The organism is Streptococcus infantis (assembly GCF_019929575.1).
Lineage (GTDB): Bacteria > Bacillota > Bacilli > Lactobacillales > Streptococcaceae > Streptococcus > Streptococcus infantis_L.
Genome location: NZ_JAHZPU010000002.1, coordinates 57,672 through 115,342 on the forward strand (window position 1 = coordinate 57,672; position 57,671 = coordinate 115,342).

55 protein-coding genes and 1 pseudogene (2 of these 56 cut by a window edge) are annotated in these 57,671 nt (G+C 37.6%); 17 read left to right on the forward strand and 39 right to left on the reverse strand.

All coding sequences use genetic code 11. The features are described 5' to 3' along the window. The 3 genes from addA to K1I67_RS01460 all read right to left on the reverse strand — a co-directional run. Positions 1-1,778, reverse strand: the 5' end (the start) of a protein-coding gene (gene addA / locus K1I67_RS01450; RefSeq protein WP_223338491.1) for a helicase-exonuclease AddAB subunit AddA. It extends 1,864 nt beyond the left edge of the window; the window shows 1,778 of its 3,642 coding nt (coding positions 1-1,778); it begins with the start codon at positions 1,776-1,778; its stop codon lies beyond the left edge, outside the window. Then, the gene (gene rexB, locus K1I67_RS01455; protein ID WP_223338492.1) at positions 1,775-5,026 is read right to left on the reverse strand and encodes an ATP-dependent nuclease subunit B; all 3,252 of its coding nucleotides are present in this window, start codon (positions 5,024-5,026) and stop codon (positions 1,775-1,777) included. Before rexB ends, addA begins: the two co-directional genes overlap by 4 nt. 136 nt (positions 5,027-5,162) lie before the next feature. Then, on the reverse strand, positions 5,163-5,828 hold the full coding sequence (locus tag K1I67_RS01460; protein ID WP_223338493.1) for a CPBP family intramembrane glutamic endopeptidase: 666 nt from the start codon (positions 5,826-5,828) through the stop codon (positions 5,163-5,165). A 205-nt stretch (positions 5,829-6,033) separates the two neighbouring features. Here K1I67_RS01460 and K1I67_RS01465 point away from each other — a divergent pair, with 205 nt between their 5' ends. The 3 genes from K1I67_RS01465 (at position 6,034) to K1I67_RS01475 (ending at position 8,688) form a co-directional block, all read left to right on the forward strand. Then, positions 6,034-6,843: a Cof-type HAD-IIB family hydrolase gene (locus tag K1I67_RS01465; RefSeq protein ID WP_061863034.1), complete on the forward strand. Its 810-nt coding sequence runs from the start codon at positions 6,034-6,036 to the stop codon at positions 6,841-6,843. Positions 6,844-7,007: 164 nt separating this feature from the next. Beyond that, positions 7,008-7,916 (forward strand): ATP-binding cassette domain-containing protein, encoded by a 909-nt coding sequence (locus tag K1I67_RS01470; RefSeq protein WP_223338494.1) that lies wholly within the window; start codon positions 7,008-7,010, stop codon positions 7,914-7,916. 10 nt (positions 7,917-7,926) lie between these two features. Continuing rightward, positions 7,927-8,688 carry an ABC transporter permease gene (locus tag K1I67_RS01475; protein ID WP_223338495.1) on the forward strand — a complete coding sequence of 254 codons (762 nt, stop codon included), beginning with the start codon at positions 7,927-7,929 and terminating at the stop codon, positions 8,686-8,688. A 39-nt stretch (positions 8,689-8,727) separates the two neighbouring features. Here the strand turns inward: K1I67_RS01475 and K1I67_RS01480 are convergent, their stop codons facing one another. The 8 genes from K1I67_RS01480 to glmU form a co-directional block, all read right to left on the reverse strand. Then, positions 8,728-9,606 (reverse strand): sensor histidine kinase, encoded by an 879-nt coding sequence (locus tag K1I67_RS01480; RefSeq protein ID WP_223338496.1) that lies wholly within the window; start codon positions 9,604-9,606, stop codon positions 8,728-8,730. Then, positions 9,603-10,304 (reverse strand): response regulator transcription factor, encoded by a 702-nt coding sequence (locus tag K1I67_RS01485; RefSeq protein ID WP_223338497.1) that lies wholly within the window; start codon positions 10,302-10,304, stop codon positions 9,603-9,605. Before K1I67_RS01485 ends, K1I67_RS01480 begins: the two co-directional genes overlap by 4 nt. Positions 10,305-10,409: 105 nt before the next feature. Then, on the reverse strand, positions 10,410-10,670 hold the full coding sequence (locus tag K1I67_RS01490) for a SemiSWEET family transporter (RefSeq protein WP_006150712.1): 261 nt from the start codon (positions 10,668-10,670) through the stop codon (positions 10,410-10,412). 313 nt (positions 10,671-10,983) lie between these two features. After that, positions 10,984-13,272, reverse strand: coding sequence for a DNA helicase PcrA (gene pcrA, locus K1I67_RS01495; protein WP_223338498.1), 2,289 nt, complete (start codon positions 13,270-13,272; stop codon positions 10,984-10,986). 140 nt (positions 13,273-13,412) lie between these two features. Further along, positions 13,413-14,108: a 5'-methylthioadenosine/adenosylhomocysteine nucleosidase gene (locus K1I67_RS01500; protein WP_223338499.1), complete on the reverse strand. Its 696-nt coding sequence runs from the start codon at positions 14,106-14,108 to the stop codon at positions 13,413-13,415. Positions 14,109-14,118: 10 nt separating this feature from the next. Beyond that, the gene (gene macP, locus K1I67_RS01505; RefSeq protein WP_000517859.1) at positions 14,119-14,430 is read right to left on the reverse strand and encodes a cell wall synthase accessory phosphoprotein MacP; all 312 of its coding nucleotides are present in this window, start codon (positions 14,428-14,430) and stop codon (positions 14,119-14,121) included. Further along, entirely contained in the window at positions 14,423-14,986 is a 564-nt protein-coding gene (locus tag K1I67_RS01510; RefSeq protein ID WP_223338500.1) for an NUDIX hydrolase, read from the reverse strand. Before K1I67_RS01510 ends, macP begins: the two co-directional genes overlap by 8 nt. A gap of 9 nt (positions 14,987-14,995) precedes the next feature. Continuing rightward, positions 14,996-16,375, reverse strand: coding sequence for a bifunctional UDP-N-acetylglucosamine diphosphorylase/glucosamine-1-phosphate N-acetyltransferase GlmU (glmU, locus tag K1I67_RS01515; protein ID WP_223338501.1), 1,380 nt, complete (start codon positions 16,373-16,375; stop codon positions 14,996-14,998). A gap of 156 nt (positions 16,376-16,531) precedes the next feature. Here glmU and K1I67_RS01520 point away from each other — a divergent pair, with 156 nt between their 5' ends. The 5 genes from K1I67_RS01520 (at position 16,532) to lysS (ending at position 21,017) form a co-directional block, all read left to right on the forward strand. After that, a complete protein-coding gene (locus K1I67_RS01520; RefSeq protein WP_223338502.1) occupies positions 16,532-17,332 on the forward strand; it encodes a glycoside hydrolase family 25 protein in 801 nt (266 codons plus the stop codon). Between the two features lie 109 nt (positions 17,333-17,441). Beyond that, on the forward strand, positions 17,442-18,284 hold the full coding sequence (locus tag K1I67_RS01525; RefSeq protein WP_045763897.1) for a DUF368 domain-containing protein: 843 nt from the start codon (positions 17,442-17,444) through the stop codon (positions 18,282-18,284). Next, entirely contained in the window at positions 18,284-18,769 is a 486-nt protein-coding gene (locus K1I67_RS01530) for an aminoacyl-tRNA deacylase (RefSeq protein ID WP_223338503.1), read from the forward strand. Before K1I67_RS01525 ends, K1I67_RS01530 begins: the two co-directional genes overlap by 1 nt. Continuing rightward, positions 18,766-19,392, forward strand: coding sequence for a histidine phosphatase family protein (locus tag K1I67_RS01535; RefSeq protein ID WP_223338504.1), 627 nt, complete (start codon positions 18,766-18,768; stop codon positions 19,390-19,392). Before K1I67_RS01530 ends, K1I67_RS01535 begins: the two co-directional genes overlap by 4 nt. A gap of 134 nt (positions 19,393-19,526) precedes the next feature. Beyond that, positions 19,527-21,017, forward strand: coding sequence for a lysine--tRNA ligase (lysS, locus tag K1I67_RS01540; RefSeq protein ID WP_070460390.1), 1,491 nt, complete (start codon positions 19,527-19,529; stop codon positions 21,015-21,017). A gap of 226 nt (positions 21,018-21,243) precedes the next feature. Here the strand turns inward: lysS and K1I67_RS01545 are convergent, their stop codons facing one another. Genes K1I67_RS01545 through K1I67_RS01555 form a run of 3 tightly spaced genes read right to left on the reverse strand, consistent with a single transcriptional unit; the run spans position 21,244 to position 25,630 of the window. Next, positions 21,244-23,460 (reverse strand): DEAD/DEAH box helicase, encoded by a 2,217-nt coding sequence (locus K1I67_RS01545; RefSeq protein ID WP_223338546.1) that lies wholly within the window; start codon positions 23,458-23,460, stop codon positions 21,244-21,246. Beyond that, on the reverse strand, positions 23,394-23,780 hold the full coding sequence (locus K1I67_RS01550) for a hypothetical protein (protein ID WP_223338505.1): 387 nt from the start codon (positions 23,778-23,780) through the stop codon (positions 23,394-23,396). The genes K1I67_RS01545 and K1I67_RS01550 overlap by 67 nt, the downstream gene beginning before the upstream one ends. Beyond that, positions 23,780-25,630: a site-specific DNA-methyltransferase gene (locus K1I67_RS01555; protein WP_223338506.1), complete on the reverse strand. Its 1,851-nt coding sequence runs from the start codon at positions 25,628-25,630 to the stop codon at positions 23,780-23,782. The genes K1I67_RS01550 and K1I67_RS01555 overlap by 1 nt, the downstream gene beginning before the upstream one ends. 324 nt (positions 25,631-25,954) lie before the next feature. Between K1I67_RS01555 and K1I67_RS01560 the strand changes: the two are divergent. After that, positions 25,955-26,457, forward strand: a pseudogene (locus tag K1I67_RS01560) (transposase). A gap of 247 nt (positions 26,458-26,704) precedes the next feature. Here the strand turns inward: K1I67_RS01560 and K1I67_RS01565 are convergent. Beyond that, a complete protein-coding gene (locus K1I67_RS01565; RefSeq protein ID WP_223338507.1) occupies positions 26,705-28,375 on the reverse strand; it encodes a formate--tetrahydrofolate ligase in 1,671 nt (556 codons plus the stop codon). 234 nt (positions 28,376-28,609) lie between these two features. On the opposite strand from K1I67_RS01565, the gene K1I67_RS01570 reads away from it, so the two are divergent. From K1I67_RS01570 to K1I67_RS01580, 3 genes are read left to right on the forward strand one after another with little or no spacing between them, the layout of a single operon-like run. After that, the gene (locus tag K1I67_RS01570; protein ID WP_223338508.1) at positions 28,610-29,296 is read left to right on the forward strand and encodes a phosphopantothenate--cysteine ligase; all 687 of its coding nucleotides are present in this window, start codon (positions 28,610-28,612) and stop codon (positions 29,294-29,296) included. Between the two features lie 14 nt (positions 29,297-29,310). Continuing rightward, positions 29,311-29,862 carry a phosphopantothenoylcysteine decarboxylase gene (gene coaC / locus K1I67_RS01575; RefSeq protein WP_223338509.1) on the forward strand — a complete coding sequence of 184 codons (552 nt, stop codon included), beginning with the start codon at positions 29,311-29,313 and terminating at the stop codon, positions 29,860-29,862. Further along, a complete protein-coding gene (locus K1I67_RS01580; RefSeq protein ID WP_049496359.1) occupies positions 29,846-30,409 on the forward strand; it encodes an ECF transporter S component in 564 nt (187 codons plus the stop codon). The genes coaC and K1I67_RS01580 overlap by 17 nt, the downstream gene beginning before the upstream one ends. A gap of 34 nt (positions 30,410-30,443) precedes the next feature. On the opposite strand, the gene udk is transcribed toward K1I67_RS01580, so the two are convergent. The 3 genes from udk to K1I67_RS01595 all read right to left on the reverse strand — a co-directional run bounded on the left by udk (position 30,444) and on the right by K1I67_RS01595 (position 33,204). Further along, positions 30,444-31,082: a uridine kinase gene (gene udk / locus K1I67_RS01585; RefSeq protein WP_004253618.1), complete on the reverse strand. Its 639-nt coding sequence runs from the start codon at positions 31,080-31,082 to the stop codon at positions 30,444-30,446. Between the two features lie 120 nt (positions 31,083-31,202). Next, positions 31,203-32,936 (reverse strand): phosphoenolpyruvate--protein phosphotransferase, encoded by a 1,734-nt coding sequence (ptsP, locus tag K1I67_RS01590; RefSeq protein ID WP_223338510.1) that lies wholly within the window; start codon positions 32,934-32,936, stop codon positions 31,203-31,205. 4 nt (positions 32,937-32,940) lie between these two features. Beyond that, a complete protein-coding gene (locus K1I67_RS01595) occupies positions 32,941-33,204 on the reverse strand; it encodes a phosphocarrier protein HPr (RefSeq protein ID WP_000146952.1) in 264 nt (87 codons plus the stop codon). A 360-nt stretch (positions 33,205-33,564) separates the two neighbouring features. On the opposite strand from K1I67_RS01595, the gene nrdH reads away from it, so the two are divergent. The 4 genes from nrdH to K1I67_RS01615 all read left to right on the forward strand — a co-directional run bounded on the left by nrdH (position 33,565) and on the right by K1I67_RS01615 (position 38,045). Beyond that, positions 33,565-33,783, forward strand: coding sequence for a glutaredoxin-like protein NrdH (gene nrdH, locus K1I67_RS01600; RefSeq protein ID WP_036757515.1), 219 nt, complete (start codon positions 33,565-33,567; stop codon positions 33,781-33,783). 69 nt (positions 33,784-33,852) lie between these two features. Beyond that, positions 33,853-36,012, forward strand: a complete 2,160-nt coding sequence (nrdE, locus tag K1I67_RS01605) for a class 1b ribonucleoside-diphosphate reductase subunit alpha (RefSeq protein WP_223338511.1) — start codon at positions 33,853-33,855, stop codon at positions 36,010-36,012. Positions 36,013-36,184: 172 nt separating this feature from the next. Then, positions 36,185-37,147 (forward strand): class 1b ribonucleoside-diphosphate reductase subunit beta, encoded by a 963-nt coding sequence (gene nrdF / locus K1I67_RS01610; protein ID WP_075230191.1) that lies wholly within the window; start codon positions 36,185-36,187, stop codon positions 37,145-37,147. A gap of 130 nt (positions 37,148-37,277) precedes the next feature. Next, entirely contained in the window at positions 37,278-38,045 is a 768-nt protein-coding gene (locus tag K1I67_RS01615) for a DeoR/GlpR family DNA-binding transcription regulator (RefSeq protein ID WP_223338512.1), read from the forward strand. Positions 38,046-38,438: 393 nt separating this feature from the next. Here K1I67_RS01615 and K1I67_RS01620 read toward each other — a convergent pair whose 3' ends face one another. The 14 genes from K1I67_RS01620 to efeO all read right to left on the reverse strand — a co-directional run bounded on the left by K1I67_RS01620 (position 38,439) and on the right by efeO (position 51,833). Beyond that, entirely contained in the window at positions 38,439-39,407 is a 969-nt protein-coding gene (locus K1I67_RS01620) for a hypothetical protein (protein ID WP_223338513.1), read from the reverse strand. 326 nt (positions 39,408-39,733) lie between these two features. Continuing rightward, the gene (locus tag K1I67_RS01625) at positions 39,734-40,645 is read right to left on the reverse strand and encodes a bifunctional riboflavin kinase/FAD synthetase (protein WP_223338514.1); all 912 of its coding nucleotides are present in this window, start codon (positions 40,643-40,645) and stop codon (positions 39,734-39,736) included. Positions 40,646-40,710: 65 nt separating this feature from the next. Continuing rightward, positions 40,711-41,649 carry a dihydroorotate dehydrogenase gene (locus K1I67_RS01630; protein ID WP_223338515.1) on the reverse strand — a complete coding sequence of 313 codons (939 nt, stop codon included), beginning with the start codon at positions 41,647-41,649 and terminating at the stop codon, positions 40,711-40,713. Positions 41,650-41,659: 10 nt separating this feature from the next. Continuing rightward, positions 41,660-42,460, reverse strand: coding sequence for a dihydroorotate dehydrogenase electron transfer subunit (locus tag K1I67_RS01635; protein WP_223338516.1), 801 nt, complete (start codon positions 42,458-42,460; stop codon positions 41,660-41,662). Between the two features lie 248 nt (positions 42,461-42,708). Beyond that, complete coding sequence (locus K1I67_RS01640) at positions 42,709-43,398, reverse strand: sugar phosphate nucleotidyltransferase (RefSeq protein ID WP_223338517.1); 690 nt, start codon at positions 43,396-43,398, stop codon at positions 42,709-42,711. A 12-nt stretch (positions 43,399-43,410) separates the two neighbouring features. Continuing rightward, complete coding sequence (locus K1I67_RS01645) at positions 43,411-44,289, reverse strand: DMT family transporter (RefSeq protein ID WP_000850668.1); 879 nt, start codon at positions 44,287-44,289, stop codon at positions 43,411-43,413. After that, positions 44,279-45,148 (reverse strand): choline/ethanolamine kinase family protein, encoded by an 870-nt coding sequence (locus tag K1I67_RS01650; protein WP_223338518.1) that lies wholly within the window; start codon positions 45,146-45,148, stop codon positions 44,279-44,281. Before K1I67_RS01650 ends, K1I67_RS01645 begins: the two co-directional genes overlap by 11 nt. A gap of 12 nt (positions 45,149-45,160) precedes the next feature. Further along, positions 45,161-46,183, reverse strand: coding sequence for a ribitol-5-phosphate dehydrogenase (locus K1I67_RS01655; RefSeq protein WP_223338519.1), 1,023 nt, complete (start codon positions 46,181-46,183; stop codon positions 45,161-45,163). Between the two features lie 4 nt (positions 46,184-46,187). Next, positions 46,188-46,895, reverse strand: a complete 708-nt coding sequence (locus K1I67_RS01660; RefSeq protein WP_223338547.1) for an IspD/TarI family cytidylyltransferase — start codon at positions 46,893-46,895, stop codon at positions 46,188-46,190. A 300-nt stretch (positions 46,896-47,195) separates the two neighbouring features. Next, on the reverse strand, positions 47,196-47,363 hold the full coding sequence (locus tag K1I67_RS01665; protein WP_000512114.1) for a twin-arginine translocase TatA/TatE family subunit: 168 nt from the start codon (positions 47,361-47,363) through the stop codon (positions 47,196-47,198). Further along, complete coding sequence (gene tatC, locus K1I67_RS01670; protein WP_223338520.1) at positions 47,347-48,078, reverse strand: twin-arginine translocase subunit TatC; 732 nt, start codon at positions 48,076-48,078, stop codon at positions 47,347-47,349. Before tatC ends, K1I67_RS01665 begins: the two co-directional genes overlap by 17 nt. Then, on the reverse strand, positions 48,078-49,766 hold the full coding sequence (locus K1I67_RS01675) for an FTR1 family iron permease (protein WP_223338521.1): 1,689 nt from the start codon (positions 49,764-49,766) through the stop codon (positions 48,078-48,080). Before K1I67_RS01675 ends, tatC begins: the two co-directional genes overlap by 1 nt. Next, positions 49,741-50,955: an iron uptake transporter deferrochelatase/peroxidase subunit gene (efeB, locus tag K1I67_RS01680; protein ID WP_075226862.1), complete on the reverse strand. Its 1,215-nt coding sequence runs from the start codon at positions 50,953-50,955 to the stop codon at positions 49,741-49,743. Before efeB ends, K1I67_RS01675 begins: the two co-directional genes overlap by 26 nt. Positions 50,956-50,960: 5 nt before the next feature. Further along, a complete protein-coding gene (gene efeO, locus K1I67_RS01685) occupies positions 50,961-51,833 on the reverse strand; it encodes an iron uptake system protein EfeO (RefSeq protein WP_223338522.1) in 873 nt (290 codons plus the stop codon). 182 nt (positions 51,834-52,015) lie between these two features. Between efeO and K1I67_RS01690 the strand changes: the two genes are divergently transcribed. Beyond that, entirely contained in the window at positions 52,016-52,315 is a 300-nt protein-coding gene (locus K1I67_RS01690) for a YbaB/EbfC family nucleoid-associated protein (RefSeq protein ID WP_070459357.1), read from the forward strand. Positions 52,316-52,361: 46 nt separating this feature from the next. On the opposite strand, the gene K1I67_RS01695 is transcribed toward K1I67_RS01690, so the two are convergent. The 7 genes from K1I67_RS01695 to K1I67_RS01725 all read right to left on the reverse strand — a co-directional run. Further along, complete coding sequence (locus tag K1I67_RS01695; RefSeq protein WP_223338523.1) at positions 52,362-54,125, reverse strand: glycerophosphoryl diester phosphodiesterase membrane domain-containing protein; 1,764 nt, start codon at positions 54,123-54,125, stop codon at positions 52,362-52,364. Positions 54,126-54,133: 8 nt separating this feature from the next. Next, positions 54,134-54,724, reverse strand: a complete 591-nt coding sequence (locus tag K1I67_RS01700; RefSeq protein WP_223338524.1) for a 3'-5' exonuclease — start codon at positions 54,722-54,724, stop codon at positions 54,134-54,136. 69 nt (positions 54,725-54,793) lie between these two features. Further along, complete coding sequence (gene rocS / locus K1I67_RS01705) at positions 54,794-55,285, reverse strand: chromosome segregation protein RocS (RefSeq protein WP_000021254.1); 492 nt, start codon at positions 55,283-55,285, stop codon at positions 54,794-54,796. A 176-nt stretch (positions 55,286-55,461) separates the two neighbouring features. Beyond that, entirely contained in the window at positions 55,462-56,340 is an 879-nt protein-coding gene (truB, locus tag K1I67_RS01710) for a tRNA pseudouridine(55) synthase TruB (RefSeq protein ID WP_223338525.1), read from the reverse strand. A 3-nt stretch (positions 56,341-56,343) separates the two neighbouring features. Continuing rightward, positions 56,344-57,147 carry an alpha/beta fold hydrolase gene (locus K1I67_RS01715; protein ID WP_223338526.1) on the reverse strand — a complete coding sequence of 268 codons (804 nt, stop codon included), beginning with the start codon at positions 57,145-57,147 and terminating at the stop codon, positions 56,344-56,346. A gap of 31 nt (positions 57,148-57,178) precedes the next feature. Beyond that, a complete protein-coding gene (locus K1I67_RS01720) occupies positions 57,179-57,622 on the reverse strand; it encodes a GNAT family N-acetyltransferase (protein WP_223338527.1) in 444 nt (147 codons plus the stop codon). Between the two features lie 9 nt (positions 57,623-57,631). Then, a protein-coding gene (locus K1I67_RS01725; RefSeq protein ID WP_223338528.1) for a DUF2130 domain-containing protein crosses the window boundary here: on the reverse strand, positions 57,632-57,671 show its end. It continues 1,235 nt past the right edge of the window; 40 of the gene's 1,275 nt are visible here — the last part of the coding sequence; its start codon lies beyond the right edge, outside the window; the stop codon is at positions 57,632-57,634.

Sequence of the window (57,671 nt, forward strand, 5' to 3'; positions counted from 1 at the left end):
GCAAGTAAAATCTGATCATTGCGACTTCTGCTGGCAGTTAAGAGTGCAATATCCTTGAAAGGGACACCTTTATCATTGTGGAGATGCAGTATCTCCTTAAGCACCATGCGCATTTCACCAGTTAATTTGTTGGTTGCAAGTTCCTCATCATCAGAATCGCTATCATCCTTATCATATAAGAGAACTTCTGCCTTGTTTTCAGGATTTACTTGAATATCAGTATTTCCAAAAACAAGTTGATGCATACCGTCATAAGATATCTCTCCTACTTCCTCGTCCATGAGATGTTTAAAGACATCATTCGTAGCATCTAGAACCTCTGAACTACTACGGAAATTTTCTTTAAGTAGAATTAATTGACCTTCTTCACTTTCCTGAGCAAATCTATGAAATTTTTCGTTGAAGATTTGGGGATCTGCCTGTCTAAAACGATAAATAGACTGCTTAATATCTCCTACCATAAAACGATTATGACCGTTTGAGAGGAGTTCCAGCATTCTCTCCTGGATGTGGTTGGTATCTTGATATTCATCGACCATAACTTCGTGGAAGCGTTCCTGATACTCTTGACGCACCTGTGGGAAGTTTTCTAAAATTTCAATGGTATAGTGGCTAATATCAGCAAATTCAAAGGCATTTTCTTCGCGCTTCCGTTGTCGATAGGCATCAACAAAATCCCTCATGAAGACTTGGAATGTCTTTGCCAAGTCCCAGGAATCTTGATGATAATCTTCTTGAAATTTTAGTAAAGTGATTTGGTCATTGAGTTCAATCAGCTTTTCAAATTTTTCTTTTCTCTCTTGGTTGTAGACTTCTTTCAAGTCTTGTAGTTCAGCCTTACGACTAGCATTTGTAAGAGCACGACCTCCCTTATCCTTAGAGATACTAACAACTATCTCTAAAACTTCTAGATATTGCTCAAAAGTAGATTCATGGCTTAAAGAACCGATCTCATCTAGAACTTGTTGGACAGATTCTAAATAAGCTGCTTTGCCAAATTCCTTGGCATCATTATCCAAATGGTAACGGAAAAAGCTTTCTAAATCCCAAAGTCTTTCTTTTATATCCTCTGCAAGGGTTTCTTTAGCAACCGTAAAATCAGCCTTTTCAAAACCTTTTAGGAAGGAATTTTCTAGCCAAGCCTGAGGATTACTAGTGGATTGTAAAAAGTCATAAATCATATAGATCTGTTTACGCAGTCCACGCGCGTCCTTGCTTCTTCCTGCAAAGTTCTTAACCAATCGACTAAATTTATCTTTATCCTTGCCTTGGTAGTGAGTTTCAAAAACTTGGCGAAAAACCTCATTTTTTAAGAGGAGTTGCTCACTTTCATTCTGAAGAATGCGAAAATTTGGAGACAGGTCAAGAAGATAGCCGTGCTTGGTCAGGAATTTCTGGGTAAAAGAGTCCATGGTCCCAATCGCGGCATTGGGTAAATCAGCTAATTGTCTGCCGAGATGTTTTTTTAGTTCCAGATCTTGCATTTCTTGGATTTGTTGGCTAATTTTCTTTTCCAAGCGTTCTTTTAACTCGGTAGCTGCCTTAACAGTAAAGGTTGAAATAAAGAGTTGGCGAATTTCTACTCCACGCGCTAGTTGGTCAAGAATTCGTTCAGCCATGACAAAAGTTTTTCCCGAACCAGCTGAAGCTGAAACCAAAATATTTTGACCAGAGCTATAAATAGCTTGAATTTGTTCAGCTGTTTTCTTTGGTTTCTTGTTAGACTGAGCTTCTGCTACTTGCAATGCTGCAATCTCTTCTTGAGATAAAAATTTCATCGCTCCAACTCCTCTCTGATTTTATTGAACCAAGTTTCCTTGGCATTGCTCTTGGCAACTTTCTCTAAAAATCTCGCCTGACCTAGATGGTAATTGGCTTCAAAACCTGTAATAGCTTGATATTGTTGAACATAGGGTGCAATGCTTCTACCGTTTTCTGTATAAGGGTTGATCGCAAATTCACCAGATAAAATCTTCTCTGCCGCTTTTTTGTAGAGAAGGGCATTATAGTCCAACAATAACTGGAATTCCTCATCAGACAACTGATAAGTCTTGTTTTTATTGTAAAACTCTCCAAGGTTTTTTATCTCTTTTTCAAGAAAGAGGCCTTGGTATTTCATAGTCTTATTGGTTTCTGTTACTGCTTTAGAAAGAGTTTTTGCAGTTTGTAATGACTGAATTGGTTCAGCCATTTCTAGGTACATAGCTCCAAAGAAATCCGTATTCCCTTCTTGCTTGAGGGCCGCTAGATAGGTTGGTAATTGCGAATTAAGACCGTTATAAAAGAGAGGAAACTTAAACTGAGTCAAAGAAGACTTATAATCTACAACACCGATAGCATCAGAAGTTTTCAAACGGTCAATTCGGTCAACCTTCCCACGAACATAGACATTACGACCATTATCTAGCTGAATAAAGGCTTGGTCCTTGCCACCAAAGACAGCTTCTTCCTGAATCGTTTCAACATCCGCATTATGTCGAAGAATATGTCCAGTAGCGCGTGCGACATCCAAGAGGACTTCCTTAGTAAATTGAGCCTCCAAACTCTCCTGATAAATAGCTTGAAACTCACGTTCTTGACTGGTTTCAGAGATAGCTTGTTCTAAACGACAATCAAAGGATTCATCGCTCGGCATTTTCAATGCCCGCTCAAAGATACGATGCAAGAAATTCCCATGGCTTCGAGCATCAGGACGGAGACGCAATTCTTCCTGCAAACCTAAAACATATCGGAGATAGTAACTGTATTCATTACGGTAAAATTCTGTTAATCCAGAAGTAGATAGATAGAAATCTTGATCTTCAGGATACAAGGCTTTCAAAGTTTCAGAATCTAAAATCTTGCTCTTTGGACTTGTTGGTAAAACTGGATTTTCTAAACCTTGGTCTTCCAACTTTTTACCCATCACACGAGCCAGAACTTTTACAAAAGTTAAGTCTTGGTCACTTGTCTCACTCTCACCTTGCTGATGATAGGCAACCAGACTAGACAAAAGACTGTGATAAGAACCAATGTCATCTTTCGATAGATTTTTTCGGTCAATTCTCTTTTCAATCTTGCTAAAACCAAAGTCTTGTAATTCTTTCAGATATACCGACTCTTTACTCTCATTTTCATTGAGTAAACTTGGCGCCGATAAGACCAATTGCTTCTTAGCAGAGTTAACCAACGAAAGCATAGTATAGCGATTCTTCTTGAGGTTTTCTTGACTTGCAATCAGTAATTTAGAACCTTCTTGAGTTGCCTGGTTTAGCACTTCTCTTTCTTCATCACTCAACAAACTGGTGTTTTGAGCAATTTTGGGTAAATGATCTTGAGTTAAACCAATTGCATAGATGTAATCAGCTGTCAAGGGTGCAATCAAATCATAACTTTGCACCAGAACAGTATCTACCGTTGCTGGGATCGTACGATAATTGGACAAGGACATTCCTGAATGTAGAAGAGCCAAGAAATCATCCAAAGTGACCTGAGAACCTTCAAATACGGTTGCAAATTGCTCCATTACGTGGCAAAAGGCTTTCCAGACCTCCTCTTGTCTTTCTTGCTCTGCTACTTCCATCGTTGCAGATAAGTTTTGTAATTGCTTGGTCAAATAAGCATCTTTCAAAAAGTTGCTCCATCTTGCAAGAAGATTCTCAGCTTTTTGCTTACGACTGGTTAATAACGTTTCTAATGGATTTAGAACACGAACACGAAGCTTATTTAATTTTTCTAAATCAAATTTCCCATGATGATTTTTTGTGAATTCTTGTTTAAAACTAGAAAGACCATCAATACCTAGATAACGAAGATATTGTTCAAAGCTATCAATTTCCTCTTGGTTAAGGTCAGTATACAAGCCAGTGCGTAGGAGATTAATCAAATCTTCTTGACGAAAATTGTATCGTTTCAAACGCCCGATGGATTCTACAAATTGCGTTAAAGGATGATGAGCCATGGACTCACTCTTGCCCAGATAAAATGGAATCTGATATTGATTAAAAATTGTCTGCAAGGACAGTTTATAAGACTCTACATCTCCAAGTAGAATTCGAAAATTCTTATAACTAAGTTCTGGCTCTTGGTGCAATTTCTGGCGAATACTACGAGCAACTAACTCCAGCTCTTCTTTTTGTGTCAAACAAGACCAGATTTGCAAGTCTTCTCTATCCTTAGCATCCACTTCTAAGCTAATTTCAGAATAATCATAAGCACTTTCTGGTAGTCTTGAGGCTTTGGCAAAGGCATCAAGTTTCTCATGTTCTTGATAAGTATTTTCTGCCTTAGTCTGATATTTAAAGGCCAAATGTCTCAAAAACTCAACACTGGCTTGATAGAGGTTACCTTCACTAAATGGACTTGTATAAGCTTTTTTAGTCGCATAAGCCCCGATAACAATTTCAACACCCTTACGATAAAGTAGATCCACTAGGTGTTCTTCTTCTGCAGAAAATCGGGTAAAACCATCAATGACTAGGGCAATCTTACTAAAATCACTACTTACTTTTTTTTCTTCGATAGCATTGATCAGATATGATAATTGACTCCCTTGCGAAACTTGACCTTGATTCAGATAAGCTGTTACCTTTTCAAAAATCAAGAGTAAATCAGAACGTTTATCAGCGTCAGATAGACTTTCTAAATCCAAAAAGCTCATCTGAGCAGTTGTCATTTCATGATAAATCTGAATCAGTTGTTGGATGAATTGCGGATCTTGCTTAATAGCCCCATAAACACGCAAATCCTTAGCCTCTATCTCTGATAGACACTTATAAAAAGCCATACCAAGACCAATATCATCGAGACTAGTCTTCGCGGGTATATCGTTTAAAACCAGATAACGAGCCATTTGAGCAAAGCGCGTGACTGTGATCGCAAAAGAAGCCTGCTGACTCAAGCACTCCAGCACGGCACGTTCCTTTTCAAAAGAAAGAGAGTTAGGAGCTATGTAAAAGACTCGTTTGCCTTGGGCAACCAGTCCTTGAGCCTCCTTGGTCAGGATTTCTGTCAAAGAAGTCCGGATATCGGTATAAAGTAGTTTCATCTCAGCCTCGTCTATTTTTTCATTACCTTTCATTATACCATTTTTTGACTGCTAATCCTATAAATAGAGAGTTCTTAAACTACTGATAAAAAGTAAAATGCCAGAAATTTCCGGCATTGATCGATAAGCACTAACTTCATGAAAATACAAGCATCCATAAATCCCAAAATGCTGTAATGTTAATCATGATATGGAGTAAAATGGGATAATAGAGAGAGTGAGTTTTTCGGTAGAGTAATGCTGAGATTGCTCCTCCGCTTGCATAGGTGAAAAAGGCGAGTGGTGTTAAACCTGAACTGACATGCACATAGCCAAAGACACAGGCTGATAGCAAAACATCTCCATACCAAGGTGAATCTTTCAAAAATGTATTCATCAGAACTCCTCGGTAAACCATTTCTTCTGTAATTGGTCCTAGCAGACAAGTAATAAGCAATAAATATAGTAACTCTTGTCTCCCTGTCATCTCAACTAATTCATTTAAAGCCATTTGATTGGACCTTGCTGGGGTTAAAAAAGAAAACACAATATCTGAAAGATAACTGACTCCATAAGCAAGAAGCAAATAAACTGGATATCTCCATTTCCACTTCAACTCAAGAATTTTCCTACCTTCGAATACTAGTAAATAAAGAATAGCTATAAAAGTAACGATGAGCTCTAAAAAAGCAAGAATCAAGAAATACTCTCGACTAGCAACTACAAATCTAGCTGAAAATTGATTAAAAATCCACCAAAACCATGTCTTCCTATAAATGATTACCAATAAGGCTAGTAAAATCTGTACTGCTCTTCTTTTCATGATAGTTCCTCTGCTTTTTAACCATTATCTCTATAATCTCAGATGCATTGCAAGTATAATACAGTATATCATATTATAACATATCTTTACCAAATATCATCTTCAAATCTTGAATTGTCATCCAAACGTCCTAAATTGACATAGTAATCCTTATTTCCTCCAAAATATGCTATAATATAGACAAAAGACGTGAAAAGGAAATACTATGATTAAACTACTTGCTCTTGATATGGACGGTACTCTACTTAACGAAGCCAAGGAAATTCCTCAGGCTCATATTGATGCCATTCATAAGGCTATCGAAAAAGGTGTCAAACTGGTTCTATGTACTGGACGACCTCTCTTTGGAGTTCTTCCCTACTACAAGAAACTCGGTCTTGATTTGCAAAATGAATACGTTATTGTCAATAATGGTTGTTCTACGCACCAAACCAGCGACTGGAGCCTTGTCGACTGGCGAGAACTTAGCAAATCCGACATCGAATACCTCAATGATCTTGCTGAAAAGAGTGAGGTTCAGTTGACTCTCTTTGATGAGGAACACTACTTCGTTCTCGGAGGCAAACCAAATCCTATCGTTCAATATGATGCCACACTTGTTTTTGCCGATCTGACTGAAATCTCACTTGAGGAGGCTACCAGTGGTAAATATCGTATGTTCCAAGGTATGTTCTTAGGTACAAAGGAAGAAACAGATGACTTTGAACAACGATTTGCTGATGAACTTTGTCAGAGATTTAGCGGTGTTCGTTCTCAACCAGTGATCTATGAAGCAATGCCACTCGGTACAACCAAGGCTTCTGCTCTTTCTCGTTTGGCTGAGATTTTAGATATCCAACCTTCTGAAATCATGGCTATGGGTGATGCCAATAACGACATTGAGATGTTAGAGTTTGCTGGGCTGGGTATCGCCATGGGAAATGCCAGCGACTACGTCAAATCTCTCGCAGATGCAGTAACTGCTAGCAATGAAGAAGATGGTGTTGCACGCGCTATTGAGAAATATATTTTATAGAAAATAAGCCCAGTCAACTAGTATTTCTAGCCAACTGGGCTTTTATTTTTTTAAAAATTTAAAAACTTTAGAAACTCTTTAGAAATGCTTGACGATTCTTTGATATCTATACTTTATACTAGAGTTATAAAAATAAAACACCTTAAAGATTAAAGGAGAAAACTATGAAAACAGTCCTCGAAATCCATGGCTTGTCCAAACAATTTGGCAAACAACCCATTCTACAAGATCTCAATCTCTCAGTAAAAGAAGGAGATATCTATGGGCTTATCGGAAAGAATGGTGCTGGTAAAACAACTCTGATTAAAATTATTACCCAATTATTATCTGCTGATCATGGAACCATTTCCCTCTTTTCCAGTCAAAGTTATAAGGAATGCACAAAAGCACTATCTCGAGTAGGTTCAGTCATTGAATCTCCAGTAGCTCATAATCATTTAACGGCCTATCAAAATCTTAAATATTATTGTACTATTCGACATATCCCAAATGCTGATCAAGTCATTCAGGAAACATTAAAGTATGTAGGGTTAACAGATACAGGTAGAAAAGTTTTTCGAGATTTCTCTCTTGGAATGAAACAACGTCTGGGCATTGCTATTGCCCTCCTATCAAAACCAGACTTTCTCATCCTTGATGAACCCATCAATGGACTTGACCCAATCGGTATCAAAGAGTTTCGTCAAATGATTCAACGTCTGAATCAAGAACTAGGAATAACAATTCTCATCTCCAGTCATATCTTGTCAGAACTCTATCTGGTTGCCAATCGCTTTGGAATTCTGGACCAAGGGAAAATCATTCGAGAAATCAGTAAGACCGAATTTGAAACGCTCAATGAAGACTATATTGTTCTAAAAACAAGTGACAAAGAAAAAGCTAGTCAAATCTTAAAAGATAAAGTGCATCTTGAATTTAAAGTTGTTAATTCAGAAAATGAGATTCATATTTTTAGTCATGAACAAGATATCAAACGCATTCTTAAAGAACTTACGCTAGCAGATGTCGCTGTGGATGAGATTTACTATGCTCGTCAAAATCTTGAAGATTACTTCACACAATTAGTAAAATAGGTGATAAACCATGATACATACAATTCAAGCAGACTTTTACCGTCTTTTCCGTTCCAAAGGTTTTTGGATTACAGAGCTCATTCTCTTTGCACTCATGCTAATGGGGGCTACTTTCGGAGCTACAGGACACTTCGTATCCGTCAATACAAGTACAAACGTAGAAACCGAACTGCCAAGTAAGGGCTGGGATGGTATACAAGCTCTCATAAACTCCTCTAGCGGTTCTTCAAATCTTGTTTTTCTCTGCATTGTTCTAGCTTGCCTTGTACTGGGAGTTGATCTTATCGGAAAACTCTATAAAAACAGTTTGACAGTGGGCGTCTCTCGTACAGAATTTTTCCTAGCTAAATTTGTAGTATTAGCAAGTATTGCTCTGATGCAAATTCTTGTTAGCCTGGTCATTGCTTTCGTACCAGCAACTATTCTAAACGGGTTTGGTACGATGCCAGAAGGGTTTATTGGTAATCTCCTTCTAACAATTGCTCTTCAATTTCTCTGCCTTCTAGCTTGGCTTTCTATTATTTCCTTCATTCTCTATGTGACTCATTCTTATTTGGCTGCTTTTATTGGGTATTTAATCAGTTCTACCTTGCTTTCATTGCCGATGCTTATCTACCCAGATATCGAGATTTTGCGCTATTTATCCTTGAACTTTACCTATGCCATGACTGACTATAGCCAGGCCATTCTATACACCGTTATCGTTACTGTAACCATTATTCTACTCTTTACCATTAGTGGACTTGCTGTTTTCAAGAAGAAAAGCTTATAAAAATAACCTCCTCTATTCAAATAGAGGAGGTTCCTTATTTTAAAAAATAATTCTAACTGTAAACCAAGAACTATCTGTACTTAGTTGTAGTTCTGCTCCAAGGAGATGGGATAGTTCTTCAGTAATATAAAGACCTAAACCAGACGATTCTTCTGTATCTGAGAGATTTTCAGAGTAAAATCGCTGACTGAGATTTTCAATTTTGCGAATGGGTTGTTTGACCAGATTTGAAATTTCCAAACAAATGTGATTGTCCACTTCCTTCAAAGAAAATCTCGCTTCATCCTTACCATGTTTTAAAACATTGCCAATGAGATTTTGCAACATACGGTCTAATAAATCCGAATCTGTCAGTAAATACAAACCAGGTTCTACTTGCAAATCAAGGTCAATCTTTGCCGTTTGAAAAGAATCATAATAGGTTAGCAATTTTTGCGTCATAAATGTCGAGACTTCTAACTCAGATAAGTCAGGTTTAACTGCTCCTTCCATTAACCGACGATAGTCCAAAAGAGCCTCTAGACGTTTTGAAACTTGATTGAGATGATGAGCAATTTTTTTCAAGCTCTCAGACTCAGGATTTTCTGTTTTAAGCAATTGCTGAGTATAACCTGATGCAATCGTTAAAGGTGTCCGAATATCATGGGCAATATTGCTAATAGCCATATCCAAGGTCTGCTTTTCACGCTTCATAATCAAGCGTGACTGCTCAACTTCTTGAAAGAGATGATTGATTTGCTGGTAAAGATGTAAAAAATCCTTGGAGAAAGTTGACACTCCGATTCTCTTCATACTTCCAGTATGAATCTTGTCTTCAATTTGTTGGCTCAAGTTCACGAGTGCTAGATGATAGCGAATCAACCCTATCGTCAATAGGATAATAACCAGCAGTAGCAAAGAAAGTAAAATATAGATCATTGCTCATCTCCTTTTAATCGAACACCAACTCCCCAGATAGTTTCAATATACTCTTGCTCTGGATCTAGTTGGTTTAATTTTTTACGGAGATTACTTAAATGAGTGTTGAGAGTATTATCGCCTGGTAAATAAGTATCCTCCCAGACTAATTCATAGAGTTCTTCTTTCGTGAAAATTTTCTTAGGATGTCCCAACAAGGTTTGTAGAATCAAACATTCTTTCTTAGCTAGGCGAATAGTTTCCTGGCAATTTTTGATTTCAAAACTATCTGCATCAAATTGAATATTTTTTAACTGTTGAATCAATTTGTCAGGATGTTCTATTTCAGCTGATTGCTTGTCACTATTTTGACGTAATTGAACCGTAACCCTAGCAAAAACTTCATCCAAATCAAAAGGTTTTACAATATAATCATTAGCACCATCTAAGAGATATTGGCTGATGAGCTTTTTATCGCTTAGGGCAGTTAGCATGATGACAGGAACTGAACTATCGTGTCTAATGGCTTTTAAAACCTGATCGCCATTTTTTCCTGGAAGCATAATATCCAGCAAGATTAGATCAATGTTGCCTTGCTCAAAACGAATCATTCCTTCAGTACCAGAAAAAGCTTGAATCACCTCATGTTCCTCAGAAAGAAGAGTTTTCAAAATTTCTTGAATCTCATTATTATCTTCAACGATAAGTATTCTAGCCATAAACACCAACCTTTCTAATAGTATTATATCATGTTTTTTTAGGAATTTCGGATAAAGAAAAACTCTCCCTCATAACTAGATACGAAGAAGAGTTTACTTTATGTTTTAGAATAAAGCTGTCAATGCAGTAATAATCCCAAAAACAATACCTGGTGCATTGGCTGCTGCCAAAGGAATATCACGTTCTTTTTTAAAGAGTCCGTAGTATACCCAAAGACTGCAGTTAATTGCAGCTACTGCTGGTTGGATAAAGTTTCCTTTTTGACCCGCAAGGTTGTTCATAATTTGAGGAATATATGAGATATACATCATTACAGACATAAAGGTTGCAATCCAACCTAATGTTTTCATTTGTTTTTCAGTCATTTTCTTCTCCTTTCAAAAACAGTCTCAATTATACACTATTTTTTAAAATCATGTAAGCAAAATACTTTTTTGTTAAGAAAATGTAAACTATCACAATCTTGTGATAAGAGGAACAGAAAAAATGGCGGTGGGACAGAAATCGATAGACAAAGTCTCGATTTCGTAGTCCCAGCCCCGCGAGGATGATTAGGAGCTTTTTGGAGTCTAAAAGACGAACAAAAAGTTCAATCAGCTACCGCGTCAAAGTTTGATTGCTAATAAAAATTGAGGTCGAGATCTTTGGTCCCAACCTCATCTTATTCGTTTAGAAAACTTACTTCTTCTCAATCGGTGCTACACTGGCTAGGAGTTTTTTGAGGCCGACTTCTGGGAAATTGATTTTCAATTCCTGAGTAGATCCACTTCCTGAAACTTCTAGAACAGTTCCTTCGCCCCACTTCTTATGAAGGGCAATATCACCAATAGACCAGCTAGTTTCACTGGAAGACGATTTGCTATTAGACGCAAATTGTCCAAAAGGTAGTCCTTTTGATTCAATTGATCTTGGAGCTGCGTTGCGTTTACGATCTTGTAGAGCTTGAGCTAGGCTCATGCCTTGACCAAAGGCGACACCTCCACTACTATAGGATGCTTTAAAGCTACTATTAGCAGGACGCGCCAAACCTTGATAAGTTAACAAATCTGAACTAATCTCATTGATAAAGCGTGTTGGGCGATTATAGTTCGTTCGACCAAACAGCAAGCGTGAGTTAGCATTAGTCAGATATAGAATTTTCTCTGCGCGCGTGATACCGACATAGGCTAGACGGCGTTCCTCTTCTAGTTCATCCATGTCTTCTGCTGCACGACTAAGTGGAAAGACATTTTCTTCCATCCCAATCAAGAATACAACTGGAAACTCGAGTCCCTTGGCCGCATGGAGCGTCATCAAGGTTACTTCTGATGTTTCCTGACTGCCAGAGTCTGTATCTGCAATTAAGGCCAAATCGTTCAAGAAGCGACTGAGCTTATCCAAGCCAGTTTCTTCTTCTTGATTATCTGGATTATCATCGAAATTCTTGGTAACAGAAAGGAACTCCTCGATATTTTCGACACGAGCCTTACTTTCTAAGGTTGCTTGAGCATTGAGAATATCCACGTAGCCTGTTTTTTCCAAGACTGCTTCCACTAACTCAGTAATGCTTAATTGATCCAGTTGCTCCCGCAAATCAAGAATCATATTGGCAAAATCCCAGATTGACTGGGCTGCCTTACCTTTAATCCCTGATAACATGATGTTAGCTGAAGCATCAAGCATCGACATGTTTTGTAGGTTGGCAAAGTCACGGATTTTCTCTACTGTTCCTGGTCCAATGCCACGTTTTGGTTCATTGATAATCCGCTCAAAACTGATATTATCACTCAAATTGGCAATGAGATTCAGATATGCAATAACGTCACGGATTTCCTTACGGCTATAGAACTTTGTTCCACCAACCATAGTATAAGGAATATTAGACTTGAGCAAAGCTTCTTCAATGGTACGAGACTGGGCATTGGTACGGTAAAGAACCGCAAAATCCTTGTGGAAGAAGTTTTGGCTTCGACCAAGTTCATCAATGGTCTTGGCTACAAAGACAGCCTCGTCTTGTTCATCATTAGCACGATAGTAGACAATCTGTTCCCCATCAGTATTTTGAGTCCAGAGATTCTTAGGACGACGATTTTTATTGTTTTTGATAACGTCATTAGCAGCTTGGAGGATGGTCTTGGTTGAGCGGTAATTTTCCTCCAACAAAACTACCTTGGCTTGAGGATAATCCTTCTCAAAGTCCAAGATATTCTGCATATCAGCACCACGCCAACCATAGATAGACTGGTCAGCATCCCCTACTACGCAGATATTTTGGAAACGAGAAGCCAAGAGTTTAACGAGTTGATACTGGGCATGGTTGGTATCTTGGTACTCGTCAACATGGATGTACTGGAACTTCTGTTGGTAATAAGTCAAAACATCGGGATTTTGATCAAAAAGACGCAAGGTCAACATAATCAAGTCATCAAAGTCCACCGACTCTGACTGACGAAGTTCTTTCTGATAGGCCGTATAACACTTTGCTACAATTTGCGTGTACATATCTCCTGCCTGAGCAGCATAAGCAACATCGTCAATCAGATCATTCTTAGCATTGGAAATGGTTCCCAAAATAGTGCGTTCATTCCATTTTTTAGGATCCAAGTTTAACTGCTTGAGGATGCGTTTCATGAGCGTTCGCTGCTCTCCTGGATCCACAATCGTGAAATTGCGATTATAGCCAATATGATCCGCATCGCGACGTAGGATACGGACGCACATAGAGTGGAAGGTCGCAATCAAACAATCCTGAGTAGCTGGATTGAGTCCATAAGCACGCTCCTTCATTTCACGCGCCGCTTTATTGGTAAATGTAATGGCCAAGATATTCCATGGGTTGACCATCTTTTCATCAATTAAGTAGGCAATACGGTGGGTTAAAACACGAGTCTTACCAGATCCCGCCCCCGCCATGATCAGCAAGGGTCCTTCTGTGGTTTGAACGGCCTCGGCTTGACGGTCATTCATCCCCTTTAATAATTCGTTCATTTTCTCTTCCTTATTCTTCAAGTCAATGTTTCTATTATATCAAAAAAGTTTGAAAATAACTTTTCTTAGGAGCCTTCTGATTACTTTAGGAGATTAGACAAGAAAAGAACACTGGATGAGTGTTCTTCGTAATTCTTCTATTAATCCTCTATAGACTCTAAAAGCGTCATTAGGGCTTGGGCAGAACGACGTCCTGCTTCTACGATAAATTCATCAAAGGAAACGGATGCTTCATGGTTTGCATTGTCACTCATGGCACGAACGACTAAGAAAGGAAGGTTCAAAGCATGAGCTGCTTGAGCAATAGCTGCTCCTTCCATCTCTACAGCAAGAACTTGAGGGAAATGTTCTTTAATGGCCTTGATTTTATCTTCTCCAGCAACAAAACTGTCTCCTGTCGCAATCAAACCTAAATGCCAAGTCTGGTCCAGTTTAGACAAACTCTCTTGAATCAAACTGATAAACTTTTTGTCTGATTCAAAATAGAGAGGCTGTTGAGCCATTTGTCCGTATTCATAACCAAAAGCAGTCACATCAACATCGTGGTAGGTAAGCTTATCTGCAATCACTACATCCCCTACTGCGATTCCACTTGCCACTGCACCAGCAGAACCAGTATTAATCACTGCATCGACTTGAAAGTGATCCGCTAAGATAGCGACACTCATCGCAGACATGACTTTACCAATACCACTCTCTACAAGTACAAGCTCAACAGAACCAATCTTACCAGTATGATAGCTATTTCCCAGAACCTTTTCTTCACTGGCTTCGTCCAAGTGTTGAATCAAGTAAACTAGCTCTTCTGGCATAGCTGCAATAATTCCAATTTTCATGATAGACTCCTTAAATAAATCTCATTGCTAAAATTAACAAAATCAAGAGAAAAATAACTGCAAAAAGAATCTTGTTTAATTTAGAATTAAAGACATTTCTCTTAGTATTTTCAATCCGACGACTTTTGTGAATAGAAGGTTCAACTTCGATGGTCAGTGTATCCTGGCTAAAACCATGATCTTTGGTTCGCGAATAGCCAAAATTTTGAGAAGAAGTCGGTAAAATCTTAGTTTCCTCATCATCTAGCAAGGGAGGACCTGAGATGTCCTCTCCTCGATTGGCACGTTCAATCATTTCATCTGTTAATAAAGGTTTACCCATGGGTTCCTCCACTATTTTTTTGTAATTCCCAGTACTGAATAGCCATGATAGTCTTGGCATCACAAATATCACCTGACTGGATCAGTTCTTTAGCTTGGTCAAGACTGACTTCAAGCAACTCTAAAGTCTCATCTTCATCCTGAGGACGAGGATTTTCAACTTTTGTCAAATCACTTGCCAAGTAAAGTTTTAAGCGCTCGTTACAAAATCCAATCGCAGAGTAAAAATCATAGAGAAGGCTTAATTTACCAGTATAGGCTGCTTCTTCTTCTAATTCACGAAGTGCTGCAACTTCTGGATCTGCATTCTCCCCGATTTCAAGTTTACCTGCAGGAATTTCATAAGAAACTTTTTCAATCGCCTTGCGATATTGTTTAACAAGGACAATCTTATTTTCTGGAGTGACTGCAAGGACACAAACTGCTCCATTGTGAAAAATCAAATCACGTTGCGCTCTACCTTTGCCAGAAGGGAGTTCAACCTGGTCTTGAACCAATTGGAAGATCGGTCCTTTATAGATTTCTTTACGACTTATAGTCTTTTCTTCGAATTCCATCGTTAGCTCCTATTTATTGTTAGGATGATGAGGGAGGCGAGTTGCATATTCATCCTTATTGACTTGACGACCTCGTCCAATAGCAATGGCATCAGCTGGGACATCTTTAGTAATGGTTGAACCTGCTCCAACAAGAGAGTTATCTCCAAGTTCTACTGGAGCAATGATAGTTGAATTAGATCCAACGAAAACATTGTTTCCAATGGTCGTTTTAAATTTGTGTTGACCATCGTAATTTACAGTGATCGTTCCTGCACCGAAGTTGACATCACTACCAACCTCACAGTTACCAATATAAGTTAAATGACCAGCTTTTGTATTTTCACCGATGCTTGAACCTTTGACTTCAACAAAGTTTCCAATGTGCACATCTTTTGCAAGGCTTGATCCTGGACGGATATGAGCATAAGGACCAACTGTAACGCCATCAGCAACTGAGCTTTCCTCAATCATTGAATTGGTAATCACTGCCCCTGAACCGATACTACTATCAACGATATAAGTTCCGTTGGTCAAAACAGTTCCTGCACCAATCTTACTAGAACCTTTGAGGGTTACATTTGCTTCGATTTGAACTTCTGGAGCGATCTCAACATCAATGTCAATGTAAGTAGCTTCAGGATTCACAAAACTAACCCCATTGACCATATGCGCTTGGTTAATACGGCGACGCATAATGCCTTCAGCTGTCGCAAGGGCAACACGGTCATTAACTCCGAGACTTTCATCAAAGTCTTTTAGAGTATAAGCACCAACTTTTTCCCCTGCTTCACGGAAAATGCCGATGACATCAGTGATGTAGTATTCGCCTTGAGCATTATTGGTATTGATATTCTTAAGTGCTTCAAAGAGACGAGCATTATCAAAGACATAGGTCCCTGTATTGATCTCCTTGATTTGTTTTTCAAAATCAGTCGCATCTTTCTGCTCCACGATACGAAGCACTTCAGCATTCTCGTTACGAACAATACGACCATAACCAAACGGATCTTCAGCTTCTGCAGTAAGAATTGTAGCTACGTTCTTGTGATTAACGTGGAAATCAATCAAGTTCTTTAGACTTTCACCGGTAATTAGTGGTGTATCACCAGCAATAACCAATGTTTGTCCGGAAAGTCCTTCAAGAATTGGCTCAGCCATCATAACCGCATGACCAGTTCCTAATTGCTCAGACTGTCTTACAAAATCAGTTTGACCAGCTAAAACTTGTTCAACTAGCTCTGCCTTATGTCCTACAACCGTTACTGTTTTTTCAGGATTGATGGCCCCTACACTACGAAAAACATGCTCAAGCATTGAAATTCCTGCAACCTTGTGCATGACTTTTGGTAGATCTGATTTCATACGAGTACCTTTACCCGCTGCTAAAATAACTGCATAATTTGCCATATTTTTCTCTTTTCTATAGAAATTCCCTTATATTATATCATAAATTTGCTTTTTCAAACACAAAAGAGGGCAAATGCTTTAAAACATCGCTTTCTCTAGATGATTTCGAGTATTTTTTTTTGATTTTTTTCACCATTTACGATACACTATAAAAGTATGAGAAAGAAAATAAATCCTGTTTTTATTTTTACTGTATTAGCTACTCTCGTGGGTATTTTAATCATCAATAGACCCAAGTTCGAAGACCATCCAGTCAAAACAAAGCAAAATCCAGTTCAAGTAGAAACTCAAGCTTTACATAATATCAACAAGCCGATTATTGATGTTTCTGGCTGGCAAAGACCATCAGAGATCAATTATGACACCTTAACTCAAAATATTTCAGGTGCAATCGTTCGGGTTCATAGTGGAGCTCAAGCTTCTGTTGAAAACGATGCTTCATTTAAAAATGGGGTTGATAAGGCTTATAAAGAACATATCACAGAATTTCAAAAACGAAATGTTCCAGTCGCTGTTTATGCCTATGTAGCTGGAAAAAATGTCGAAGAAATGGAAAAAGCTGCTGAAGCCTTTTATAACGCTGCTTCCCCTTACAACCCGAGCTACTATTGGTTGGATGTTGAAGAAAAGACTATGTCTGACATGAACCAAGGTGTTGAGGCCTTTCGTGCTAAATTAGCTTCACTGGGTGCAAAAAATATCGGTATCTATGTTGGTGTTTACTTTATGGAGGAACATAGTATCAGCGTTGATAATTACTCAGTAATCTGGATACCTTCCTATGGAACTAACTCAGGTTACTATGAGAATGCTCCAAAAACAGATCTTAGCTATGACCTTCACCAATACACTTCACATGGAAATCTTGGCGGATTTGAACATCACCTCGATTTGAACCTTATTTCTTCATCAAAGAACAAGGAAGAAACCTTTAGAAAATTGTTTTTAAATCCTTAATCACTATCACAATAAGCAAGTCAGACATTGCTTTCTGCTTGCTTTTCTTTATTTTTCAGTATTAAATCACTGTTTTATCTTTATAGAATATGAATCTCGGAGGACCTCTATGTTATCATGGTTATCAAAAATTATTAAGGGAATTGTAATTGCCCTAGGTTTCATTCTACCAGGGATTTCTGGTGGCGTTCTTGCCGCTATCTTGGGAATTTATGAGAGAATGATTCGTTTTCTTGCTCATCCTTTTAAAAATTTAAAAGAAGATGTGCTCTTTTTCCTTCCTGTCGGTATTGGGATGTTATTGGGCATCGGACTTTTCTCTTATCCAATTGAGTATCTTTTAGAAAATTATCAAGTTTATGTATTGTGGAGTTTTGCTGGAGCTATCATTGGTACCATCCCAAGTCTTGTCAAAGAATCAACTCGTGATTCTGATAGAGATAAGGTTGACCACATATGGTTTTGGGCAACCTTCATCATCTCAGGTCTTGCCCTCTACGCCTTGAATTTTGTAGTTGGTTCTCTATCTGCAAGCTTCCTTAACTTTACACTGGCTGGTTGTTTGTTGGCGCTTGGAATTTTGGTTCCAGGGCTTAGTCCTTCTAATCTTCTCTTGATTCTCGGCCTTTATGGCCCTATGTTAACAGGGTTCAAGACTTTTGATTTGTTAGGAACCTTCTTACCAATTGGGATTGGACTTCTTATCACTCTGATTATCTTTTCAAAATTCATGGACTACGCTCTTCGCCTATATCACTCACGTGTGTATCATTTTATCATTGGAATTGTACTATCAAGTACACTTTTGATCCTTATTCCAAACGCTGGCAATGCTGAAAGTATCAGTTACAGTGGTTTGTCACTAGTTTCATATGTACTGATTGCTTTCTTCTTCGCACTAGGGATTTGGTTGGGAATCTGGATGAGTCAATTGGAGGATAAGTATAAATAATGGCAAAAAAAGTAAAAGTCAAGAAAACCTTGGTCCAACAAATTTTAACCAAGGCAGGAATAAACCATACAGGTATTCAAATTAATGCCCTGGAAGGTGAGATGCCTCAAGGTTATGAAAAGAATCAGATTTTTAAGACTCTAGCACTTCTGGGAGATAAGACTGGACCCATTATCGGCATCCTTCCTATCACTGAACATCTTTCTGAAAAGAAACTGGCTAAGATTTCTGGTAATAAGAAAGTCAGCATGATTCCACAAAAAGACCTAGAAAAAACAACAGGCTATATCCACGGTGCCAATAATCCAGTTGGGATTCGTCAAAAACATAACTATCCTATCTTTATCGATCAAACTGCTATTAAACTAGAGGAAATGATTGTTTCCGCAGGGGAAGTAGGTCATAGTATCATTATCAACCCTCAAGATCTAGCAACCTTTGTTAAAGCTGAATTTGCAGATATCTTGGAGGCAAGTAACACATGAAATTCTATTTTATTCGTCACGGTAAAACACTTTGGAATCTTGAGGGACGTTTTCAAGGAGCAAGTGGTGACTCTCCACTCCTTGAGGAATCCATTGAGACCTTAAAAAAACTAGGCCAGTATCTCCAAGAAACTCCATTTGATGTGATTTATTCTAGTGATCTTCCTCGGGCTAAAACTTCTGCTCAAATTATCCAAAGTCAACTGAAAGATAGCTGTCCTTTAGTAGAAATAGCCTCTCTAAGAGAGTGGCAACTCGGGAAACTTGAAGGAGCAAAATTTGCAACCTTAGAAGCCATCTATCCCGAGCAATTAAAAGCTTTTCGAACCAATCTAGCTAAGTTTGATTCAACTTTGTTTGGTGCAGAGTCTGTCTGTCAAACAACTCAGCGTACCACTCAATTTATCAAATCATTAGAGTCCAAACCTTTTGAACATGTCATGATTGTTGGTCACGGAGCCAATCTTACAGCCAGTATTCGAACTCTTCTAGGATATGATACTCCGCTACTTAGAAAAGATGGGGGTCTAGCAAATGCTAGTGTTACTATTCTGGAAACCCAAGACTTTACAAACTTCAACCTATTAGTATGGAACGACACTTCTTATCAAGATAATAACTGAACTTAACAATCACTGTTAAGTTCTTTTTAGATTTTGTAGAATATCCGTGAATTTATTTGACTTTTATGATAAAATGGGAGTATCGCAAAAAAGACTCATCGTATCAAGAATTGAGTAAAAACTAGGAGGAAAAAATGTCAACAGAACATATGGAAGAACTAAATGACCAGCAGATCGTTCGCCGTGAAAAAATGGCTGCGCTCCGCGAACAAGGAATCGATCCATTCGGTAAACGATTTGAACGCACTGCTAACTCACAAGAATTAAAAGATAAATATGCTGACCTCGATAAGGAACAACTACATGAATTGAACGAGACTGCTACTATCGCTGGACGTTTGGTAACAAAGCGCGGTAAAGGTAAGGTTGGATTTGCCCACCTTCAAGACCGCGAAGGTCAAATCCAAATCTACGTTCGTAAAGATGCAGTCGGTGAAGAAAACTACGAAATCTTTAAAAAAGCTGACTTAGGAGACTTCCTTGGTGTCGAAGGTGAAATTATGCGTACAGATATGGGAGAACTCTCTATCAAGGCTACACATATCACTCACTTGTCCAAAGCCCTTCGTCCGCTTCCAGAGAAATTTCACGGTTTAACAGACGTTGAAACTATTTACCGTAAACGTTACCTTGATTTGATTTCAAACCGTGAAAGCTTTGAACGCTTTGTTACTCGCTCAAAAATCATCTCTGAAATCCGTCGTTACCTTGACCAAAAAGGCTTCCTTGAAGTGGAAACACCTGTTCTTCATAACGAAGCTGGTGGTGCTGCTGCTCGTCCTTTTATCACTCACCACAATGCACAAAACATTGATATGGTGCTTCGTATCGCGACTGAGCTTCACTTGAAACGTCTTATCGTCGGTGGTATGGAACGTGTTTATGAGATTGGCCGTATCTTCCGTAACGAAGGAATGGACGCTACCCACAACCCTGAGTTCACTTCTATCGAAGTTTACCAAGCTTATGCAGACTTCCAAGACATTATGGACTTAACTGAAGGCATTATCCAACACGCTGCTAAATCAGTCAAAGGCGACGGCCCAGTCAACTATCAAGGAACTGAAATCAAGATTAACGAACCATTTAAACGTGTACACATGGTTGACGCTATCAAAGAAATTACAGGTGTTGATTTCTGGCAAGATATGACCTTCGAAGAAGCTAAAGCTATCGCTGCTGAGAAGAAAGTTCCAGTTGAGAAACACTATACTGAAGTCGGTCACATTATCAATGCTTTCTTTGAAGAATTTGTAGAAGAAACATTGATTCAACCAACTTTTGTCTATGGTCACCCAGTAGCTGTATCACCACTTGCTAAGAAGAACCCTGAAGACGAACGCTTTACTGACCGTTTTGAACTCTTCATCATGACTAAAGAATACGGAAATGCCTTTACTGAGTTGAATGATCCAATCGATCAGCTTAGCCGATTTGAAGCTCAAGCAAAAGCCAAAGAACTTGGTGACGACGAAGCAACAGGCATTGACTACGACTACATCGAAGCCCTTGAATACGGTATGCCGCCAACAGGTGGTTTGGGAATCGGTATTGACCGTCTCTGCATGCTACTCACTGATACTACTACTATCCGTGATGTACTTCTTTTCCCAACGATGAAGTAAGACAGCTCAAAAACGTTGTTATATCAAGGTTTTATGAGTGTGAATGGCAAAACTTACCAAAAATTTACCACATCTTATACAAATAGTTGTAAAAACTTGTAATGACTTACAGCTTCTCTTGGACTATTCTAAGGGAAGTTTTTTAGTTTCTGGGCAGCAAAAAATGACAGCAGATTTTCTACTGTCATTTATGTGTTTCCGAAAAAGATAGATTTTTAGTAAAAAATTATTTAGAGTCAGCTAATTTAACATCTAATTGACTCTTGAAATTCATTATATCTTTCTCAGAGAGTTTCTTAAAGAATATATCAAAATCTTTAGGTGTCAAAAATGTAAATTTATATCTAGTCAAATTACCTTCTGATTCATGCTTTTCATTTATAAAATTAAAATGTTTAATCGCTGCTTTGTTTTTCCCAATATTCTCTGAATCTGGTTCAGAAATTTGTGAATTATCTTTAATTTCTACAGCAATAATATTATCACCTTGTTTAATAAACCAGTCTGGATTAAATTGTCCATTCTTATGGTGGGTACCTTTTTGCCAAGAATAGTCAATACTGTAAAAACTCATGTCATCGGATTTTATGAACGAATCAATACTTTTGATAACTTCTTCATCAGTAGTGAGCTTAGTTAAAAATTCTTTCTCAGGATTACCTGTTGTTACAATCCCAAATTGAGGAGTTTTAAAATTGTATTTATTCTCAATTTTCTTCGTTTTATATCCATTTGATGTGTCTGTTAGTTCTCGGAAAGTATCTAAACTAGCTTTATCAGATGAAAGACTAGATTCCAAATCTGAGCCGTAAAAAAGAACTTTATTCATTCTAAATCCACTTATTTCAGAAGTATTTTTAGGTAAGTTAACAGTTGAAACGGTAAAATATTCTTGCGGCTCAATGTCGTAACTAACTACTTTTGAACCATCCCTAAAAATAACATTCATAGACGACAAAAATTTATTCTTAAGACTTTTTGTAATATGAGTATTTCCACTTTTTTTCAACGATTCTTCAATCATGGCTTTTATTTTTGAAACTGACCATAAGTTCTGATATTCCTGTGCATACTCACTGTCTTCCAAATCCTCGAATCGGCTATACAAAATATTCGCCATTTCTTTTACTGTAATCTGCTCATGCTCGTAAGTTGTTTGGAAGTTTCTATCTGATTTTGTCTTAATATCTGTCAGGGTAATAGTACTCTTCCCAAATTTATCATCTGTTGGTAAATTAACACCATTTTCCCATAAATTATATGTACCCATTTTAGGATAATCTTTAGTGTCAGTTTTTGAAGAATATTTTACATTCGTCAAACTGAAATTATAATTTGATTCTTTATTAACAGACAAAGTGATTCGCTGTCTAATCTCCAGAACCTCATTTACAAGTGCCTCTACATTGGCAGACCATTTTTCATGGTTAAAAACTGTCACTGTCGGGGCACCCCACTTGCTAGTATCCCACCCCTCTGGAACACGCAAACCTCTTCCAAGAACTTGAGCAATCAAAAGTTTTGAGTTAAATGCTCTTTCGTCATCTGGAACAATCTGAAATACACGCTTAACATCCCAACCTTCAGTAAGCATTGAAACACTAAAAATAAATTCCACTGGATTACCTTTTTCATTAACTTTAGACAGTTTCATTCTATCAATAGCTGCTTTCTGTCCACTATGAACTGAAAGAACTATGTCATTAACTTCTGCATCAGTCAGCTTTCTTTGTGTTTGTAAAAATTTTTTAAAAGCTTTCGCTTTACTATCAGCAAGATTCTGTTTGGACGTCACAATAATTGTAATGGGCTTAATACCAAGTTCTTCAGGAACTTGCGATGCAATTTGGTTATGAGAATTCAAAATTACTTGCCATCTCTCGTCCTTATCTTTTGGAATATCTTCTTTTGAAATGTATTCTATATCCTTAACAAACCCCTGTTCTATTGCATCACGAAGAGAGAAACGATAGATAACATTTGAAAAGTAGTCATTCCCACTTTTATTCTTTCCTTTATAGGCTGTTCCTGTTACGCCAATAACATATTTGAAATTGATATTATTACTACTTTCATCTTCAATAAAGCTTCTCCACTCATTCGATTCAGAATAATAAACATGGTGAACTTCATCATTCAATATAAGTGTATTTTCGCCATTTCCCTTTAAACTATCAACTATAGAATTTCTAGTTGCTTGAGCTTTATAAATAGCATTTCGATTTTCAACAGCAATGGAATTTTCCACAAGTGTACTATCGCCATTTAAAATTTGAGGTGGTACAAAATTATCTCCTAGAGTTTTAAGAAGTTGTAAATTTCCTAGAAGGTCTTTAAATTTTTGAGTCAGCTCATTTTCAATGGTTACGCTAGGAACTAATACCAGAACTCGAGAAACTTTTTTGTGGCAAGCATAACAAGCGCTATCGCAAACATAACATATGACTTCCCTGTTCCTGTAGCTAAATCTAAGGTTGCTGACAGCTTGTCAGATAAATCTAAATCATCTTGCATCAAATTAAAATCATTGTTCCATCTTGCTCTTATGACTTGATTCTTTTCAAAATTTTCTTTTGCTAATGCTGTTATATCTTTATATTCACCAGAGTTGAGAAAACGTAAAGCAGTTTCAGCTGCTTCTTTCTGATAGTTTCTTTTTCCAAATAGCATATCAAAGAAATTTTGAAAAAATCCTTCGTCCCAAACTACAGGGTTTACGTTTTTACTAACTTCTAGGACTAAATCACTATCTTTATATTCCATTATGCCATTTCTCCCCTCGTTGTTACAAACTCATTTCCAAATTTATCTACAAATATAAACATCGCTTGACCATCAATTTGACTTTCATCAAATATTATAGATTGATTTTCATCAAAATCTTTGCGATAGTATACTTTATCCATATTGAAAGCCTGGTTATCGTATGATAAATCAACTAAAAGCATTGAAAAGGCCTCAAATCCACTAACGTTTTCTTTTCCCTTTAGTCTGGAGAATGACTCAAATTTATTTATTCTTAATTCTTCCCCAGTTATTTCAAAATCAACTTTTGGTTTTCGCATAAAATCAAATCCATATGCATCAACAACCGCATTAACTGATTCGGTATCATTTGCTTGTAATGTGCCTTTGAAATTTTCTGTAAACTTTTGATACATTGAGTATGGGACACGTAAAATATTAAAAATAGTACTCCATTCACCATCGTTATCATATTCATCAACAGCAAAAGTGAATTTCCCTTGTGGAGCAATAATGAATATCTCACTAGGGGAAGCTGAGCCTAAACGAGAATAAATCTGCTCCAAAGTATCTTCTGAAATTTTAGCTCCCAATTCATTTAATTCATTAGGGGAATAAACCTTAACCAGTGATCCATCCCTCATCCCGTCAAACGATAATCCTTTAATTAATTGATAGGAAGGTTGGACATTGTATAAAGCCATAGCAAACTGTTTCCATTGAGTACTATCGAAAGCATTTAATTTTTCATTATCATAAAGACCTGCATCATAAACCGCAAAAGTATTGTGGTTTTCATTACTCAGTATTCTTTTTTGAATAGTGTAAATAGATAATTTCCCTGCATCCACGGTAATCCATTTTCTTCCTAGCCTTTCTGCTACTGCAGCTGTTGTTCCTGAACCTCCAAAGCAATCTAATACAATATCCCCTTCGTTAGAAGAAACTTTAATTACTCGCTCTAAAAGTTTTTCTGGTTTTTGAGTAGGGTAATTTACTTCTCTTCTTTCTTTAGCCATTGGATTTATCAAAGGAATGTCCAGCCAAGTATCATCCACTGCTTTATCTGTTTGCTCATAATATATTAAATTCCCATCTTCATCACGTTGTTGAACCGCTTTCTTTAATTTGGAATCCCACACCCTAGCAGTCTGTTGCCTCTTTTGTTCTACTGGAATTCTAATTTTATTAAATATTGGATTTTTATTTTTCGTATACAAATATAATGTGTCATGATTCAATGGAAATCCAGTTGTTTTACCAGCAAATTTATTATAGTGCCAGACGATCTCATTTCTAAAATTTCCCTCACCAAAAATCTCATCCATCAAGACTTTAACGTAATGTGCCTTGTGCCAATCCAAGTGTACGTAAATAGATCCGTCATCAGCTAACACTTCTCGTAGCAGGATAAGACGTTTTCTAAGCCATTCTAAAAATTCTGCACCAGCTAATTTATCAGAATAAGCTTTAGAATCTTTATTCGAAAAATCTTGTTTTGTCGCAAACGGTGGATCAATATAAACCAAGCGAACGCCGTCAGTACCATCCGCATTTTTCAGTTCACCTCTACGCTTCATCTCTACAAGAGTTTTTAAGACTTGTAAATTATCGCCGAAAATAATTTTATTTAACCAATCACTTTCAGTAGATTCACCAAATCTTCGATTTTCTTGCAAAGGCACGGCAAAAGTTTGACTGATAATAGATTGTTCACCTTCTTTGCCGTAGTAGGTTAATTCATATTCTTTTCGTGCGGGGGGAAAGAGTACACGTGCAAACTCCGTAGAGACCTCATTGCCGTTCATGACTTCTTCCTGTGCCTGAGCTAATAGTTCGAGAAGTTCTTTTTGTCTGTTATTATCCATATTTATCCTCATAAAGAGAGACTTTTAGGATTCCATTGTTATAAATATAACAATGGAGGCTAGCCTCGCTTCTTATTAAAAATTTATACCTTTATTTTACCATATTTATTGTCAAACTCTTTAAAATACTTAAACTTCCTCACCTGAAAATCATTACTATGGATATGTTTAGCCCTTACTATGACTTAGCTAAACAGCTTCGCTTTCGGATTTCTAGGCTCAGGCTGAAACAGTCTCCCAGACTGTTTCACTCGCGAATGCTAAGATCGTTTCCATATTGTCCAACACTTAAGCCGGGCTATGAGTCGTATGCGTGTTCAAATCATGAATCAGTTTGATCGAAAATCTCATGAATACAAGGCTATTAAACGTTACTGGAAGCTCATACAACAGGATAGTCGTAAACTCAGCGATAAACGTTTTTATCGCCCTACTTTTCGTATTCACCTAACCAATAAAGAAATTCTAGACAAGCTTTTGAGCTATTCAGAAGACTTGAAACTCCACTATAATCTTTATCAACTCTTTCTTTTCACTTTCAGAATAAGGAGTCGAAGAAATTCTTCGGACTCATTGAGGACAATCTCAAGCAGGTTCATCCTCTTTTTCAGACTGTCTTTAAAACCTTTCTAAAGGATAAAGACAAGATTGTCAACGCTCTTCAATTATCCTATTCTAACGCCAAATTGGAAGCGACCAATAATCTCATCAAACTTATCAAACGAAATGCCTTTGTTTTTCGGAACTTTGAAAACTTCAAAAAACGGATTTTTATCGCTCTGAATATAAAAATGGAGAGGACATCAATCATCCTCTCCAGATCTTAGCTATTCTTCAACCCACTACAGTTGACAAAGAGCTGATTTTTTCTGTCTAATTTTTGGGGTGCAGTTCAACAAAAGTCCTAGCCTCTCAATTGTCTTTGGATTATCAAGCAAGACGCAGTGGTTGAGTGGACTCTACTATGCTGATTTCATCAGCTTTTACAGCCCTACTCAACTGTGCGGAGGTGGGACGACCAAATCGAATTCTAACGAATTACCGATTTCTGTCCCACTCTCTTTTGTTGTTCAATTAGAATAATCCAAGAACAGTTCCATCACTTTCAACATCCATATTGAGAGCCGCTGGTCGTTTTGGAAGACCTGGCATGGTCATAACATCACCTGTTAGGGCAACGATAAAACCTGCACCCAATTTTGGTACCAATTCACGAATGGTAATTTCAAAGTTCTCAGGTGCTCCAAGAGCATTTGGATTATCTGAAAAACTGTACTGAGTTTTAGCCATACAGATTGGCAATTTGTCCCAACCATTCTGAACAATTTGAGCGATTTGAGTTTGAGCTTTCTTCTCGAAGTTTACTTTGCTTCCACGATAGATTTCAGTAACAATCTTTTCGATTTTTTCTTGAACAGAAAGGTCGTTGTCATAGAGACGTGTGTAGTTTGCCGGGTTTTCGTCGATTGTTTTTACGAGAGTTTCAGCTAGAGAAACTCCTCCTTCAGCTCCATCAGCCCATACGCTAGCTAATTCGACCGGTACATCGATTGAAGCACATAGTTCTTTCAAGGCTGCAATTTCCGCTTCTGTATCAGATACAAATTCGTTAATAGCAACTACTGCAGGAATACCGAACTTACGAATATTTTCAACGTGGCGTTTCAAGTTTGCAAATCCAGCACGTACTGCTTCCACATTTTCCTCTGTCAGAGCATCTTTAGCAACTCCACCATTCATTTTAAGGGCACGAAGAGTCGCCACAATGACTACTGCACTTGGAGCTGTTGGCAAGTTAGGTGTCTTGATATCCAGGAACTTCTCTGCACCAAGGTCTGCACCAAAGCCAGCTTCTGTTACAGTATAATCAGCTAAACGAAGAGCTGTTTTTGTCGCCAAAACAGAGTTACAACCATGGGCAATATTGGCAAATGGGCCACCGTGTACGAATGCAGGTGTACCATAGATTGTTTGAACCAAGTTGGGTTTAATAGCATCTTTCAAAATCAATGCCAAGGCACCCTCAACCTGTAAATCACCAACTGAAACTGGTGTGCGGTCATAACGGTAGCCGATGACGATATTAGCCAAACGACGTTTCAAATCTTCAATATCAGTTGCCAAACAAAGGATAGCCATGATCTCTGAAGCAACTGTGATATCAAAACCATCTTCACGTGGAATACCATTAAGTGGACCACCAAGACCAACAGTTACGTGACGAAGAGCACGGTCATTCAAGTCAACAACACGTTTCCAGAGGATACGACGTTGATCGATTCCTAGATCATTTCCTTGGTGCAAATGATTGTCAATCAAGGCAGAGAGAGCATTGTTGGCAGTTGTAATAGCGTGCATATCTCCGGTAAAGTGAAGGTTGATGTCTTCCATTGGTAACACTTGGGCATAACCACCCCCAGCAGCTCCACCTTTAATACCCATAACAGGGCCAAGTGAAGGTTCGCGGATTGCAATCATAGTTTTCTTACCAATATTGTTCAAAGCATCAGCAAGACCAATTGTAATGGTTGATTTTCCTTCACCTGCTGGCGTTGGGTTGATAGCTGTAACAAGAATCAACTTACCAACTGGATTGGTTTCAACTTCACGAATTTTATCAAAGCTTAGTTTAGCCTTGTACTTTCCATACAACTCCAAATCATCGTATGAAATACCGAGTTTCTCAACAACATCAACGATCGGTTTTAACTCAATACTCTGTGCAATTTCAATATCTGTTTTCATAAAAAAACTCCTCTAGCCTCTAATGTGTTAATTCATTATATCATAAAACAAGATTTTTAACAGTCATTATGATTAGTAACGTTCGTAAATATCGCTAAATAACAGACTTTCTTTATCTCTATTTAATTTTTTATATGCCTTTATAGATTTTAACTATGGATTAACATCCTATTTTCGGCCCTTGTTACATCGCTTTCATTTTACTTAATGCTCATTTTTTTGTACAATAGTTCTATGAAAATTTTAGTTACTTCTGGTGGTACAAGTGAAAAAATTGATAGTGTTCGTTCTATTACCAATCACTCTTCCGGTAAACTTGGAAAAATTATCACCGAGACTCTTCTAAAGGCTGGCCATGAAGTTTGTTTGATTACCACTCTTCAGGCAGTTAAGCCAGTTAGTCATCCAAACTTGACAATCATCGAAATTAAAAATACAGCTGATTTGCTGCAAGTCATGAAAGATAAGGTTACGGATTACCAAGTCTTAATCCATTCTATGGCAGTATCAGATTACACGCCTGTCTATATGGCTGGTTTTAATGAGGTTGAAGCTAGTAAAGATTTAACAGAGTTTTTAGATAAGAAAAATCAGGAAACAAAGATCTCATCTAAGGAAGACGTTCAGGTGCTTTTTCTTAAGAAAAATCCTAAGATCATATCTCTTGTTAAAGAATGGAATCCTAAAATTCACCTGATTGGATTTAAATTACTGGTTGATGTCAGCCAAGAACATCTGATTCAAATTGCTCGGGAAAGTCTTGAAAAGAACCAAGCTGATTTAATTGTCGCAAACGACCTTACTCAGATTAGTAGCGAGCAACATAAGGCTTACTTAGTTGAAAAAAATTCTTTCCAAATTGCTATGAGTAAACATGAAATTGCTGATTCACTCCTCGAGAAAATCAAAAGTTATGACTAAAAGAAAGGAATTTTATGGCCCGTATTACACTCGCTATTACAGGATCTATTGCTGCATACAAGACAGTTGACCTAGTTAGTTCTTTAAAAAAACAGGGGCATTCTGTTACTGTTCTTATGACTCAGTCAGCAACAGAATTCATTCAGCCATTAACTTTACAAGTACTATCTCAAAATACTGTACATCTCGATGTCATGCACGAACCTTTTCCAGATCAAGTGAATCACATTCAAATAGGAAAAGAAACAGATTTATTTATCGTAGTTCCTGCGACAGCCAATACAATCGCTAAATTAGCTCACGGTTTTGCTGACAATATGGTGACTGCTACTGCTCTTGCTTTGCCACACTTTGTACCCAAACTATTGGCTCCAGCTATGAACACAAAGATGTATGACCATCCTGCGACCCAAGCTAATCTTAAAACTTTAGAAGATTATGGTTATACTATTATTTCTCCCAAAGATTCTCTACTGGCCTGTGGGGATACAGGTCGTGGTGCTCTCGCTGATCTCAAAACTATTTTACAAGAAATAAAGGATAAAATTCATGAACAAACGCTCTAATATTGCTCCAATCGCTATCTTTTTTGCTATTATGATTGTTATTCATTTACTAAGCTCAATTTTATTTAATGTACTTCCCTTTCCAATCAAACCAACTATCGTTCACATTCCAGTAATTATTGCAAGTATTATCTACGGACCAAGAATCGGTGCAACTTTAGGTTTTCTGATGGGAATGCTTAGCTTAACGGTTAATACTCTCACTATCCTGCCAACAAGCTATCTCTTCTCACCATTTGTACCAAATGGTAACTTCTATTCAGTTGTGATCGCAATTGTTCCTCGTATCTTAATCGGTTTGACACCTTATTTCGTCTATAAACTACTAAAGGGTCGAGCTGGACTCATCTTTGCAGGTGCACTTGGCTCACTCACGAATACAGTTTTTGTCTTAGGTGGTATCTTCTTTCTCTTTGGTAATGTTTTTGATGGAAATATTCAAAAACTATTAGCGACTGTTATCTCAACAAATTCAATCGCAGAATTAATTATCTCAGCCCTCTTAACTCTCGTCATTGTTCCGAGACTTGAAAAAATTAAACAATAAAAACTGTATCAATAGATACAGTTTTTTATTTCTATTACTGAGCTAAACGAGCTTCTTCTAAAATCTTCTCAATCTTTGTTGTCAGTAAATCAATAGCTACAGTATTGGTTACACCTTCAGGTATCACAATATCAGCATAACGCTTTGTTGGCTCGATAAACTGATGATACATAGGTTTTACGACGCCAAGATACTGATCAATGACGCTATCCAAACTACGACCACGTTCTTCCATATCGCGTTTAATACGACGGATGATACGAACATCATCATCAGTGTCCACAAAAATCTTGATATCCATTAAATCACGAAGACGTTTGTCTTCTAAAACCAAAATTCCTTCTACAATAAAGACGTCTTGAGGTTCTTGACGATAGGTTTTCGAACTTCTTGTATGGGCAGCATAATCATAGGTAGGAATATCAACAGGACGTCCTGCCAACAATTCTTTGATTTGCGCAATCATCAAGTCAGTATCAAAAGCAAAAGGATGATCATAGTTTGTTTTGATACGCTCCTCAAAAGTTAAATGAGATTGATCTTTATAGTAGGAATCATGCTCAATCATGGCAATTTTTTCATTTGGGAAATGGGATAAGATTGCTTTAGAAACACTGGTTTTTCCTCCACCAGATCCCCCTGTTACTCCGATAATGATTGGTCTGTTTTGCATAGTTGCCTCCGTATTTTTCCTTTGTCTATTTTACCATATTTTTAGAAAATTTTACAGGATGACTTTTCAAATTAGAGTAGAAAAAACCTTGTAGTTTAGTTCTACAAGGTTTTAATGTTTTTAATCAAAGTTAACGTATTCTTTAGAAAGTTCAAGAACTTCTTCCATTGTTGAACATTCAGTAAGAGCACGGTTAGCGTATTCTTGCATCTTAGCTGTGTCAAGTTTCTTCATCAAGCTACGTGTACGAAGAACAGATGTAGCTGACATAGAGAACTCATCCAAGCCCATTCCGACAAGAAGTGGAACAGCTGTTTGGTCCCCAGCCATCTCACCACACATACCAGCCCATTTACCTTCAGCGTGAGCTGCTTTGATAACATTGTTGATCAAGCGAAGGATTGATGGATTGTATGGTTGGTAAAGGTATGAAACTTGTTCGTTCATACGGTCAGCAGCCATTGTATATTGGATCAAGTCGTTTGTACCGATTGAGAAGAAATCAACTTCTTTGGCAAATTGGTCTGCAAGCATAGCTGCAGCAGGAATTTCAATCATGATACCAACTTGGATATCATCTGCAACTGCGACACCTTCAGCAACCAATTTTGCTTTTTCTTCTTCAAGAATAGCTTTAGCAGTACGGAACTCTTTCAACAAAGCAACCATTGGGAACATGATACGCAATTTACCGTGAACAGATGCACGAAGCAATGCACGCAATTGTGTACGGAACATTTGGTTACCAGTTTCAGAGATTGAGATACGTAAAGCACGGTAGCCCAAGAATGGGTTCATTTCTTTAGGAAGATCGAAGTAAGGAAGTTCTTTATCCCCACCGATATCCATTGTACGAACGACAACAGGTTTACCGTTCATACCTTCAAGAACTGCTTTGTAAGCTTCGTATTGGTCGTCTTCTGTTGGGAAATCTTGAGAATCCATGTACAAGAATTCTGTACGATAAAGACCAACAGCTTCAGCACCATTTTCGTTCACACCTTCAACGTCTTTAGGTGTACCGATATTAGCTGCCAACTCAAAGTGTTTACCATCAGCAGTAACAGTTTTAGCATCTTTCAAAAGAGCCCATTCAGCTTTTTGTTTAGCGTAAGCTTCACCAGCTGCTTTGAATTCTGCAATTTGTTCTTCACTTGGGTTGATAACCACTTCACCTGAAATACCTGAAACAGCCAAAATATCACCATCTTTTACAAGTTCAGTGATGTTGTTTGTACCCAATACAGCTGCAATTTCAAGTGTACGAGCCATGATAGCTGAGTGACTTGTACGTCCACCAATGTTTGTTACAAAAGCTTTTACAAAGTTTTTGTCCAATTGAGCAGTGTCAGACGGAGTCAAGTCATGTGCAATCACGATTACTTCTTCATTGATTGAAGCTGGGTTTGGCAATTTCTTACCAAGAAGATTTGCCAAAACACGTTTGGTAACGTCGCGAATATCCGCTGCACGTTCCTGCATGTATGGGTTGTCTTCCATACCTTCAAAGATCGTGATGAACATGTCTGTAACTTCTTTCAGACCTGCTTCTGCATTTACTTTCTTAGCACGAATTGTTTCTTTAATCTGACCGATCAATTCAGGGTCAGCAAGAACCATCAAGTGAGCGTCAAATACTTGCGCCGCTTCTTCACCAAGCGTACCTACAGCCTTCTCGCGGATAAGAGAAAGCTCGTTTTGAGAAGCTTCAAGAGCAACATCCAAACGAGCCTCTTCTGCATTTGTATCTTCGACTGTAATAGTCTCGAATGATAAATCCGGTTGAACGAGTAGATATGCTTTAGCAACTGCAACACCATCAGATGCTGCGATTCCTTTAAGCATTTCTGTCATATCCTTATGCCAATCCTTCTTTTTCCATTGTTTCTGAGATAGCAGCGATAGCGTCATCAGCGTCTGCACCTTCAGCAGTGATTGTAACGTCAGCACCTTGACCAACACCAAGGCTCATAACACCCATGATAGATTTAAGGTTAACTGATTTACCTTTGTACTCAAGAGTAATATCTGAAGCAAATTTGCTTGCAGTTTGTACCAACAATGTTGCTGGACGTGCGTGAATACCTGTTTCTGCCACTACGTGGAAATCTTTAGAAGCCATAATTTGACTCTCCTTTAAATGTTTTCTTTTTGAGTTATATCTGATAACCCTTACAATTTGGTATTATATCATCTTCTAGGAATTTTTTCAAGTATTTTATGGGATTTCTTCTTTTTCCTTTCAGATAACTTGCTGAAAATCTTCTATTTTATGTATCAAAATACATCATGTAGTTTTTTATAATTTTAACATTTAGAAAACGCTGTTATTTATGGGTTTTATTTTTTGCAATCACTATATATTGTGCTTAGATAACTCTCATCTAAAAAAAATCTACAATATTTAGTTTTTCTTCGTTGACAAAGATTTTTTTTCTGATATACTTAAGAAGTAATTAAATTTTGAAAGAGGAGTTACAGAATGGTAACCGTTTATTCTAAAAACAATTGTGTTCAATGTAAAATGACCAAACGATTCTTAGATAGTAACAAAATCGCATATCGCGAAATCAATCTTGATGAACAACCTGAATTTATTGAACAAGTTAAAGAGCTAGGCTTCAACGCTGCTCCTATCATTCAAACACCAACTGAAGTTTTCTCTGGTTTCCAACCAGCAAAACTTAAAGAACTTGCTTAAGTATCAGGATTAAAAGCTTCTATGTCAATCTTAGAAGCCTTTCTTTTGTAATGAATTAAAGGAAATTTTATGGGATTAAAACAACTTGAGGATGTAACTTACTTCCGTCTAAATAATGAAATCAACCGTCCTGTTAATGGACAAATCATGCTCCACAAAGATAAAGAAGCCTTGGACGCTTTCTTTAAAGAAAATGTTGTGCCAAATTCTATGGTTTTTGATTCTATCACTGATAAAATCGATTACCTTATTAAACAAGACTATATTGAAACAGCGTTTATCAAGAAATATCGTCCAGAATTCTTAGAAGAGCTTTACCAATTTATTAAGGATCAAAACTTCCAATTCAAGTCTTTCATGGCAGCATACAAGTTTTACAATCAATATGCCTTGAAAACTAATGATGGAGAGTACTATCTTGAGAGCATGGAAGACCGTGTCTTCTTTAACGCTCTTTACTTTGCTGATGGTGACGAAGCTATCGCAATTGATATTGCCAATGAAATCATCCACCAGCGTTACCAGCCAGCTACACCTTCTTTCTTGAATGCAGGCCGTGCACGTCGTGGTGAATTGGTATCCTGTTTCTTGATTCAGGTAACAGATGATATGAACTCTATTGGACGTTCTATCAACTCAGCTCTTCAACTTTCACGAATCGGTGGTGGTGTCGGAATTTCCCTCAGCAACCTTCGTGAAGCTGGAGCACCTATCAAAGGGTATGAAGGTGCTGCTTCTGGTGTCGTACCAGTTATGAAGCTTTTCGAAGACAGCTTCTCTTACTCTAACCAATTGGGTCAACGTCAAGGGGCTGGGGTTGTTTACCTTAACGTCTTCCACCCAGACATTATTGCTTTCCTTTCTACTAAGAAAGAAAATGCTGATGAAAAAGTTCGTGTCAAGACTCTTTCACTTGGTGTTGTGGTTCCAGATAAATTCTACGAATTAGCACGTAAGAACGAGGAAATGTACCTCTTCAGTCCTTATTCTGTTGAAAAAGAGTATGGTGTACCTTTTAACTACATCGATATCACAGAAAAATACGATGAGTTGGTAGCAAATCCAAACATCCGTAAGACAAAAATTAAGGCCCGTGATTTGGAAACAGAAATTTCTAAATTGCAACAAGAATCTGGCTATCCTTACGTAGTCAATATCGATACTGCTAACCATGCAAATCCTGTCGATGGTAAGATTATCATGAGTAACCTGTGTTCAGAAATTCTTCAAGTCCAAGAACCAAGTCTTATCAACGATGCGCAAGAATTCCTTCAAATGGGTACTGATGTTTCATGTAACCTTGGTTCAACAAACGTTGTAAATATGATGACATCACCTGACTTTGGACGTTCTATTCGTGCAATGGTTCGCGCTTTGACCTTTGTAACAGATAGCTCTCACATCGTTGCTGTTCCAACTATCGACCACGGAAATAGCCAAGCTCATACATTTGGACTTGGTGCTATGGGGCTTCACAGCTATCTTGCTCAGCAATTAATCGAATATGGATCTCCTGAGTCTGTTGAATTTACAAGCATCTACTTTATGCTTTTGAATTACTGGACTTTGGTAGAATCAAACAATATTGCACGTGAACGTGGCATTACCTTCCACAACTTTGAGAAATCAGACTATGCAAATGGTACTTATTTCGATAAGTATACGTCTGGTCAATTTGTTCCAAAATCTGATCGAGTTAAAGAACTCTTTGAAGGAATCTTTATCCCGTCTGCAGCTGATTGGGCTGAACTTCGTGATAAAGTTAAAGCAGATGGACTTTACCACCAAAACCGTCTTGCTGTTGCGCCGAATGGTTCTATCAGCTACATCAATGACGTGTCTGCTTCTATCCACCCAATCACTCAACGTATTGAAGAACGTCAAGAGAAGAAAATTGGTAAGATTTACTATCCTGCTGCAGGATTATCAACTGAAACTATTCCTTACTACACTTCTGCCTATGACATGGATATGCGTAGAGTTATCGATGTCTATGCTGCTGCAACTGAGCACGTGGACCAAGGACTTTCACTTACTCTCTTCATGCGCAGTGACATTCCAAAAGGTCTTTACGAATGGAAGAAAGAAAACAAACAAACGACACGTGACTTATCTATCCTTCGTAACTATGCCTTTAACAAGGGTATCAAATCTATCTACTACGTCCGTACCTTTACTGATGATGGTGGAGAAGTCGGCGCTAACCAATGTGAGAGCTGTGTGATTTAATTCATCTCTCAAAAGTATTACATTCACTCAATCCATTAAACGTATTTTGCTGATAAAATCATGTAACAACAAAAAGTCGGGTGCCCGACTTTTTGTTCGATTATAGCATTGAATTATGATAAAATAAGAATGATTATGTTATCACATTACTACACACAGAAAGAGATTTCAAATGAAAACTTACTACAAGGCCATTAACTGGAATGCCATCGAAGATGTCATCGACAAATCAACCTGGGAAAAGCTGACTGAGCAATTCTGGCTCGATACGCGTATCCCTTTGTCAAATGACTTGGATGACTGGAGAAAGTTATCGAATAAAGAAAAAGACTTAGTAGGAAAAGTCTTTGGAGGTTTGACCCTTCTTGATACCATGCAATCAGAAACTGGTGTCCAGGCTCTTCGTGCTGATATTCGTACACCTCACGAGGAAGCTGTTTTTAACAATATCCAGTTTATGGAATCTGTCCATGCCAAATCATATTCTTCTATCTTCTCAACCTTGAATACCAAGTCTGAAATTGAAGAAATTTTTGAATGGACTAATACCAATCCATATCTTCAGAAAAAAGCTGAAATTATCAATGAAATCTACCTAAACGGAACGCCACTTGAAAAGAAAGTAGCTAGTGTTTTCCTTGAAACCTTCCTCTTCTACTCTGGTTTCTTCACTCCACTCTACTATCTAGGAAATAACAAGTTGGCTAACGTTGCGGAAATCATCAAGCTCATCATTCGTGACGAGTCTGTACACGGAACCTACATCGGCTACAAGTTCCAGCTTGGTTTCAACGAATTACCAGAAGAAGAACAAGAAAAACTCAAAGAATGGATGTACGACCTTCTCTATACTCTTTATGAGAATGAGGAAGGATATACAGAGAGCCTCTATGACGGTGTTGGTTGGACTGAAGAAGTTAAAACTTTCCTTCGATACAATGCCAATAAGGCCCTTATGAACTTGGGACAAGACCCTCTCTTCCCGGACTCAGCGGACGATGTAAACCCAATTGTTATGAACGGGATTTCAACTGGTACATCAAACCACGACTTCTTCTCTCAAGTTGGTAATGGTTACCTACTTGGTGAAGTTGAAGCTATGCAAGATGACGACTATAACTATGGTCTAGATTAATACAAGACTTTAAAAAACATCTGACTTGTTTAAAAACTCAGATGTTTTTTTGTTTTTGTTTATTTTTGTTCTTTACATTGATTGATTTTCTAGTTTATGGTATTATAGTAATAGATATGGAGGTGATCCGATGCTTAAGCAAGAAAAATTAGATACTATCTTAGAAATTGTTAATACAAAAGGAACGATCACTGTTAAAGAGATTATGAGTCGCCTAGATATTTCAGATATGACTGCTAGACGTTATTTACAAGAGTTAGCGGATAAGGATTTGCTGGTTCGTGTTCATGGTGGAGCCGAAAAACTTCGAACAGGTTCTTTGTTAAACAATGAGCGTTCTAACGTTGAAAAACAGGGGTTACAGACAGCAGAAAAACAAGAAATTGCTCGCTTTGCCAGTCACTTAGTTGAAGAAAGAGAAACTATTTTTATCGGTCCAGGTACTACGTTAGAGTTCTTTGCACGTGAGCTTTCTATCGATAACATCCGTGTTGTTACCAATAGTTTGCCTGTATTTCTCATTCTAAACGAGCGTAAGCTAACTGACCTAATTCTAATCGGTGGTAATTATCGTTCAATTACAGGAGCATTTGTAGGCACTCTAACCCTCCAAGATATTGCCAGTTTGCAATTTTCAAAAGCCTTCGTTAGTTGTAATGGTATCAAGGATCAAGCTATCGCTACTTTTAGTGAAGACGAAGGGGAATCTCAGAAATTAGCACTGGAAAATGCCAATAAAAAGTATCTCCTAGCTGACCATAGTAAATTTGATAAGTTTGATTTCTTTACATTTTACAACATTTCAGATATCGATACTATCATCACTGATTCAAAATTAAATGACGAAACGCTCCTATCCCTATCTAAACAAACTAAAATTATCAAATCTAAACCTTAAACTTCACAACTAGTCATAGAATATAGTAGCTGCTACTATTAATTCCATGGCTAGTTTTTTTTCAATCAATAATTTCCTTAGTGAAATAAAGCAAAGATTTATATTGCATAAAAGCTTTATAATGAAAACAGTGCACAATGCATTTTAGGAAATGATCTCTAAAATCAATCAAAATTATAACGATAGTAGCTAATTGATATGAACATAAAAAGAGAGTGGGACAGAAATCGGTAATTCGTTAGAATTCCATTTCGTCATCCCACCTCCGCACAGTTGAGTAGAGCTGTAAAAGCTGATGAAATCAGCGTAGTAGAGCACACTCAGCCACTGCATCTTGATCAACAATCCAAAGACAATTGAGAGGCTAGGACTTTTGTCCCAGCCTCTTTGCTTTTAAATCCCTATTTGAATATCTGGAAATTTATCTGAGATTAAATCCCAAAGTTCTTCCAGTTGTTCTTGAACTGTTTTAGTTGTTTTCAAAGTCATGTCTTGTTTCTTCTTGCCATTCTTACGAATATAGCAGAACTGGTAGACTTTATTTGTAATTAGGGAACGGTTAATTTTCGTTTCGACTAAATAAAGTTGCTCAACATCTCGTAGGTCTAAAGCTTGAGTCCCTTTAAAGTAAGTAATGAGATGATTCTTATAGAGAATCACCTTTAGACTCTCATCATAAAACTCTGCCAAACCAGCTAGATTTTCAACATTTCCTTGCAATTCAGGATAGGACTGATAAAGCTCTTCAAACGCTGCGATAGATTTTTTACGAAGTAGAAAGGCACTGACTAATGTGAATAGTCCAATTCCTCCAAAAATTGCAGCACTTATGATATACCACCAGCCATCTTTTGAGTGTTCAGTCAAACTTAGATAGACACTTGAGTTCATGTTCAATGAAACAGTTGAATCAGGTTCAAGTATAGAGTCAAGAAAGCCAGACAAATCTACAATTCTATTATTTCGAGATTTGTTGTTAACATTTTTACTTAGAGGTTGTAACTGTGTACCTACTATAGTAGCTGGATTATCTATAAGTGTTTCAGTTGCAGCTTGATCCATAAGTTTTTGAATCTCTTTATCATTTTCTTTAGCCTCTACAACTGCAAATTTACCATCACCATCATTGCTATATTGCACAAGATATAAAACACTTCCACCTTCAACTTCCCCTACAACTTCTGGATAGATATCATAGACAGTCATAGTTACTTCCTTACCTGACCGAGTGTCGTCTGAAAATGGATCCATTGGATGCTGATGATAATTCCACATGAAGACAGTTCCTGCAGAAAAAACAAAGAAAACTAATGAGAGGATAAGCCCTGAAATAAATCCTTTATTTCTTTTCTCTTTAAACATCATAATCTCCTTTAGTTTGATGATTAAATTATAGCAAAAATTCCTATAAATTTCAATAATAGTCTTTAATACAAATGCTATTAAATAGGGAAAGAAAGCGCTTATCGAAAATAATATATGATATTTTCAAAAAAGAGAGTGGGACAGAAATCGGTAATTCGTTAGAATTCGATTTCATCGTCCCACCTCCGCACAGTTGATTAGGGCTGTAAAAGCTGATGAATTCAGCGTAGTAGAGCCCACTCAACCACTACGTCTTGCTCGACAATCCAAAGACAATTGAGAGGCTAGGATTTTTGTCCCAGCCTCTTCTATCATTTTAAATTCTATTTTCTAGCTATCTTTTCATCTGCTTCTAGTTGTTTAACTAATTGATCTACGCTATCAAATTTTACCATATCACGGATACGGTCTAACCAGGAAACGATGACAGTCTCCCCATAGATATCGTCAGAAAAATCAAAGATATGAACTTCAAAACGCTCTTCCTCACCATCAAAGGTTTCATTTTTACCTAGACTTGCCATGCCACGATAGACTTTTCTCTGAATTTCAACGTCAACTGCATAAACGCCGTCAGCTGGCATATAAGTACGATCCAAAGGAACCAAATTAGCCGTAGGGAAGCCAATAGTTCGACCACGAGCATTACCATGAACCACTACACCTCTCGTAGGTAAAGGAAATCCCAGAAGTTTGCCTGCTTCTTTTACATCTCCTTCTAAAATGGCTTGGCGAATACGTGTTGAACTAATTTTTCCCTTTTCATCCTCAACTGGTGGAACAATCACTACTTCACCATGGAAGAGTTCTTTTAAATCCTCAGCTGTTTTTCTATCAGAACCAAGAGTATAGTCAAAACCAACCACAATCGTTTCTGCCTTTGCTTCCTTGACATAGGTATCAATGAATTCTTGGGCAGTCATATTTGCAACCCGACTAGTGAAATCCATCAAATACAAACTCTCAACTCCAGATCTTTTCAATCTACGTTCACGTTCACTAGCATTCAAAATATGCAATAAGTGTTCAGGTGAGTATTGATTTAGAGTTAGTTTTGGTGATTCGTTAAAGGTTACTAGAGCTACTCCCTGTCGCTTTTCAGCTGCAATCTTAGAAGCTATATCAAACAATTTTTGATGGCCAAGGTGAACTCCATCAAAATAACCTAATACAAGGACGTTTGGTCCTGGTGTTGCTATATCTTTTTCTGTTTTAATAGGTACTGTAATAATCATAGTATTTATTATACCAGAAAAATGGCGCTTTCAAAACAATTTAGACTGAATTCAGTACATAAAACTTAGAGAAAACTTTCTTTCACTTCTTTTCGCAATAACTCTAGACTTTCAATCCCGTACTTGTCCATGACTTTTGGTAGATTTTCGATAATATCTGGACAAGCATAGGGATTCGTAAAGTTGGCTGTTCCGACACCGATTGCTGAGGCTCCTGCCAGATACATTTCTAAGGCCGCTTCAGCTGAATCCACTCCTCCCATCCCAATGATTGGAAGCTTAGTTATTTGAGCTACTTGACGGATTAGTTTTAGGGCTACAGGAAATACTGCTGGACCAGACATACCTCCTGTCCCATTTGCGATAATCGGCTTTCTGGTTTTGAGGTCAAAACGCATCCCAACAAGGGTATTGATCATTGTGAGACCACTAGCTCCAGCATCTTCTGCTGCCTTAGCAATGGTTACAATATCAGTAACGCTTGGGGTTAATTTGACGTAAACAGGAACTGAAGATGCCTCTACGGCTGCTTTTACAACTTCATAAGCTAACTCAGGGTCTTGCCCAATCAAAAGTCCATGATTTCCGTGGTCAACGTTTGGACATGAAATATTGAGCTCAATGGCTTTCACGTTTCTTGCTTTAGAAATGCCACTAGAAACCGCTGCGTATTCTTGTTTCGAGAAGCCAGCTACATTGGCAATTATAGGAAGATTGGGATACTCTTTTTCTAGCCAAGGTAATTTCTCAGAGAGAACGACTTCTAAACCAGGATTTTGTAAACCAATGGCGTTGAGCATACCAGCAGGTGTTTCTGCCACTCGTGGAGTAGGATTCCCAAAACGTGGTTTAAGAGTAGTAGCTTTAATCATGATTGATCCTAAAAGGTCTAAATCATAGTATTTGGCATACTCTTGTCCAAAACCAAAACAGCCTGAAGCTGGAATGATAGGGTTCTTTAATTCTAATCCTGGTAGAGAAACTTGTAATCGATTTGTTGTCATGTCACTCTCCTTATAAAACTACTGTTCCTGTTTTAAATACAGGTCCATCTTCACACACACGTTGACTAACTGTTTCACTATCTGGAACTTTCAAAACGCAAGCATAGCAAGCTCCCATACCACAGGCCATACGGGATTCTAGAGATAGATAAGCTCTTGGATGATCGTAAAATGTTTGATTGATGTATTTCATCATACCAGGAGCTCCACATGAGTAGATGGCGTCAAACTCAGTGTCACATTCGGAAATCACTACAGAAACATTTCCTTCGGTTCCATAAGAACCATCATCAGTCGTTACAAAGACTTGACTATATTGAGCTAATTCATCTTCCAAAATAACAGCATCTTTAGTAGCAAATCCTAGAACAGTTGTAATTTCTACACCTCTCTCATGCAGTTGTTTAGCTACTTCAAGTAAAGGAGGCACACCGATTCCTCCACCAACAAGAAGAACTTTACTATGCTTGTCTAGATCTGATAAATCAAAACCATTCCCCTGAGGTCCCATGACATCTAAACTATCACCTGGTTTTAAGCTTGAAAAGATTGCTGTACCAGAACCTTCGATGCGATAAATCAGATGACATTGTTTTTTAAGCTTATCTATGGATGAGATTGAAATCGGACGACGCAAGAGATGGGCGTCATCAGGTACACGCAAATGAAGAAATTGACCGGCTTTCATAGCTTCAACCATTTCTCCTTCGAGAACTAGTTCAAAGATTGCCGGTGCGATTTCCTCTTGCACAACCACTTTCATGTTTTCTAAGCGAATTGCTCCCATGCGCTTCTTACAATTTGGATTCATAACTTTTCCTTCTTAAATTTTAAGGGGATCAGATAAAGAAAAACCTTGCAACTGCAAGGTTTCAGTTAAGAGATTCACACAAAAGTACCAAATAAGCACTTGCTTACTTGCTTCAATCGTAGTTTCTTTTCTCTGACACCTTGTGAGTCTCTCTGGACTGCCCTTAAAGGTTAAATTTTCACTAGTATACTGTATCAAACTTGAAAAGTCAAGTAAAAATAGGTAAGGTATCAGTTCATAAAAGTTACTTACTTTTGTGATGAAAGAATCTGCTCTAATTTTTGATAATCTTTAACACTATCGATTTCATAGATAGAGTTTTCTTCTAACTCTTCTACGTAAACATCTAGTTCTTTGATGTTATCTTTAACCATATTATCCCAGTAGAGGTCAACAAACTCGCCACTTTCATAGGCCTGGTCGATAAATCCAACGATTTTCTCCGCTGTTGGAGCATCCCAGAATGACACACCACTCAGGATGCGACCATTCTTACTATCAACAATGATATCTTGAACTTTATAATCTTCTCCGTAAACTAGGAACCATTCATTATCACAGTCTTCACGATAAACGCTGAAGTATGTTGAACGCTCGATGTCATTTCGGAACATATTCTTGAAAAGATAGTTATCCGCATCGATAACGTAGCTGTTAGCCAACTCTTCTTTTACCAAGTAAAGTGAGTAAAAATTATTGTAATCAGCATACTTGTCGTTGAAGACCAAACGAACGCCGTATTTCTCTTTAAGGTAGTCAAACTGTTCCTTCAAATAACCTACAACGATGATAATATCATCAATTCCACGTTCTTTTAAAAATTCAATTTGATATTCAACCAAAGGTTTTTGATTAACTTTAACCAAGGCTTTGGGAGTATTTTCTGTCATGGGTCTCAAACGAGTTCCCAAACCAGCTGCTAAGATGATCGCTTTCACGCGCTTTCTCCTTTATTCTTTAATAATAATGTAAACACCAGCCATTACGATAAGTGAAGTAATGATGGTTAGTAAATTAAGGGGCGACCCCAAGAAAATTGCTGCAAACAAAACAGTCCATACTACATAACTGACATTTAGACCAGTTGCCTTTGCTGGTTGCAATCGATTGATAGCAATGTAGTAGGCAAGGTAAGAAATCATATCAAACGCCGCAAAGACAATCAATAGACCAAACAATTGGCCATTTGCCACTTCTGCAAATGAATGATGTGTAAAGAGTACAATGACTAAATAAGACAAGAAGGATGTGACTTGTCGAATCAAGAGGGCTTCAATTTCACTGAGATCACTTTCCATAGCAAAAGAGCTAAGAACACTTTCGCTTCCCCAAGCAAGGGCACAAATCAAGGCACATAAAATTCCGATATAGAAAGAATTCACTTGCTCTGCTTTATAGGTCTGAGCAATAATCCCAGCAATGATTAGAAAGATACCAAAAATTGTATTTTTGGAAATCTTGTGCTTCAAAAAGAAGAAGGCAAGCAAGACTGAAACAGCAGGATAAATCGCCGAAACAGACGATGCTAGAGAACTTCCAATATACTTAACTGCATAAAGGTTGGCCTGCATACCAATCGGTCCTGCCAGTAAAGCACCAATAATAACACTGACATTTCGAATATTCAAGAAGATTGAAAAACGTACTTTTCCTTCCTTAACTAGAAGAAAACCTAGTAAGATAAAAATACTTAGAAAGTCGTGTGCTGCCGCTACTACAAAGGGTGATAAATCAGTAAAAATTGAAAATATATAGGCACTAATAGTCAGACCTAATCCCCAAAATACACCTGAAAGCAAACCAAAGGAAACTCCGTTTTTAGTCTTCATCAGAACCTCCCATAGAATCCAACTCTTTCACAGCTCTATTGTAACGAGAGATTCCATAATCTCCGAAATCTGCACCATTTTCTTCTTTGTATATAGTCCAAAGACTCCAAATGATGTCTTGCAAGATTTTGTAGATACGAATTTTTTCTCTTGAAACTGGAGTCTTATCACTTTTATAATGTCTTAGAAAGTCTTCTTCCTCTGCACTGGTAAATTCAGATTCTAGGAAGAGGGCTGCCAAATCCCACATAGGATCATTCATAGATGAATATTCCCAATCAATGAGATAAAGGTGACCATCTGGTCCTTCTATGAAATTTTCAGGAACCAAATCAATGTGACATGATTTCTTATCGATACCAATTTCTTCAAGTTGGTCTTTCAGAGAAAATACTAACTTTCTGACAGTTTCATAGTTCGGATAGGAAATCTCCCCTTGTATCAAGGATTCATATTTTTTGATTTCCTCAAAAGGAGCAAACTCTCCTTTTAATTCTTTACCAGAAGCGTGAATGGTTTGTAGAATCGGTGCAATCTTTTCAAATTTGGTTTTAATGATAGTTGAATCAAGTGTCTCAGCATTTTCAATGTATTGATTAACCTTAATTCCTGCTTCAATATCGAAAAGATAATTTTCTACATCTAATTTCAAATCTTTCAACAATTCAAGATTGAACTTCTCATTCTGGCGATCGATTAATTTATCTGTACCTTTTCCGAAAAACTTAACAATATATTGGTTTGAGCTTGTTTTGACCAAGTAGTTTTGATTGGTCATACCACCTAATTGTTCAACGCTCAGAATATCTTCATCAGTTGATAGTAAAGAGGTAAGTTTTTCCTTAATGTTTTTTTCCACAATCATCCTCCATTAGACTTCCCACTTAAAGACTGTCTTAAATGCGGTATTTAAGTCAGTTGCAAAAACTCGGTGAATATCTTTGATTTCTCTGACTGGTTCTTCTAGATAAATGATATTTTTCAGACGATTGGCAAATCTCTTAATCTCAATCATTTGGATAGCTTTTTCGAAGTCAATTCGTCCTGAACGCGAAGAACCTACTAATAATAAACCTTTTTCGAGGGAATCTCGAGTATTGATATTTACCTTGTACTCACTAACACCCATCATCAAAATTGTTCCCTGTGGTTTGATGTAACGAATGAGATTATTAATAGCAGGTCCACAACCATCACCACCACAACATTCAAAACCATGATCAAAACTAAGGTCTTCTGGAATACTGTCAGTGATATAACGTTCATTCGCAAATGAGAAGAGTTCAAGTTTCTCCCAATGACGGCCAATGACAATAATCTCTGCTTCAGGCAAGGTATAGTTGATAATATTAGCCATGACAAAAGCTAGACTACCATCTCCAATAACTGCAATACGCTGACGTCTGCTGTGAGAAACTGTCAAGAAACGATTCATAGCGTGCATCCCCACACTGACAAATTCAGTAATGGCAGCAACTGTGTCTTCGACGTCCTCATAAGCTACCACACGATCCTTAGGTAGAGAAACAAATTCTCGCATAAAACCATCATGACCACTAGACAAGAAATATGTTCCAGTAATGTAGTTTTCATAAAATTCCTCGTCACTCTGCATAGGTGGTTGATTGGGAATCATGACAACCTTCTGGCCAACTTTGTAGGTCCCTGTGGGATCAGAAATGACTGTACCACAAGATTCATGAATCATAGCCATTGGAAGCTTTTTAGATAATATTTTGGGATCACGTTTTCCTTGATAGTAACGTTGATCCGCATGACAAACCGCCATAAAGTTTGGTCGAATTAGGATATGATTTTCTTGATCAATTTCCTCTTCCTGGTATTTGATATTGATAAACTTTGGCTTGGTCAGTTGATAAATTTGATTAATCATGTTTTTAGTCTTTCTCAATCATGCTTTTAGCAATTTTCAAGTCTGTAACTGTTGTGATTTTTAGATTTGAGTATTCACCCTTAGCTAAGGCTACATCTTTCCCCTTGATAACAAAAATTTTACATGCATCTGTCAAAATTTCTTTTTCTTCTGCTGATAAAGAACCATACAAATCAATAAAGTCTTTACAACGGAAGGTTTGTGGAGTCTGTCCTTGGTATAGATGAGCGCGATTTGGAATATCTGTGATGAACTGACCATTTGTACTTTCAACAATGGTATCCACTGCTTCAACCACAGTATCTACCGCATCATGATTTTGTGCAAGAGTAATGTTATCTTGAATCATTCGAAGTGTGATAAAAGGACGAACTGAGTCATGAGTGACTACGATATCATCTTCTGTAATTGGACGGTAAGCATCAATAGCTTCGATGATCTTTTCAATACTCGAATTACGATCAGCACCACCTTTTGTGATGATGATACGATCCTTATGAAGCGGAAGGAATTTTTCAACTAAATCTTCTGCGTGTGTAACCCAGTCCCCATGAACTCCAACTACAATCTTTTTAATACTTGGTTCCAAAACAAATTTTTCAATTGTATGGATTAGGATTGGGCGGTCTCCCAACTCAAGAAATTGTTTAGGTAAATTACTAATCCCCATGCGTGTGCCGGTTCCACCTGCTAAAATTCCAGCGTAGATCATTTTCATACTCCTTTAGTCTGTTCTTAAAAAAACTCATTCTTTACTATTATATCACAACCTAGCCCTTTATCGAAATAAATACTAGAATTCTCTAGTCAGAAAGAGAGTTGATACATACTTTTTGGGAAGGTATCTTGAATGATAAAAAGTAGGTTTTCAAATCCATCTTTCCATTAATATAGAGTTCTTCATAATATTATAGAAAACTTAAAGAAACCTTAAACTAAATAAAAAAGTTGAGATTGTAGCCAGAGATAATTCCAAGCTAACAATTCTCAACTCTATTCAATCATTTTTCGTTTATTTTTCTTCTTGCTCACCGATGCCCTTAACGGCTTTCTTAAACTCGGCAAGCATTTTTCCTACTGACTCACCTAACTCTGGTAAGCGTTTTGGTCCAAAAATCAACAATGCTCCAAGGACAATGACTATCAAGCCTGGTGCACCAATATCACGTAAGATTCCCATCTTTTTCTCCTTTCCTTTTTCTCTTAATCATCCATTTACTAATAGCGATGCTAACCTCATACAATAAGATTAAAGGAACAGTCATCGCTAAATCGCTAATAAAATCAGCAGGTGTCAATATAACAGCCAATACCAATAAAATGAAGTATGCATAACGTCTATAAGCAATGAGTAGTCCAGGCCCAATCAAACCAATTGAGGTTAAAAAAGCAATGATAACTGGCAATTCAAAGATAAACGCTAGTGGTAGAGTTGTTTGAAAGACAAAAGCTAGATAATTTTGTGCTGTCAGCTGCGTTTCAAATAAGTTTTCACCTAGTCCCAGTAAGACCTGAAGTATAGCTGGTGTGACAAAATAAAAGCCAAAGGCTAATCCCAAGATAAAACAAAGGAAAGTTGCAGGGATATAAGCAAAAATCGCTCCTGCTTCTTCATTTTTAAGGGCTGGTCGGACGAAACTCCAAACTTGATAAACGGTAAAGGGCAAGGTAAGGCTATAGGCCATCAAACTTGCCAAACGGAGATAAATCCATAAAATATCATTCGGCCCTAAGACAATCAACTTCTGACTAAAGCCTTGTGTGATAAATTGATAAACCTGATCAGCAAATAATAGTGAAACGCAGAATACTAGAAAGAAGCAAACAACTACTGCTAGCAATCTCTTTCTAAATTCTACCAAATGTTCAATAATTGTTAATTCCCTTTGATCCATCACTTTTCACCCTGTCTAATGGTAATTAGAAAAACTACGAGGATAAAGAGAGCCTGACCTGCTACCCCTTCCCAACTAGGGTAAATTCCCAATATATCAATACTTGCTATTCCTGAGATCAGATGGTTTGGAATCATATTTGTCAACTGTAAGGCATGAATACTGACTCCCGTCATTTTAAAGGCTAAAGCATAAATCATACAAGTCAGGATAAAGAAAACCTTATGAGGCAGGAAAAATTGACTGGCCTTGTTCATCACAAAAGCAATCACGATTAAGACTGAGAGGGCCAGAGAAATTCCTAGGACAAAATCAAAACTAGAAATCCTTGGCAGAATCCCCACATAGAATAAAATCGTCTCAGCACCTTCACGGAATACGGCTAGAAAACTCAGGGCAAACATAGAAAGGAAAGATCCTGTTTTCGTGACAGTTTGCATTTGTGATTCCATAAAAGTATTCCATTTTTTAACAGAAGATTTGCTATGAAGCCAAATACCGATTAAAATCATCATGATAACTGCAAAAATCCCGACTGCACCTTCAATGATTTCACGGTTAGTTCCTGAGGTGACTGCTGGAAAGGCAATCTGTAGGATATAGGCAATTAAAAGACTGGCCACTATACCCGCAAATGCACCACCATAGACCCACTTGAGTCCCTTTCTCATCTTAGCAGCTTTCAAAGTTGTCACAAGCGCCATGACAATCAAGAGTGCTTCTACACCTTCACGGAGCAAGATGAGCATGGCATCAAACGCATTGTAGGAAGCGCTAGTATCAATTTGAGATAGCTCTGCAATCAAGTCAGAAAGCTTTTCTTGATATTCACTTTCCTTTCCCTTAACCATGATGACAGGACTTTCACTTTCAACCTTGGTATAAAGCGAAGGATTGGTTGTACTTACAGAACCCTCGATGGTGGGCCAAATAGTAATAAACTCCTTCATGATTGCAGCTGCTTCACTATCTTGACCAGCTTGAAATTGTGTCAAGGCCTTTTTTAAAAGATCAATTCCATCCTTAAGGGTCAGATTCGATGATGTCGCCGCTATTTCTGTACCTTCAACAAAGTTAGAAATGGCTTTTTTCAAATCATCAAACGATGCCTGAATAGTATCAAAGTTAGTTGGTTCAGTCTCAATGCTACTACGCAAAAAGGAAATTGCTGTTTCCACTTGCCCATAATGAGCTGTACTATGGTCGCGAACCACTGCTTCATTAATGGTCCAGGTTGAATTCATTTTTTTATAGGCTTCTCTTACTGATTCCAGATCTTGAGAAGCGATTGCCTTGTCTAAGGCTTGAAAACGAGGTTCTAAGCGACTTACAAGTTTCTCTTTTTCTGCATCTAGGTTGACTGGATTTTGCTCTTTCTCAAATGTCAAAATGGCTAAAGAAATCTGAGTTAACTGGTCTTCAGTAATATCACCAGTTAAGGCTAACTTTTCTTGAACTTTACGTCCTACTTCAGAGTCAGAATTCTCGACTTTCTCGAAGTCTTTGGTCATTTCATCGATTAGTTTTCTTGCATGATCTTGTTTGCCTTCTTTAACAGCTTTAGTTGCATCAGTTATTTTGACAAAGTAGGGACTCAAATTTTCCTTAGCTCCTACCGGAAAAATCAACAGGAAGAAACAAACAAATAGGAGGATAATACTTTTAAGATTCCAATAATTTCTGCCCAATGTAACCTCCCTTCTCTACTCCACCAAAGCAGGCAAAAAGTCCACTGCCTATATGGGTAACGTACTCATTCATTTTATCCGTAGCACCTAGATTGGTCTGCACCTTAACAAAGCTATCTGGATCCTTTTGGAAGGAGATAAAGAGTAAACCAGTGTCAAACTGACCAGTCTTTTCATCTATGCCATCAGAATAAGAATAAGAGCGACGCAGGAGAGGTTTATCTACTTCTTTTGCTAAGCGAACATGAGAATCGTCAGGAAGAAGACTCAAGTCTACCTCATCAAATTCGTTTTTCTTACCAAAAGGAGCTCCACTTTCCTTATAGCGCCCAAAGGTATTTTCTTGCTCCTCCAGATTGGTTCGGTCCCAAGTATCAAGGAACATCTGGATGCGACGAACTGCCATGTAGGAACCATTTTCCATCCAATCCTTACTGTCAGCCCAAACAACCTGATCAAATTCTTTCTCAGTGGTAACATTAGCAGTCCCGTCTTTAAAACCAAATAGATTCCGAGGTGTTTCCATACGATTACCGATAGCCGCAAAACCAGATTGACTCCAACGAAGAGTAACGGCATTTCTTCCTTTTCGGATAAGGTTGCGTATGGCATGAAAGGCAACTTGCTCATCATCAGCACAAGCTTGGATAACTATATCTCCTCCCGTGTACTTTTCTCGTAATTGTTCCTTTGGAAATGGAGGTAAATCTCTAAAGAGTGTTGGACGTTTATTCTCTAGTTTCATCTTTTCTAGGAAGCTAGCCGAAACTCCGAAGGTCAGGGTTAAACGATGAGGATTAAGCCCAACTGTTTCTCCAGTATCACTTGGAGGTAAGAGGCTATTGTTACCATCTTTTTTAACCAATTCTCCTTCTACAAGTTTGGCACTATAATCCGTCCAATCTTTAAATAGCTGGATGATTTTCTCTTTGTCGGTTGTATGCAAATCTAAAACCACAAAATAAATGTTTTTCTGCATAACAGTTGTAATGCCAGCTTGGTGTTTGCCATAGAAGGCTATCTTTTCATCCCCGTACGAGATTTTCTCCTGACCATCAAGCTTAGGTGTGAAAAAAGCAGAAGCACCGGAGAGACCAAGTGCGAGACCAGCCCCTCCGATACCTGCTTTTTTTAGAAATTCTCGACGGTCCATTTTTTGTTCAAAAAATTTTTCGCCTTTGTTTGTCATATTACTTATTCTCCACCAAGAAATTTACCCATTTGTGATAATGGTTCACCAAGTTTTGTTACTGCTTCAGACAATTCTTTGGTATCTTCTTTCGTTAAGTCTGTATAGAGCTTATAGTGTTCCTTGTCCGTCATGTGTTTGTCTAACAAACTATTGACTGATTTGAAATCTTCCTCTAACTCCTTAACCAAGGCTGCATCTGATTTTTCAAGCAAGGGTTTAAAGAGTTGGAAAATCTTTTCAGCACCTTGGATATTTGCTCGGAAATCATACAAATCTGTATGAGAATAAATCTCCTCTTCGCCAGTAATCTTACTTGTCGCTACTTCATTTAGAAGATCGACAGCCCCAGTTAGCATAATCTTGTAATCAACATCTACAGTCGCAATCTTAGCCTTCAATTCCTTGATGTCATTTACCAGTTGGTCACCATAAGACTCAGTTCCTTTGGTTGTGTTTTCCTCCCAAAGAATGCGCTCGATACGGTGGAAACCAGACCAACCTTCTTCGGTCTTGTTTTCATCTAAGTAGTCTGCTAATCGAAAATCAATCTTCACATCAGATTCTCCAAAGCTCTCTGCAATCGGCTCTGAACGTTCATAAGACATACGGATTAAAGGGTAGGCCTTTTTAGCTTCTTCTAGCTTACCATCCTTCAATAGTTGAACAAAACCTTCTGTATCCGACAATAGTTTATCAATCTGTTCTTCTACAAATGTTTTGTAGTCACTAGTTGCCTGATCCAATAGTTTTTGGTTATCTTCTGAAAATTTTGCAACCTGAGATGAATCACTTGTAGTTGACGATTGTTCAAAACGAACTGCACAAGCAGATAACAACAATGCCGAAGATAAAAGGATAAAACCAAGTTTTTTCATATAACGCTCCTATTAAATCATGGGAATCCCATTTTTTAAATTTATTATATCATAGTTTTTCTAATTATTCAATAAATTGTCAGAAAATTTAATGTTTGCTCCTTTAAAATTAGAATAGACTTTTCTAGTTAAAATTGTTAAAATAATAGGGAAAATAATAGAAAAGGAAGCTATATACCACCATGATGAATATGCAAAACATGATGCGTCAAGCTCAAAAACTTCAAAAACAAATGGAGCAAAGTCAGGCTGAACTTGCTGCTACAGAATTCGTTGGAACTTCTGCCCAAAACCTTGTAACTGCTACACTAACAGGGGACAAGAAAGTCATTAAGATTGACTTCAATCCAGCAGTTGTTGACCCAGAAGATATTGAAACTCTATCAGATATGACTGTTCAAGCAGTCAATGCTGCTCTTGAACAAATTGATGAAGCAACTAAGAAGAAACTAGGTGCTTTTGCTGGTAAATTACCATTCTAATAGCATAAAAAGAGGCTGATGTTCAATTCAGCCTCTTTTGTCTTACCTAGAAAGTAAATATTTCTGCTGCTTTCTTGAGAAGCAAGTCCGTATATTCAGGATCTTCCTGAGCGGTTTCAAGCTCTTCTTTAATTCTTTCTAGATCATCTGTTATCATACCATCAACTCCCAAACGTAGGGACTTATCAAAGGATTCCGAACTATTGATTGTCCATACATAGAGTTTTTGTTTTGTATTCCAAAGCTTGGTTACAAAATATTCATCTAGGGTAGAATATTCCATGGTATAACCTGTAGCATTCGTTCTTGGAAAAACGGAATTGTAGGGCAGAATGAAATAGACTGGAATTTCCTTATCATACTGAGTTACTTTTTCAATAACATGATAATCCAAAGATTGCATCTGATGCCCATAGACTTTGATCTTTGCCCCATATTGATCTAGAAAATGATCCATCATTTGGGCACTATCTTTTCGACTCGTTTTAATTTCAATCAGCAATTTCTGATGAAGGTCATTGGCACGATTTATATAATCATCAAAGCTGGATATTTTGGTCTGATAACCATTTTCATAAATATCTAATTGCTTCAACTCATCTAAAGTTAAGTCTTGCGGTGTTATATTTAATCCCGCTAAACTTTTTAGGTTAGCATCATGCATCATGACAAACTGACCATCCTTAGTTTCTTGTACATCCATCTCAACTAAATCTGGTTTTAACTGAGCTGTTTTTTCTAAGGATTCAACTGTATTTTGGACACCATTTCCATTAGAAACACCTCTGTGAGAGATGACAAGTGGAGGATTGACTACGGGTGCCTCTAGATAAACATAACCCTCAATCGCAAAGAAGACACTTGCGCACCCCATTACACCCCATCTCATAATATGGTCCTTTTTCCGTCTTGGCATAATATCCAACTCCTCACCAGTTAAAAAGGAGGTAAACTTAACCAAGAAGTAAGTCAAAGCCATATAGTGGATATTTTTAATCAATATATAGTTTGAAATAGCTAGAATCAATGATTCTCGGTGTGTGAGACCATCTGCTAAAGACTGAATCAACAATAGAGGAATTAAAGGTAAGTAAAAGAAAAGATTCGTTTTGACAAGGATTAGAAAGAGATGCCAAGCGTAAAACCAAAAATGATTTCTGGTTTTTTCTAAACTGTAAACCACTGCTTCCTTAACCGTCATCTTGTCATAAAAGATTTTTGGCAAAACAAAAATCAACTTAACAGAAACGTATAGGAAGAGGATTGATAAGATGATAATAGCAAGCCACCACATCCAGTATTTGTCTTCCATGTAGGTCTGAATAAACTCAGGTATCACTATTTTATTAAAATAATAAATTTTAAAAATCTTCCTGATAAACGGAAAAATCATAGCAATATAAACGAAGATAAACAAGGCCTTGGAAACAGTCAGACGTTTCATGAAGGCTATACTTTCACGAAATACCTTGCGACTATACTCAATCAAGGTTCGTTTCTCGTGATAGAGAAGGTGTCGAGCCCCAATAAAGAGGAGACTTAGTTGAAAATAGGCTACTAAAAGGTTAATGGCTATTAAGATTAAAAACCCAAGGCTGACTAAAGGCGCATGTTTTAAAATTTCAAAAACATTATTATAGGAAATAAACAAATAGCCCGTCTGACTTAGTAAAAAGCCTGCTATCAATGAGTTCAGTGGTAACCAAATATAATCTACTAGCATGAAGATTAGAAAAAATAGAAAGAGGATTTTATCCAGATTTAAGTAAATCTTTTTAAAGCCCAATTTTTTAGGTTTTTCAGGTTTCATAAAACCTCCTAATCAAACAGCTGTGATAAATCTAAACCACCGAAAGGATTAGAGTTTAGACTACTCTTGGAGTCCAGTAAGATTCTACTTTCATCAGATTCTAGAAAAGCTTCATAAACACGCGCAGTCATTCGTGCATCCTCTAAACTATTATGAGACTGCCCCTTGAATCCTAAAAATTCAGCAACAGTCTGTAATTTTAGATTTGCAATACCGTGAAGATCCGAACTCCGTCGCTCAAAAGCTTCATCATAGAGATCGACTGGATATTGACGACTATAATCCAATCCATACTCTAGTAAGATTGGTAAATCACTCTTGGCTGCATTGTATCCAACAAGGGGTAATTCACCCACAAAGTCTTGAAAATTCTTAAGAACTTCCTCCACCATCGGTGCATCTTTCAAGGTTTCAGACGTGATACCCGTTAAGCCGTTTATAAAACTTTTCAATGGTACATCCGTATGAACATATGAGTCAAATGCTCCTACTTCTTCACCATCTTTAAAACGGACCGCAGATACCTGAATCAAGTGAGTTTTATCTTGGTGTTTATTAAATTCCAAATCAAATGAAATGTAATCTCTTAATTTTTCCATCTTATCCATTCCTTACTGTATTTGAAAAAGAAACTACTTGGTTATACCTAGAAACCAAGCAGTTTTTTCTTATCCTCCAAATAAGCGAGCAAAGAAGCCTTTCTTCGTTGCTTGTACTTCTTGCTTAGCCTGATCCAACTCCAACTGAAGGTTTTCTTGGTCCTTCATGGCTTGTAGGGTTAACTGTTGTTGTTGATCCAATTGCTTATCTTTTTCTGCGATTTGACGGTCTTTGACACGCATCTGTTCATCTTTTTCAGCTAACTGTTTGTCTTTAGCCTTTAACTGCTCATAAAGACGGATGATTTCAGCGTTCTTTTCATCAACAAGAATCTCCATTAACTCCCGTTGCTTCACATCATCACTAACAGGTTCATCTTCAAAAATAGTTTTTTTGTAGATTTCTTCAAGCTTAATCAAGCCACTGCGAGTTACCACGGTGACTCCTTTATCATTTTTAGTCGTATCTTCTTCAGGTAATTCCTTGACACGGTTATTGATTGCTTGGCGGGACAAGCCCAAGACCTCAGCAATCTCACTAACAGTCATCTCAATACTCATAATATCCTCTGAAAGTTTTCTAGCTTTTCTTTATTTAAATATTATCATAAGCAAGCAAAACTGTCAAATATCACCGTGTTTTCAACCCTTTTTCAAAACAATTTCTCTTCTAAACTAAATTGTCTTTCAGCTTTTTTAAACTAAACATTAGTTTACAATTTTGCCACCAGCTCTAATCAATTGAAAACCTTTCTTGGTTTATAAAGAGTATCCCGTTTCTCTAAAATGGCTAATAACTTATCACCTTCAAAACCAGCCAATTCCTTCTCAGTTTGTTCCAATTCAATAAAGCGACCAAAACGCACTTCTTCTGCCTGTTCTGGGGTCAAATAAACCTTAACCAAGTCACCTGTCCCAATCTCTAAGGGATGAAGAAAGTCTAACTCACCAGCTTGAACCTTTTCCTCAATTTCATTCAAGGTCAAAGCATTATCTAACTGCAAGCCCGCAGCGCTTGTTCGTGTTAAATGAGACATATGAGCTGCATAGCCAAGTTTTTCTCCCAAGTCAACTGACAAAGTCCGGATATAAGTCCCTTTGCTACATTTTACACGAAAGCTAAATCGAGCAAGATTCTCCATATAGGAAATGGGACTGGTTCTTTCGAAACTATAAATCGTCACCTGACGCTCTGGACGCTCTACTTCTTGACCAGCACGCGCATATTCATAGAGTTTGCGACCATTGACCTTGACAGCGGAGTACATAGGGGGGATCTGAGTAATAGGACCTGTCAGACTAGCGATTGCTTCATCAACAAGATTCTCATCTAAAGGTGACAAAACTGGTGTCTCTGCAACTACCTCACCACTAGCATCCTCAGTCGTCGTTGAATAGCCTAGGGTGATTTCACCCTCATAAACCTTTCCCTCGTCCTGCATAAACTCGACCATGCGGGTCGCCTTACCGACGGCAATCGGCAAAACACCGACAACATCAGGGTCTAAAGTTCCTCCATGACCAATCTTCTTAGTTCCTAAAATCCTACGCAGCTTGAAAACTGCATCATGCGAGGTCATTCCCGCTTCTTTTTTTAAATTGATAATACCGTTCATTGATTAACTTTCTAAAAATACTAAAACTCTTTTTTGGAAATCTTTATTCTGTTCATAGAGTGCATGTCCACACCCTGGTAAAATAATCAGTTGGCTACCTCTGATATGATGATGCAATCCAAACGGACCATCTATGCCAAGAACATCATCTTTTTCTGCTCCAATGATTAACGTAGGGCAGTTGATTTTTTCCAAAAAATCTAGACTATCATGTTTCAAACAAGATACAGACTGAATATCAATACGTTGTTTATCTTTAATATGACCAAAAATTCCCATTATTCGATAAAGGTATTTAAATTTTCCAAAGGATTTAGTCGTGTAAGAATGACGAGCGATATCAATCATCAGATCTTTATAAGTTCCTGTTTGACTCAGGTTCAGCCAACAACTAATTCTATCCCTACCTAGATTACTTAGTTTTGCAGTTGTAACAGCCAAAACTAACTTTTCAACTTTTTCTGGAAAGTTTACAGCTAGCCATTGGGCAATCATCCCACCTTGTGAAATCCCCATAACATAGGCACTGGTAATATTTAACACCTCCATTGCTTCTGCAACATCTGATGCCATATCCCGTGTCGTATAACCCCGCCTCAACTCATTGATTCGAGAAAAAACATAAATTTTGTAACGTTCAGCAAGTATACGGTATGTGATTGAAAAAGGCATAGCCATACCTTTAACCGTCTGAAGCCCATCCCCCAACCCTGGTATGATAACGAGAGACTTCTTTCCTTTACCAAAGGTCACATAGTCCATGCTCTTTTCGTTAAAATATAAGGTTTTCCCTTTTGTTGAAGACATTACTTCGTTCCCTCTACTATTTTTTCATGATTTATTTATGTTGAGTTTTTAAATGCAAGGAAAAGCCGGCAGTCACTTTTTCAAATCCAACTGCCTGATAAAACTGATGTGCAGCATTTCGTTCAGCAGTTAATCCACTATTTAGAGCCAGTGTATTAACTCCTTCTTTTACCGCTTGTTTTTTTAATTCATCGATTAGCCTACTAGCAATTCCTTGTCGTCTTGTTTCTTTTGCAACCGACAAAGCTAAAATACGATAGTAAGATCCATCTGCTTCAAAAAAGAAGAGCTTTGCATAACCTAAGAAACCTAAAATTTCTCCGTTTCTTTCAGCTAGAAGAAGGTCATAATGTGGCTGAGAGAGAATCATTCCTAAACGACGAGACAGCTTAGAAGCAGTCGTTGGATAGCCCAAGTTTTCGTATAGAGACAGTAAGGCTTCAGCATCCTTCATGTTTGCTTTTCGTATCTGCATTGGAGCCTCCTAGTCTTCCTTCAAGGCATCAAACTTGGCTTTCATAGTC

What these genes read in the sequence shown, in the direction of transcription:
- rocS (WP_000021254.1), bottom strand. Translation starts at nt 55,285, where the DNA reads ATGAGTATTGAGATGACTGTTAGTGAGATTGCTGAGGTCTTGGGCTTG.
- nrdE (WP_223338511.1), top strand. Translation starts at nt 33,853, where the DNA reads ATGGGATTAAAACAACTTGAGGATGTAACTTACTTCCGTCTAAATAAT.
- K1I67_RS01625 (WP_223338514.1), bottom strand. Translation starts at nt 40,645, where the DNA reads ATGATTATTACAGTACCTATTAAAACAGAAAAAGATATAGCAACACCA.
- K1I67_RS01490 (WP_006150712.1), bottom strand. Translation starts at nt 10,670, where the DNA reads ATGACTGAAAAACAAATGAAAACATTAGGTTGGATTGCAACCTTTATG.
- efeO (WP_223338522.1), bottom strand. Translation starts at nt 51,833, where the DNA reads ATGAAAAAACTTGGTTTTATCCTTTTATCTTCGGCATTGTTGTTATCT.
- K1I67_RS01475 (WP_223338495.1), top strand. Translation starts at nt 7,927, where the DNA reads ATGATACATACAATTCAAGCAGACTTTTACCGTCTTTTCCGTTCCAAA.
- macP (WP_000517859.1), bottom strand. Translation starts at nt 14,430, where the DNA reads ATGGGTAAACCTTTATTAACAGATGAAATGATTGAACGTGCCAATCGA.
- K1I67_RS01480 (WP_223338496.1), bottom strand. Translation starts at nt 9,606, where the DNA reads ATGATCTATATTTTACTTTCTTTGCTACTGCTGGTTATTATCCTATTG.
- pcrA (WP_223338498.1), bottom strand. Translation starts at nt 13,272, where the DNA reads ATGAACGAATTATTAAAGGGGATGAATGACCGTCAAGCCGAGGCCGTT.
- ptsP (WP_223338510.1), bottom strand. Translation starts at nt 32,936, where the DNA reads ATGACAGAAATGCTTAAAGGAATCGCAGCATCTGATGGTGTTGCAGTT.
- K1I67_RS01695 (WP_223338523.1), bottom strand. Translation starts at nt 54,125, where the DNA reads ATGAAACCTGAAAAACCTAAAAAATTGGGCTTTAAAAAGATTTACTTA.
- K1I67_RS01655 (WP_223338519.1), bottom strand. Translation starts at nt 46,183, where the DNA reads ATGATTAATCAAATTTATCAACTGACCAAGCCAAAGTTTATCAATATC.
- K1I67_RS01470 (WP_223338494.1), top strand. Translation starts at nt 7,008, where the DNA reads ATGAAAACAGTCCTCGAAATCCATGGCTTGTCCAAACAATTTGGCAAA.
- K1I67_RS01630 (WP_223338515.1), bottom strand. Translation starts at nt 41,649, where the DNA reads ATGACAACAAATCGATTACAAGTTTCTCTACCAGGATTAGAATTAAAG.
- K1I67_RS01690 (WP_070459357.1), top strand. Translation starts at nt 52,016, where the DNA reads ATGATGAATATGCAAAACATGATGCGTCAAGCTCAAAAACTTCAAAAA.
- K1I67_RS01565 (WP_223338507.1), bottom strand. Translation starts at nt 28,375, where the DNA reads ATGAAAACAGATATTGAAATTGCACAGAGTATTGAGTTAAAACCGATC.
- K1I67_RS01500 (WP_223338499.1), bottom strand. Translation starts at nt 14,108, where the DNA reads ATGAAAATTGGAATTATTGCAGCTATGCCAGAAGAGCTAGTTTACTTG.
- lysS (WP_070460390.1), top strand. Translation starts at nt 19,527, where the DNA reads ATGTCAACAGAACATATGGAAGAACTAAATGACCAGCAGATCGTTCGC.
- K1I67_RS01535 (WP_223338504.1), top strand. Translation starts at nt 18,766, where the DNA reads ATGAAATTCTATTTTATTCGTCACGGTAAAACACTTTGGAATCTTGAG.
- K1I67_RS01660 (WP_223338547.1), bottom strand. Translation starts at nt 46,895, where the DNA reads ATGATCTACGCTGGAATTTTAGCAGGTGGAACCGGCACACGCATGGGG.
- K1I67_RS01715 (WP_223338526.1), bottom strand. Translation starts at nt 57,147, where the DNA reads ATGTCTTCAACAAAAGGGAAAACCTTATATTTTAACGAAAAGAGCATG.
- K1I67_RS01700 (WP_223338524.1), bottom strand. Translation starts at nt 54,724, where the DNA reads ATGGAAAAATTAAGAGATTACATTTCATTTGATTTGGAATTTAATAAA.
- K1I67_RS01720 (WP_223338527.1), bottom strand. Translation starts at nt 57,622, where the DNA reads ATGCAGATACGAAAAGCAAACATGAAGGATGCTGAAGCCTTACTGTCT.
- tatC (WP_223338520.1), bottom strand. Translation starts at nt 48,078, where the DNA reads ATGGATCAAAGGGAATTAACAATTATTGAACATTTGGTAGAATTTAGA.
- K1I67_RS01620 (WP_223338513.1), bottom strand. Translation starts at nt 39,407, where the DNA reads ATGTTTAAAGAGAAAAGAAATAAAGGATTTATTTCAGGGCTTATCCTC.
- K1I67_RS01665 (WP_000512114.1), bottom strand. Translation starts at nt 47,363, where the DNA reads ATGGGAATCTTACGTGATATTGGTGCACCAGGCTTGATAGTCATTGTC.
- K1I67_RS01570 (WP_223338508.1), top strand. Translation starts at nt 28,610, where the DNA reads ATGAAAATTTTAGTTACTTCTGGTGGTACAAGTGAAAAAATTGATAGT.
- udk (WP_004253618.1), bottom strand. Translation starts at nt 31,082, where the DNA reads ATGCAAAACAGACCAATCATTATCGGAGTAACAGGGGGATCTGGTGGA.
- K1I67_RS01460 (WP_223338493.1), bottom strand. Translation starts at nt 5,828, where the DNA reads ATGAAAAGAAGAGCAGTACAGATTTTACTAGCCTTATTGGTAATCATT.
- K1I67_RS01635 (WP_223338516.1), bottom strand. Translation starts at nt 42,460, where the DNA reads ATGAATCCAAATTGTAAGAAGCGCATGGGAGCAATTCGCTTAGAAAAC.
- K1I67_RS01595 (WP_000146952.1), bottom strand. Translation starts at nt 33,204, where the DNA reads ATGGCTTCTAAAGATTTCCACGTAGTGGCAGAAACAGGTATTCACGCA.
- nrdH (WP_036757515.1), top strand. Translation starts at nt 33,565, where the DNA reads ATGGTAACCGTTTATTCTAAAAACAATTGTGTTCAATGTAAAATGACC.
- K1I67_RS01520 (WP_223338502.1), top strand. Translation starts at nt 16,532, where the DNA reads ATGAGAAAGAAAATAAATCCTGTTTTTATTTTTACTGTATTAGCTACT.
- K1I67_RS01465 (WP_061863034.1), top strand. Translation starts at nt 6,034, where the DNA reads ATGATTAAACTACTTGCTCTTGATATGGACGGTACTCTACTTAACGAA.
- efeB (WP_075226862.1), bottom strand. Translation starts at nt 50,955, where the DNA reads ATGACAAACAAAGGCGAAAAATTTTTTGAACAAAAAATGGACCGTCGA.
- K1I67_RS01555 (WP_223338506.1), bottom strand. Translation starts at nt 25,630, where the DNA reads ATGGATAATAACAGACAAAAAGAACTTCTCGAACTATTAGCTCAGGCA.
- glmU (WP_223338501.1), bottom strand. Translation starts at nt 16,375, where the DNA reads ATGGCAAATTATGCAGTTATTTTAGCAGCGGGTAAAGGTACTCGTATG.
- coaC (WP_223338509.1), top strand. Translation starts at nt 29,311, where the DNA reads ATGGCCCGTATTACACTCGCTATTACAGGATCTATTGCTGCATACAAG.
- K1I67_RS01550 (WP_223338505.1), bottom strand. Translation starts at nt 23,780, where the DNA reads ATGGAATATAAAGATAGTGATTTAGTCCTAGAAGTTAGTAAAAACGTA.
- K1I67_RS01530 (WP_223338503.1), top strand. Translation starts at nt 18,284, where the DNA reads ATGGCAAAAAAAGTAAAAGTCAAGAAAACCTTGGTCCAACAAATTTTA.
- K1I67_RS01525 (WP_045763897.1), top strand. Translation starts at nt 17,442, where the DNA reads ATGTTATCATGGTTATCAAAAATTATTAAGGGAATTGTAATTGCCCTA.
- K1I67_RS01485 (WP_223338497.1), bottom strand. Translation starts at nt 10,304, where the DNA reads ATGGCTAGAATACTTATCGTTGAAGATAATAATGAGATTCAAGAAATT.
- K1I67_RS01645 (WP_000850668.1), bottom strand. Translation starts at nt 44,289, where the DNA reads ATGAAGACTAAAAACGGAGTTTCCTTTGGTTTGCTTTCAGGTGTATTT.
- nrdF (WP_075230191.1), top strand. Translation starts at nt 36,185, where the DNA reads ATGAAAACTTACTACAAGGCCATTAACTGGAATGCCATCGAAGATGTC.
- truB (WP_223338525.1), bottom strand. Translation starts at nt 56,340, where the DNA reads ATGAACGGTATTATCAATTTAAAAAAAGAAGCGGGAATGACCTCGCAT.
- K1I67_RS01580 (WP_049496359.1), top strand. Translation starts at nt 29,846, where the DNA reads ATGAACAAACGCTCTAATATTGCTCCAATCGCTATCTTTTTTGCTATT.
- rexB (WP_223338492.1), bottom strand. Translation starts at nt 5,026, where the DNA reads ATGAAACTACTTTATACCGATATCCGGACTTCTTTGACAGAAATCCTG.
- K1I67_RS01615 (WP_223338512.1), top strand. Translation starts at nt 37,278, where the DNA reads ATGCTTAAGCAAGAAAAATTAGATACTATCTTAGAAATTGTTAATACA.
- K1I67_RS01510 (WP_223338500.1), bottom strand. Translation starts at nt 14,986, where the DNA reads ATGGAATTCGAAGAAAAGACTATAAGTCGTAAAGAAATCTATAAAGGA.